This window comes from Bradyrhizobium sp. CB82 (genome assembly GCF_029714405.1).
Taxonomy (GTDB): Bacteria; Pseudomonadota; Alphaproteobacteria; order Rhizobiales; family Xanthobacteraceae; genus Bradyrhizobium.
The window spans coordinates 4,676,739-4,730,157 of sequence record NZ_CP121650.1 but is presented as its reverse complement, the minus strand read 5'-3'; the positions used below and the strand labels follow the sequence as shown (position 1 = coordinate 4,730,157).

66 protein-coding genes, 1 tRNA gene and 2 pseudogenes (2 of these 69 only partly in view) are annotated in these 53,419 nt (G+C 59.4%); 23 read left to right on the top strand and 46 right to left on the bottom strand.

What is annotated here, in order from left to right; translation table 11 throughout:
- The 8 genes from QA640_RS22980 to QA640_RS22945 all read right to left on the bottom strand — a co-directional run.
- Positions 1-146, bottom strand: the start of a protein-coding gene (locus tag QA640_RS22980; RefSeq protein ID WP_283035239.1) for a TylF/MycF/NovP-related O-methyltransferase. 1,405 nt of this gene lie to the left of the window's left edge; the window shows 146 of its 1,551 coding nt (coding positions 1-146); the start codon lies at positions 144-146; its stop codon lies beyond the left edge, outside the window.
- A gap of 26 nt (positions 147-172) precedes the next feature.
- On the bottom strand, positions 173-1,702 hold the full coding sequence (locus QA640_RS22975) for a glycosyltransferase (RefSeq protein WP_283035238.1): 1,530 nt from the start codon (positions 1,700-1,702) through the stop codon (positions 173-175).
- Positions 1,703-1,740: 38 nt separating this feature from the next.
- Positions 1,741-2,229 carry a class I SAM-dependent methyltransferase gene (locus QA640_RS22970; protein WP_283035237.1) on the bottom strand — a complete coding sequence of 163 codons (489 nt, stop codon included), beginning with the start codon at positions 2,227-2,229 and terminating at the stop codon, positions 1,741-1,743.
- Between the two features lie 80 nt (positions 2,230-2,309).
- Entirely contained in the window at positions 2,310-3,446 is a 1,137-nt protein-coding gene (wecB, locus tag QA640_RS22965) for a UDP-N-acetylglucosamine 2-epimerase (non-hydrolyzing) (protein ID WP_283035236.1), read from the bottom strand.
- A gap of 18 nt (positions 3,447-3,464) precedes the next feature.
- Entirely contained in the window at positions 3,465-4,499 is a 1,035-nt protein-coding gene (locus QA640_RS22960) for a polysaccharide biosynthesis protein (protein WP_283035235.1), read from the bottom strand.
- Between the two features lie 10 nt (positions 4,500-4,509).
- The gene (locus tag QA640_RS22955; protein ID WP_283035234.1) at positions 4,510-5,379 is read right to left on the bottom strand and encodes an SDR family oxidoreductase; all 870 of its coding nucleotides are present in this window, start codon (positions 5,377-5,379) and stop codon (positions 4,510-4,512) included.
- Entirely contained in the window at positions 5,372-6,592 is a 1,221-nt protein-coding gene (locus tag QA640_RS22950) for a glycosyltransferase family 4 protein (protein WP_283035233.1), read from the bottom strand. Before QA640_RS22950 ends, QA640_RS22955 begins: the two co-directional genes overlap by 8 nt.
- Positions 6,592-7,713, bottom strand: coding sequence for a glycosyltransferase (locus tag QA640_RS22945; protein WP_283035232.1), 1,122 nt, complete (start codon positions 7,711-7,713; stop codon positions 6,592-6,594). The genes QA640_RS22950 and QA640_RS22945 overlap by 1 nt, the downstream gene beginning before the upstream one ends.
- Positions 7,714-8,534: 821 nt before the next feature.
- On the opposite strand from QA640_RS22945, the gene QA640_RS22940 reads away from it, so the two are divergent.
- Positions 8,535-8,750 carry a hypothetical protein gene (locus tag QA640_RS22940; RefSeq protein ID WP_283035231.1) on the top strand — a complete coding sequence of 72 codons (216 nt, stop codon included), beginning with the start codon at positions 8,535-8,537 and terminating at the stop codon, positions 8,748-8,750.
- A gap of 286 nt (positions 8,751-9,036) precedes the next feature.
- On the opposite strand, the gene QA640_RS22935 is transcribed toward QA640_RS22940, so the two are convergent.
- A complete protein-coding gene (locus QA640_RS22935; RefSeq protein WP_283035230.1) occupies positions 9,037-9,879 on the bottom strand; it encodes an ABC transporter substrate-binding protein in 843 nt (280 codons plus the stop codon).
- Between the two features lie 1,342 nt (positions 9,880-11,221).
- Between QA640_RS22935 and QA640_RS22930 the strand changes: the two genes are divergently transcribed.
- From QA640_RS22930 to QA640_RS22920, 3 genes are all read left to right on the top strand, one after another.
- Positions 11,222-11,398, top strand: a complete 177-nt coding sequence (locus QA640_RS22930) for a hypothetical protein (RefSeq protein ID WP_283035229.1) — start codon at positions 11,222-11,224, stop codon at positions 11,396-11,398.
- A 441-nt stretch (positions 11,399-11,839) separates the two neighbouring features.
- Complete coding sequence (locus QA640_RS22925) at positions 11,840-12,475, top strand: NYN domain-containing protein (protein WP_283042861.1); 636 nt, start codon at positions 11,840-11,842, stop codon at positions 12,473-12,475.
- 464 nt (positions 12,476-12,939) lie between these two features.
- Positions 12,940-13,308 (top strand): phospholipid-binding protein, encoded by a 369-nt coding sequence (locus QA640_RS22920; RefSeq protein ID WP_283035228.1) that lies wholly within the window; start codon positions 12,940-12,942, stop codon positions 13,306-13,308.
- A 662-nt stretch (positions 13,309-13,970) separates the two neighbouring features.
- On the opposite strand, the gene QA640_RS22915 is transcribed toward QA640_RS22920, so the two are convergent.
- Positions 13,971-14,759 (bottom strand): outer membrane beta-barrel protein, encoded by a 789-nt coding sequence (locus QA640_RS22915; protein WP_283035227.1) that lies wholly within the window; start codon positions 14,757-14,759, stop codon positions 13,971-13,973.
- 198 nt (positions 14,760-14,957) lie between these two features.
- Between QA640_RS22915 and QA640_RS22910 the strand changes: the two genes are divergently transcribed.
- Positions 14,958-15,524 (top strand): RNA ligase family protein, encoded by a 567-nt coding sequence (locus tag QA640_RS22910; RefSeq protein ID WP_283035226.1) that lies wholly within the window; start codon positions 14,958-14,960, stop codon positions 15,522-15,524.
- Between the two features lie 250 nt (positions 15,525-15,774).
- Here QA640_RS22910 and QA640_RS22905 read toward each other — a convergent pair whose 3' ends face one another.
- Positions 15,775-16,050 carry a hypothetical protein gene (locus tag QA640_RS22905; RefSeq protein ID WP_283035225.1) on the bottom strand — a complete coding sequence of 92 codons (276 nt, stop codon included), beginning with the start codon at positions 16,048-16,050 and terminating at the stop codon, positions 15,775-15,777.
- Positions 16,051-16,066: 16 nt separating this feature from the next.
- A pseudogene (locus QA640_RS22900) lies at positions 16,067-17,858 on the bottom strand (IS1634 family transposase).
- A 467-nt stretch (positions 17,859-18,325) separates the two neighbouring features.
- Here QA640_RS22900 and QA640_RS22895 point away from each other — a divergent pair.
- Positions 18,326-18,748: a hypothetical protein gene (locus QA640_RS22895; RefSeq protein ID WP_283035224.1), complete on the top strand. Its 423-nt coding sequence runs from the start codon at positions 18,326-18,328 to the stop codon at positions 18,746-18,748.
- Positions 18,749-19,423: 675 nt separating this feature from the next.
- Here QA640_RS22895 and QA640_RS22890 read toward each other — a convergent pair.
- Positions 19,424-19,891 (bottom strand): hypothetical protein, encoded by a 468-nt coding sequence (locus tag QA640_RS22890; RefSeq protein ID WP_283035223.1) that lies wholly within the window; start codon positions 19,889-19,891, stop codon positions 19,424-19,426.
- Positions 19,892-20,146: 255 nt separating this feature from the next.
- Here QA640_RS22890 and QA640_RS22885 point away from each other — a divergent pair, with 255 nt between their 5' ends.
- A complete protein-coding gene (locus QA640_RS22885) occupies positions 20,147-20,467 on the top strand; it encodes a hypothetical protein (protein ID WP_283035222.1) in 321 nt (106 codons plus the stop codon).
- Positions 20,468-20,676: 209 nt separating this feature from the next.
- Here QA640_RS22885 and QA640_RS22880 read toward each other — a convergent pair whose 3' ends face one another.
- On the bottom strand, positions 20,677-20,952 hold the full coding sequence (locus QA640_RS22880) for a transcriptional regulator (RefSeq protein ID WP_283035221.1): 276 nt from the start codon (positions 20,950-20,952) through the stop codon (positions 20,677-20,679).
- A gap of 144 nt (positions 20,953-21,096) precedes the next feature.
- Here QA640_RS22880 and QA640_RS22875 point away from each other — a divergent pair, with 144 nt between their 5' ends.
- Positions 21,097-21,372, top strand: a complete 276-nt coding sequence (locus tag QA640_RS22875) for a hypothetical protein (protein WP_283035220.1) — start codon at positions 21,097-21,099, stop codon at positions 21,370-21,372.
- 315 nt (positions 21,373-21,687) lie between these two features.
- Here QA640_RS22875 and QA640_RS22870 read toward each other — a convergent pair whose 3' ends face one another.
- Complete coding sequence (locus QA640_RS22870) at positions 21,688-22,149, bottom strand: hypothetical protein (protein ID WP_283035219.1); 462 nt, start codon at positions 22,147-22,149, stop codon at positions 21,688-21,690.
- Positions 22,146-22,514 carry an excisionase gene (locus QA640_RS22865; RefSeq protein ID WP_283035218.1) on the bottom strand — a complete coding sequence of 123 codons (369 nt, stop codon included), beginning with the start codon at positions 22,512-22,514 and terminating at the stop codon, positions 22,146-22,148. Before QA640_RS22865 ends, QA640_RS22870 begins: the two co-directional genes overlap by 4 nt.
- A gap of 150 nt (positions 22,515-22,664) precedes the next feature.
- On the opposite strand from QA640_RS22865, the gene QA640_RS22860 reads away from it, so the two are divergent.
- From QA640_RS22860 to QA640_RS22850, 3 genes are read left to right on the top strand one after another with little or no spacing between them, the layout of a single operon-like run.
- Positions 22,665-22,967 (top strand): hypothetical protein, encoded by a 303-nt coding sequence (locus tag QA640_RS22860; RefSeq protein WP_283035217.1) that lies wholly within the window; start codon positions 22,665-22,667, stop codon positions 22,965-22,967.
- The gene (locus QA640_RS22855; protein WP_283035216.1) at positions 22,964-23,203 is read left to right on the top strand and encodes a hypothetical protein; all 240 of its coding nucleotides are present in this window, start codon (positions 22,964-22,966) and stop codon (positions 23,201-23,203) included. Before QA640_RS22860 ends, QA640_RS22855 begins: the two co-directional genes overlap by 4 nt.
- Entirely contained in the window at positions 23,200-23,694 is a 495-nt protein-coding gene (locus QA640_RS22850; RefSeq protein ID WP_283035215.1) for a hypothetical protein, read from the top strand. The genes QA640_RS22855 and QA640_RS22850 overlap by 4 nt, the downstream gene beginning before the upstream one ends.
- A gap of 159 nt (positions 23,695-23,853) precedes the next feature.
- Here the strand turns inward: QA640_RS22850 and QA640_RS22845 are convergent, their stop codons facing one another.
- From QA640_RS22845 to QA640_RS22810, 8 genes are all read right to left on the bottom strand, one after another.
- Positions 23,854-24,861, bottom strand: a complete 1,008-nt coding sequence (locus tag QA640_RS22845) for a glycoside hydrolase family 99-like domain-containing protein (RefSeq protein WP_283035214.1) — start codon at positions 24,859-24,861, stop codon at positions 23,854-23,856.
- Between the two features lie 2 nt (positions 24,862-24,863).
- Positions 24,864-25,616, bottom strand: coding sequence for a hypothetical protein (locus QA640_RS22840; RefSeq protein ID WP_283035213.1), 753 nt, complete (start codon positions 25,614-25,616; stop codon positions 24,864-24,866).
- Between the two features lie 3 nt (positions 25,617-25,619).
- Entirely contained in the window at positions 25,620-25,976 is a 357-nt protein-coding gene (locus QA640_RS22835; protein WP_283035212.1) for a hypothetical protein, read from the bottom strand.
- A 235-nt stretch (positions 25,977-26,211) separates the two neighbouring features.
- Complete coding sequence (locus QA640_RS22830; protein WP_283035211.1) at positions 26,212-26,409, bottom strand: hypothetical protein; 198 nt, start codon at positions 26,407-26,409, stop codon at positions 26,212-26,214.
- Positions 26,410-26,773: 364 nt separating this feature from the next.
- On the bottom strand, positions 26,774-26,941 hold the full coding sequence (locus tag QA640_RS22825) for a hypothetical protein (RefSeq protein WP_283035210.1): 168 nt from the start codon (positions 26,939-26,941) through the stop codon (positions 26,774-26,776).
- On the bottom strand, positions 26,928-27,533 hold the full coding sequence (locus tag QA640_RS22820; RefSeq protein WP_283035209.1) for a hypothetical protein: 606 nt from the start codon (positions 27,531-27,533) through the stop codon (positions 26,928-26,930). Before QA640_RS22820 ends, QA640_RS22825 begins: the two co-directional genes overlap by 14 nt.
- A gap of 170 nt (positions 27,534-27,703) precedes the next feature.
- Positions 27,704-30,073 carry a phage/plasmid primase, P4 family gene (locus QA640_RS22815; protein ID WP_283035208.1) on the bottom strand — a complete coding sequence of 790 codons (2,370 nt, stop codon included), beginning with the start codon at positions 30,071-30,073 and terminating at the stop codon, positions 27,704-27,706.
- Positions 30,070-30,558, bottom strand: a complete 489-nt coding sequence (locus tag QA640_RS22810) for a hypothetical protein (protein ID WP_283035207.1) — start codon at positions 30,556-30,558, stop codon at positions 30,070-30,072. Before QA640_RS22810 ends, QA640_RS22815 begins: the two co-directional genes overlap by 4 nt.
- A 35-nt stretch (positions 30,559-30,593) precedes the next feature.
- On the opposite strand from QA640_RS22810, the gene QA640_RS22805 reads away from it, so the two are divergent.
- Both QA640_RS22805 and QA640_RS22800 read left to right on the top strand, forming a co-directional pair.
- The gene (locus QA640_RS22805) at positions 30,594-30,932 is read left to right on the top strand and encodes a hypothetical protein (RefSeq protein WP_283035206.1); all 339 of its coding nucleotides are present in this window, start codon (positions 30,594-30,596) and stop codon (positions 30,930-30,932) included.
- A 671-nt stretch (positions 30,933-31,603) separates the two neighbouring features.
- Positions 31,604-31,729, top strand: a complete 126-nt coding sequence (locus QA640_RS22800; protein ID WP_283035205.1) for a hypothetical protein — start codon at positions 31,604-31,606, stop codon at positions 31,727-31,729.
- 6 nt (positions 31,730-31,735) lie between these two features.
- Here the strand turns inward: QA640_RS22800 and QA640_RS22795 are convergent, their stop codons facing one another.
- The 9 genes from QA640_RS22795 to QA640_RS22755 form a co-directional block, all read right to left on the bottom strand.
- Positions 31,736-32,197 (bottom strand): hypothetical protein, encoded by a 462-nt coding sequence (locus tag QA640_RS22795; protein ID WP_283035204.1) that lies wholly within the window; start codon positions 32,195-32,197, stop codon positions 31,736-31,738.
- 205 nt (positions 32,198-32,402) lie between these two features.
- The gene (locus tag QA640_RS22790) at positions 32,403-34,895 is read right to left on the bottom strand and encodes a hypothetical protein (protein WP_283035203.1); all 2,493 of its coding nucleotides are present in this window, start codon (positions 34,893-34,895) and stop codon (positions 32,403-32,405) included.
- A 96-nt stretch (positions 34,896-34,991) separates the two neighbouring features.
- On the bottom strand, positions 34,992-35,699 hold the full coding sequence (locus tag QA640_RS48365) for a glycine-rich domain-containing protein (protein ID WP_349253636.1): 708 nt from the start codon (positions 35,697-35,699) through the stop codon (positions 34,992-34,994).
- A gap of 148 nt (positions 35,700-35,847) precedes the next feature.
- A complete protein-coding gene (locus tag QA640_RS22780; protein WP_283035201.1) occupies positions 35,848-36,618 on the bottom strand; it encodes a hypothetical protein in 771 nt (256 codons plus the stop codon).
- 1 nt (position 36,619) lies between these two features.
- A complete protein-coding gene (locus tag QA640_RS22775) occupies positions 36,620-36,793 on the bottom strand; it encodes a hypothetical protein (protein WP_283035200.1) in 174 nt (57 codons plus the stop codon).
- Between the two features lie 2 nt (positions 36,794-36,795).
- A complete protein-coding gene (locus QA640_RS22770; RefSeq protein WP_283035199.1) occupies positions 36,796-37,701 on the bottom strand; it encodes a tail fiber protein in 906 nt (301 codons plus the stop codon).
- Between the two features lies 1 nt (position 37,702).
- A complete protein-coding gene (locus tag QA640_RS22765; protein ID WP_283035198.1) occupies positions 37,703-37,885 on the bottom strand; it encodes a hypothetical protein in 183 nt (60 codons plus the stop codon).
- 83 nt (positions 37,886-37,968) lie between these two features.
- The gene (locus QA640_RS22760) at positions 37,969-38,160 is read right to left on the bottom strand and encodes a DNA-binding protein (RefSeq protein ID WP_283035197.1); all 192 of its coding nucleotides are present in this window, start codon (positions 38,158-38,160) and stop codon (positions 37,969-37,971) included.
- Positions 38,161-38,363: 203 nt separating this feature from the next.
- Positions 38,364-39,620, bottom strand: coding sequence for a tyrosine-type recombinase/integrase (locus QA640_RS22755; protein ID WP_283035195.1), 1,257 nt, complete (start codon positions 39,618-39,620; stop codon positions 38,364-38,366).
- A gap of 93 nt (positions 39,621-39,713) precedes the next feature.
- On the opposite strand from QA640_RS22755, the gene QA640_RS22750 reads away from it, so the two are divergent.
- Positions 39,714-39,780: transfer RNA gene (locus tag QA640_RS22750), tRNA-Arg, on the top strand.
- Between the two features lie 184 nt (positions 39,781-39,964).
- Here the strand turns inward: QA640_RS22750 and QA640_RS22745 are convergent.
- Entirely contained in the window at positions 39,965-40,480 is a 516-nt protein-coding gene (locus QA640_RS22745; protein WP_283035194.1) for a hypothetical protein, read from the bottom strand.
- A 240-nt stretch (positions 40,481-40,720) separates the two neighbouring features.
- Here QA640_RS22745 and QA640_RS22740 point away from each other — a divergent pair, with 240 nt between their 5' ends.
- Positions 40,721-40,927, top strand: a complete 207-nt coding sequence (locus tag QA640_RS22740; protein ID WP_283035193.1) for a hypothetical protein — start codon at positions 40,721-40,723, stop codon at positions 40,925-40,927.
- Between the two features lie 282 nt (positions 40,928-41,209).
- Here QA640_RS22740 and QA640_RS22735 read toward each other — a convergent pair whose 3' ends face one another.
- Both QA640_RS22735 and QA640_RS22730 read right to left on the bottom strand, forming a co-directional pair.
- Positions 41,210-41,428, bottom strand: a complete 219-nt coding sequence (locus tag QA640_RS22735) for a hypothetical protein (RefSeq protein ID WP_283035192.1) — start codon at positions 41,426-41,428, stop codon at positions 41,210-41,212.
- Positions 41,425-41,940: an MOSC domain-containing protein gene (locus QA640_RS22730; RefSeq protein WP_283035191.1), complete on the bottom strand. Its 516-nt coding sequence runs from the start codon at positions 41,938-41,940 to the stop codon at positions 41,425-41,427. Before QA640_RS22730 ends, QA640_RS22735 begins: the two co-directional genes overlap by 4 nt.
- 671 nt (positions 41,941-42,611) lie before the next feature.
- Here QA640_RS22730 and QA640_RS22725 point away from each other — a divergent pair.
- On the top strand, positions 42,612-42,779 hold the full coding sequence (locus QA640_RS22725) for a hypothetical protein (protein WP_283035190.1): 168 nt from the start codon (positions 42,612-42,614) through the stop codon (positions 42,777-42,779).
- A gap of 1,056 nt (positions 42,780-43,835) precedes the next feature.
- Positions 43,836-44,120 carry a hypothetical protein gene (locus QA640_RS22720; RefSeq protein WP_283035189.1) on the top strand — a complete coding sequence of 95 codons (285 nt, stop codon included), beginning with the start codon at positions 43,836-43,838 and terminating at the stop codon, positions 44,118-44,120.
- A 723-nt stretch (positions 44,121-44,843) separates the two neighbouring features.
- Here the strand turns inward: QA640_RS22720 and QA640_RS22715 are convergent.
- From QA640_RS22715 to QA640_RS22695, 5 genes and pseudogenes are all read right to left on the bottom strand, one after another.
- Positions 44,844-45,017 (bottom strand): hypothetical protein, encoded by a 174-nt coding sequence (locus tag QA640_RS22715; protein WP_283035188.1) that lies wholly within the window; start codon positions 45,015-45,017, stop codon positions 44,844-44,846.
- A gap of 853 nt (positions 45,018-45,870) precedes the next feature.
- Positions 45,871-46,080 carry a hypothetical protein gene (locus QA640_RS22710; protein ID WP_283043127.1) on the bottom strand — a complete coding sequence of 70 codons (210 nt, stop codon included), beginning with the start codon at positions 46,078-46,080 and terminating at the stop codon, positions 45,871-45,873.
- Positions 46,054-46,300, bottom strand: a pseudogene (locus tag QA640_RS22705) (PilZ domain-containing protein); the annotation flags it as partial. The pseudogene QA640_RS22705 and the gene QA640_RS22710, both read right to left, overlap by 27 nt.
- 99 nt (positions 46,301-46,399) lie before the next feature.
- Positions 46,400-46,540 carry a hypothetical protein gene (locus tag QA640_RS22700; protein WP_283035187.1) on the bottom strand — a complete coding sequence of 47 codons (141 nt, stop codon included), beginning with the start codon at positions 46,538-46,540 and terminating at the stop codon, positions 46,400-46,402.
- 211 nt (positions 46,541-46,751) lie between these two features.
- On the bottom strand, positions 46,752-46,913 hold the full coding sequence (locus QA640_RS22695) for a hypothetical protein (protein WP_283035186.1): 162 nt from the start codon (positions 46,911-46,913) through the stop codon (positions 46,752-46,754).
- A 167-nt stretch (positions 46,914-47,080) separates the two neighbouring features.
- Between QA640_RS22695 and QA640_RS22690 the strand changes: the two genes are divergently transcribed.
- On the top strand, positions 47,081-47,347 hold the full coding sequence (locus QA640_RS22690; protein ID WP_283035185.1) for a hypothetical protein: 267 nt from the start codon (positions 47,081-47,083) through the stop codon (positions 47,345-47,347).
- Between the two features lie 164 nt (positions 47,348-47,511).
- On the top strand, positions 47,512-47,640 hold the full coding sequence (locus QA640_RS22685) for a hypothetical protein (RefSeq protein WP_283035184.1): 129 nt from the start codon (positions 47,512-47,514) through the stop codon (positions 47,638-47,640).
- Between the two features lie 307 nt (positions 47,641-47,947).
- Here the strand turns inward: QA640_RS22685 and QA640_RS22680 are convergent, their stop codons facing one another.
- The 4 genes from QA640_RS22680 to QA640_RS22665 all read right to left on the bottom strand — a co-directional run bounded on the left by QA640_RS22680 (position 47,948) and on the right by QA640_RS22665 (position 50,300).
- Positions 47,948-48,688, bottom strand: coding sequence for a transglycosylase SLT domain-containing protein (locus tag QA640_RS22680; RefSeq protein ID WP_283035183.1), 741 nt, complete (start codon positions 48,686-48,688; stop codon positions 47,948-47,950).
- 203 nt (positions 48,689-48,891) lie between these two features.
- Positions 48,892-49,629: a hypothetical protein gene (locus QA640_RS22675; RefSeq protein ID WP_283035182.1), complete on the bottom strand. Its 738-nt coding sequence runs from the start codon at positions 49,627-49,629 to the stop codon at positions 48,892-48,894.
- A gap of 171 nt (positions 49,630-49,800) precedes the next feature.
- A complete protein-coding gene (locus QA640_RS22670; protein ID WP_283035181.1) occupies positions 49,801-50,010 on the bottom strand; it encodes a hypothetical protein in 210 nt (69 codons plus the stop codon).
- Between the two features lie 62 nt (positions 50,011-50,072).
- The gene (locus QA640_RS22665; RefSeq protein ID WP_283035180.1) at positions 50,073-50,300 is read right to left on the bottom strand and encodes a hypothetical protein; all 228 of its coding nucleotides are present in this window, start codon (positions 50,298-50,300) and stop codon (positions 50,073-50,075) included.
- Positions 50,301-50,567: 267 nt separating this feature from the next.
- Here QA640_RS22665 and QA640_RS22660 point away from each other — a divergent pair, with 267 nt between their 5' ends.
- Positions 50,568-50,921: a DUF6481 family protein gene (locus QA640_RS22660; protein WP_283035179.1), complete on the top strand. Its 354-nt coding sequence runs from the start codon at positions 50,568-50,570 to the stop codon at positions 50,919-50,921.
- Between the two features lie 132 nt (positions 50,922-51,053).
- Here the strand turns inward: QA640_RS22660 and QA640_RS22655 are convergent, their stop codons facing one another.
- On the bottom strand, positions 51,054-51,290 hold the full coding sequence (locus QA640_RS22655; RefSeq protein ID WP_283035178.1) for a pentapeptide MXKDX repeat protein: 237 nt from the start codon (positions 51,288-51,290) through the stop codon (positions 51,054-51,056).
- Positions 51,291-51,623: 333 nt separating this feature from the next.
- Here QA640_RS22655 and dctP point away from each other — a divergent pair, with 333 nt between their 5' ends.
- The 3 genes in view from dctP to QA640_RS22640 are tightly spaced (each overlapping or abutting the next) and all read left to right on the top strand, a layout consistent with a single transcriptional unit that may run on beyond the window.
- Positions 51,624-52,646 carry a TRAP transporter substrate-binding protein DctP gene (dctP, locus tag QA640_RS22650; protein WP_283035177.1) on the top strand — a complete coding sequence of 341 codons (1,023 nt, stop codon included), beginning with the start codon at positions 51,624-51,626 and terminating at the stop codon, positions 52,644-52,646.
- Positions 52,643-53,197, top strand: a complete 555-nt coding sequence (locus QA640_RS22645; RefSeq protein WP_283035176.1) for a TRAP transporter small permease — start codon at positions 52,643-52,645, stop codon at positions 53,195-53,197. Before dctP ends, QA640_RS22645 begins: the two co-directional genes overlap by 4 nt.
- Positions 53,194-53,419: the 5' portion of a TRAP transporter large permease gene (locus QA640_RS22640; RefSeq protein ID WP_283035175.1), read on the top strand. Its footprint extends 1,133 nt past the window's final position; the window shows 226 of its 1,359 coding nt (coding positions 1-226); the start codon lies at positions 53,194-53,196; its stop codon lies beyond the right edge, outside the window. Before QA640_RS22645 ends, QA640_RS22640 begins: the two co-directional genes overlap by 4 nt.

Below are 53,419 nucleotides of genomic sequence, written 5' to 3'. Positions count from 1 at the left end.
GTCGCTGCAATTGAACATTTGGTTTGCGATTGCGCAATTTCAATTCGCAGCTGCGATAATGCTTGGCTTGTCGCAACCAATTCGACGCTTTGATCCAGAAGTGCAGAGCGCAAGCGACGAACTGGCGGCAGCCGGTGGAAAATCATTCGTAACGCATTGCGCGGAGTCCAAATCATATCGTCGGAGCCTCGATCGTGTTGGCGGCGTGAGCTAATCTCGCAACTTCCGTTTCATGACGGGCAAGGTCAACGTCTTCACGTACTGCCGCAAGAATGTTGGCTATTCCTTTCGATAGCTTCGATGTATCGTATCCTGTAGATTCTTGGGAGGCGCGGACTACGGTTAGCGCACTGTCCAACCCTTCAATCCCATGTTTCGCCGCAACGCGTAGCCACAAGATGATGTCTTCGCCGAGGCGGACGCCCTCCGGAAATTGAAAGTTGTCCTTGAGATTGTTGAGCATCATGACGGTCGGCGTGGCAATTCCACACCCGCCGATTATCTGGGGGAATTTATTCCCCGCTCCTGAGTTGATGCGCACGAGACCGCGCTTGCGAGCCCAATGGCGGAAGTAGCTGGTGTGGCTGAATGCAGCGCAAGTGGCCTCCATAAAGCGCAGTTGCGATTCGATTTTATGAGGTAGAAATAGATCATCTGAATCGAGAAACGCTACGTACTTTCCCCTAGCCGCCATCCACCCCCTATTCCTCGCGGCAGCGGGGCCTGAATTCGCTTGGCGCAGAAGCCGAATGTGCGAAGCATGTCTTGCAACTATGGTTTCTAAGGAGCAGGCATCATCGGTCGAACCGTCGTCAACCACAATGATTTCTATGCGACGATGGGTTTGTTTCAAGGCGCTGCTGATGGCGCCTGCCAAAAGATGATACCGATTGTAAGTCGGTATTATGATTGAGACGAGAATATCTGAAAGGCCCTGGTTCGCCTGTTCCATCAGGCAATCCGCTGCGTCTGTGAGCCCGTTTGTCGCCAAAAAGTCTGCCATCTGAGCAAGGAAACGGAAATTGCTTCCCTCTAGTGCTTCTCGTTCGTCCACTCCGATGTCTTTGACAACACGCAGCCAAAATTGCGTTGCTTCGTGGATATGATTGATTTTCTTTGAACCCTGTTCGGCGTGCCATCGGCTGTCGATTAAGATCTCTGGCATATGGACGAACTCAATGCCGGCACGCTGCATGCGATGCCACAGGTCGTAGTCCTGGGTCGTCGGCAAGCTCTCGTCGAAAGTCCCGACTTTGGCGAACAACTTCCTTGGAACGAAGACAGAGCAGCCGTGAATCGAGCCTCGCAGAAGGGTATATTGCGGTTTGGCTGCTAGTGTCTCATGTGCAAGGCGAACGTCTGCAATTGTGTCGCTGTGTTCGTTGATCAAGCGATAGTCACTTATCAGAACGATGTCGCTGTGACCGCGCTTTTCCCACTCAGCCATTTGTCTTTCGATCTTGTTGGGCCAGTGTCGATCGTCGTGAGAAAGCCAGCAAAAAACATCGCCTTTCATAGCTGAGATACCAGCGTTGAGTGCCGAGGCAACGCCCCCATTGGGTTTCTCGATGTAGTGAATCCGGTCACCGTATGATCGAGCAATCTCTGCCGTGGCCCCCCCATCAGCCGAGCCATCGTTAACGACGATGACTTCTGTCGCTGGCCAAGACTGAGCGAGAGCAGAATCGATCGCGGCTCGCATGTAATTGGCCCCGTTGAACACGGGAACTATGATTGAGACTAAAACTGGCATTTCTTGCGCCCCACGCGTTGTAGCCCGACGTCTCCACGTCCAGAAACCGAGCGACGACGCTGGCCGCCGCGGACCAGCTTTCGCCCGAGTTCGGTGAAGTATTTGCGCATGAGGTCGCGCGTCAAATGCTGCATCACCACGATCGAGAATACCCGGTCGATGCCGACCGGAACGGCTTGCGCGAAGGTGCAAGGACCGTTGTAAGGTTGCTGACGCCGCGCTCGGACAACTAGGCGACGGCCCTTTTTCAGGATCGTTTCGCTGACATCTATACCGTAGACATGCTTCATGAGCGCGGCCAACCAGAGCGTCACTCGCCCGTAACCGCGGCCGATGCCTGCAAGACGCATGTCGCTGCGAAGCGGGAGAAACCATTGTGTCGCCTGCGCCGCTTCGTTAGAGGGGCGTTTCTCGAAATAATTCTCGTCCCGGAGCCTTTTCCAGATTTCGAGATTGCTTCGCATTGGCGCAGACATTCATATCCTCAAGCGTCTAGCAGGCGCAGTCAGCCAGCGGCCCATATGCTGCTAGAGTGCATTGCCGGTACCTGACAACGCTATTCTCCGCCTGAACCTTTGTGCCAGACGGTTCTGTTAACGTAGTCGACGTAGCTCAACACGATGCGAAGCACCTGCTTTGAGACCGGACCGGTTTCGTAGTCTGGCACTGCCTTGAACGTCCGGGAGCCTGTTTGATGATGATTGATGACGACCTGCACGGCCTCCAAGACGCGCCGGCTCTTCAGGCCACTCATGACGAGCGTCCCGACGTCCATGCCTTCGGGTCTCTCGTGCGCATTTCGGATTGTTATCGCCGGCAGGTTAAGCAGCGATGCTTCCTCGGTGATGGTGCCGCTGTCGGAGAGTACGCACAGGGCGCCCATCTGAAGACGAATGTAATCGATAAACCCGAAGGGCTTCGCGAACACAATCCGATCATCCATTTCGATCTGTCCGAGCGCATCGAGCCGCTTCCGCGTCCGGGGATGGGTGGAAACCAGAACGGGGTATCCATAGGTGGTCGCCAAATTCCGTAACGTGCCGAGGATGTCGCGCAAATGCTCGACGCTATCGACGTTTTCCTCCCGGTGGATGCTCACAAGGAAGAATGTTCGTTCTTCCAAACCTAGTCGCGTCAGAACATCGGACGCCTCGATCTTCGGCATGTAGAACTCAAGCACCTCCTGCATGTGGGAACCGGTCTTCATAATCGTCTCCGGCCGGATCCCCTCCGCGAGCAGGTAGCGGCGCGCGTGTTCTGTGAGCACGAGATTTACGTCGCTGAGATGATCCAATACCTTCCGATTCAACTCCTCCGGCACTCGCTGGTCGAAACATCTGTTGCCGGCTTCCATATGGAAGACGGGAATCTGTTTCCTTTTCGCGGCGATCACAGCGAGACAGGTATTGGTATCGCCGTATAGCAACAGGGCATCCGGTCTTTCCGTGTTCAGGACGTCGTCGGTCTTCGCGATGACATCCGCTATCGCCTTGGCAGGCGTTTCGTTGTTCACTCCCAGAAAGTGATCGGGTTTGCGGATTCCAAGTTCATCGAAGAAAATCTGATTCAGCTCGAAATCATAGTTCTGTCCCGAATGGACAAGAACATGATCAAGTTTCGCATCGAATTCCGCAATGACGCGGCTCATCTTGATGAGCTCCGGCCGCGTTCCGACCAATGTCATCACCTTCATCTGCGGCGCTGCCCCTTTTCACAATGCTGAAAGCGCGGGCCGAAGGGACGATCGTCCAAGTTCGGCGCGGACAAAATCCAGAGACAACAGGCGCTCCTTGAGGCCTTCAACTGTGAGGCGATAGGTGTTGTGAGACGTGTAGTCATCCACCGTCGAGAGCTCCACTTCACCCTCCACGAAGAACTTGTCGTAATTCAAGTCGCGGTTGTCCGCCGGGATCTGAAAGTACCGGTCCGAGTGACTGGCTCTTATTATTTCTTCGCGGCCAATCAGCGTCTCGAACAGCTTCTCTCCATGCCGAGTGCCGATGATGTTGACCGGATTGCTCGCCTCGAACAGCTCCTTCAGTGCGCTCGCCAGATCACCCATGGTGGCAGCCGGCGCCTTCTGCACAAAAATATCGCCTGGCCTGCTGTGCTGGTAAGCATGGACAACAAGCTCGACCGACTCTTCAAGCGACATCAGGAACCGGGTCATATTGGGATCTGTCACGGTGATCGGCAGGCCGTTCTTGATCTGCTGCATAAACAAGGGAATGACGGAGCCGCGGGAGCCCATCACATTGCCGTACCGGGTAATGCACATGATCGTGTCGCCAGCCACCCTCGATTTCGCTAGGACAACCTTCTCGGCCATAGCCTTTGACAGGCCCATGGCATTGATCGGGTATACAGCCTTGTCTGTGCTCAGGAAGACAACGCGCTCTACGCCCGTCTCTATTGCGGCCTGCAGCACGTTCTCCGTGCCAATCACATTGGTGCGCAAGGCCTCTATCGGATAGAACTCACAGGATGGCACCTGCTTCAGGGCTGCGGCATGGAAGATGTAGTCTGCCCCCTTCATCGCATCACGAACGTTTTCGAAGTCGCGAACGTCGCCCAAGATGAACTTTAGCTTCGGATTCCTAAGCTCCGTGCGCATATCCTCCTGCTTCTTCTCGTCGCGGCTGAAAATGCGAATCTCTGCAATCTCCGTGTGGAGAAACCGACGCAGAACGGCGTTTCCAAAGGATCCCGTGCCGCCAGTGATCATCAAAATCTTATTGTCAAACATTATTCATCTCTCAACGCAAATCAGTTTCGTACATTGTCTTGATCAGTTCCGGCCAGTCGGCCGCTCGATAGCCGGTCGCGCTGCGAAATTTCTCGGAGTTCAGAGAACGATCGATCTTCGTCTGATCGTCCCTGAGGATCTCAATTCGCTTTCCGTACTGGCGCGCGAGAAGATGTAGCAGATCAAACTTGCAGATCGGCCTCGCCGAGACGTGATAGAGTCCCGCGAGATCTTTTCTCGGCAGGACGACATCGCGAATAACTGCGGCGAGTTCCGTGGTCGGCAGCCCCGAAAAAACAGCCTTCGCGTAGCCCTTGACGGCGCCCTGCTGGGACAGAAACCATTCCACCAGGGAACGTGCGCTGTAGAGCTCTCGGCCGATGATCGACGTGCGCAACGTCACGGCATGGTCGTATTCGACGAGCTCGCCCAGAAGCTTCGATCGACCATAGAGATCCTTCGCGTCGGTGACGTCCTCTTCCGTGTAATTTCCTTTGGCTCCGGAGAAGACGCAATCTGTGCTGATGTGGACCAGCCGGGCACCAATCAAGGAGCAGATGCGGGCCAGCCGGTGCGGAAAGATCGCATTGATCGGGAGCGTGATCAGCGGGTCGGCCGCTGATGCAAGCTGCTTCACCAGGCCGATACAGTTGATAACGGCGGAAGGACGCTCCCGATCCAGAAGTGAGACAAGAGCATCCTCGTCAAGGACATCCAACTGCAGCAGACGCGCGGATGCTACGGATGAGAAGAAGCCGAGGGCAACTCTGTCCCTGATGGTTCCAACCACCTCGAAATCGGCGGATGCAAGAAAGGAGCGGAATACAGCTGCGCCTAACATTCCGCTGGCGCCCAGGATAAGGACTTTACTCTTAGGCATGGCAACTCATTTCCCTTTGCAAAATTCCCAGTAGCCGGCTCAGCACCTGATCGGCATCAAAGTGCTTTTCGTAATACGCCCGGCCGGCTCGCCCCATTTCCTGCCGTTTGATTGCAGGCATTTTCGTAAGAGCGATTATGTTTTGCGCGAGGCCAGCGCCATCTTCGGCTTGACCCGTGAGGCCGACCCCTGCCCGCTCGATCAGATCCGCGGCCGCGCCGTTAACGGCGCCGACGATTGGCCTGCCCGCTTTCATGTAAGCCTGTATTTTGCTTGGAATAGTTGCGTTGAGAGCTGGGTGATTGCCAAGAGTCACGAGGAGGCAGTCCGCGTGCCTGAACAATTCAGGCATCATACGACGATCCAGCATGCCGATCATTTGAACGTTCGTTAGCTTAGCAGCAGTGACTGCCTCTCTAAGCGTCTCGGCATGGCTGCCCGTTCCGGCGACCACGATCAGGATATCAGGGTGAAGCCGAAGAATGCGCGCTGCGTGGACAATCGTGGACAGGGACTGGGCTCTGCCAAGATTGCCTGCAAACACCACCGAAAACCGGCGCGGAAACAAGCCCGCGATAGCAAGGGGCAATGGAAGCGCTTCTTCGTCACTGGGGGGAGCAAAATTCGGGAGGACGAATATTTTCTTCTTTGGAATCATCTTGGCGATCGGCCCCACGAACTGGTTTGACTGGACCAGAACGGTGTCTGCGGCGCGATAAATGAATTTGACTAGAACATGAAGAGTGGCGACGACGAGGCGGCTATCTACAAAGCCGGTCGACGTCACGACCTGCGGCCACAAGTCCTGCACCCAGAGCGCAAGATGGCAACGTTTGAGCCAGCGCAGAAGAATAGCTGGAAGCGCCGCCGTTATCGGCATCGCGAGCACGAGGATAACGTCGAACTCGTGCCTTTTGAGCAGCCGCGGAAACCATAGCAGACCTGACCAAGCGAAGGACAGGTAGTTCAGGGCAAGGTTGAGCGCTGTAGCCTGGTGTCGCGGCCGGCTCGGGATTCTGAAGACTTGCGTGCCGGCGAACGTTTCGTATTGAACCTTATCCCGCGTATAACCAGGTGCGAGTTCGCCGGTCGGATAGTTCGGCTTGCCGGTCGCGACCGTCACTGAATGTCCGGCCTTGGTCAGCCATCGAACCAGGTCGTTGACAACAAATGACTCCGGCCAAAAATATTGAGTCACAATCAAAATACGCATTAGACCAAGCTCACCCATTCAGGCTTGGACGCTGCTTGATCGCAGAGCCATTCGTAAGTTTTAAGATATCGTCCGGCAATGTCAGGCCATGAAAACTGCAACGCGTAGCGCCGCGCCGCATCGGCTATCGCTTTCAGCTGAAATGGAGACAGCGACAATGCTTCTCGCAACGCTTGTCGCAACTGACCGATGTCATTTTTGACAATCCAACCCAGGTTCTTTCCCGCAAGGTGCGCCCAAGGCGTTGCGCTGGTGGTGATGACAGGGAGGCCGGCTGATAGTGCCTCGGCAACCGTGATCCCGAAGCTCTCAGTGTAAGACGGCAGCACATAGATGGAGGCGGTATGAAGCTTCTCCCATTTGTCCCGGTCGTATAGTGGACCGAGAAGTTTCACGTCGCCACGGAGACCGAGTTGTCGGATTCGCACCTCCAGGTAGGCGCGATAGCTCGGGTCGCCAAAACCATGGACATGCAGTTCATAGCCGCGGCGGTCCTCGAGGCCGCGCCACGCTTCCAGCAGGTCGGGAATTCCTTTTGTGGGACAGAGGCGAGCAAGAAAAAGAACGATCTTTTTCCTCTCCGCGTTTGCGTCCTCCGACGATATGACAGACATTTTAGGGCCATCGACCCCATTGGGAATGATGGCAATGGGAGGGGTCAGCCCGGATCTCCGAAGCTGGTCATGCTCCCGTTCCGAATTTGCAATCAGCAAATGGGCACGCTGAACTATTCTACGCTGGTAGAGAGTCCAGGCTATGAGCTTTTTTATTCGCTTGCGATCCAATGCGCGAGGCGACAGCGCACCATGTGGACTGATAACCAGCAAGGCACGACTACGCCTTGCTTGTAGCTGCGCAAGGCACTCAAAAGGGGTCCACAGTCCGTGAATATGGATCACGCCGCAAAGCAATTTCTTTGGGAGCACGCCAATGGAGCCAACGGTTCGGCCCGCCACGTAGACATGTTCGACATCTTGTTCCGGCGCCAGTCCGCAGACCAAGCGAGCGTCAACTCGCTGCGCCAACAAGGCACGATGCAAAGACAACGCAACAGCAGCCATGCCGCCGCCACTTTGGCTTGCATCCCGGACTACACCTGTAATGGCGCCCACCCCCGCCATTCGCATTCCACTACCTTACGCGATATTTCACTTCAGCATCTGCCCTCACGAGAGCCCCTCCCGTGAACGATCTCAAATAGATAAATCGACGACCTATACGACGTACGTCCTCCAACAAATCGACCACCGCTCTCACCGTTGAGCACGAGGAAAGCATTGAACGCGCCTCCCCGACCCAGCAACCAATACTGGAACTATGGGTGCGACTCCGACAAACACCGTACGGAACGTACCAATAACCGCGCCGCGCACGTGAGTGTGCTACCCCGACAACAGATCGGTACGCTTCGAACGAACGCCATCCTCCCGCTCCGGCCTTGCGGCTTGACGGGCCCGCCAAAATACCCTTGCACTTGCGTTTGCGTGGCGCGTTTCTAGGGGTGAAGATGCAGCAATTCTGCATTCGGTTGCAAAAGCCGCGGGAAAGCGGCGATACGTCAATCGGCTGCTAGTCAGCATCGCTGCCAGCTTCGAGAACCACGCCAGCTTGTTCGACGATTCCCTCCGCCAGCGCCTTGGCGCTGGCGGGATTTTTCCATGTCGCGGGGAATCGCAAATCAGTTGCGGCGCGGCGTTTTGCGCAAGCAATTCGTCTCGCCCGAGAGCCGTTTAGTCACGTCGATTCCCAGCAAGTCTCGTACCAATCGTGCCGATGTGTGGCCTGCTTCGAACAATGTCGGCAGAGGTTGACAAGCGCTCCGCATTAGGAGAAGCGCACGAGCTCTTTCGGCGCCTCTGAAATGCCAAGACGAATTTCGCCGGTAGCAGTCACTTGAAAGATTGCATTTCGATCAATCGCGGGAATTGGATATGGGTGGGACATGACGAGCGAGCAAATCGCTGAAGTTGAGTGGGACGGCAACGCGTTGGTCGGTTGGGTTACGATCAATGGGACTCCCATCAAGGTTGCGGTGGATAGAGACGCCGTTCATCGTCACGCGCCGGGCTTCAACGACGCCCTTACCTGGGAAATCAAACGTCACGGCGCCGAAATCCTCGAGAAGATGATGCCATTTCTTCGTGCGACCTACGGATGAGGCTGGCTATACGCGCGTTGATGTCGAATGAGATCGATTCGACGCGATTGAAGATCGCGAGGATGTGTTTCGGCTCCGAGCGTTGACCCCAATCAGCGCCTGATACCGACCCCACGCTGCGACAGAATTGAAAAACCGTTTCAGATGCTTGCGTGGTTCGCGAAGGGGTTAAACCTTGGGCGCCGATTGGGGGATCAAATGGCGCACAGTTTGGCGGCAAGCCCGCAACAGCCAGCGGACATTGCACGAGGTCCGAAACCGTCAACAATACCAGAAATGAACGGGCTTATTCGATGACATCGTCAGCGCGGGCGAGGAGTGTGGGTGATATGCTGAGGCCAAGCGCTTTGGCGGTTTTTAGGTTGATGACAAGATCGAACTTTGTTGGTTGCTCGACGGGGATGTCGGCAGCCTTTGTTCCGCGAAGAATCTTGTCCACGAGATCAGCTGTGCGACGCCAAAGATCAGGGTAGCTCGCTCCGTAGGACATCAAGCCGTCCGCTTCGGCATGTTCGCGAGTTGCATGCATTGTTCCAAATCCCTCCTTCAACGCCAGCGCGTTGATCCTTTTCCGCTCGGTGTTGATGAGCGGATCGATCACTACGTAAAGCGCTTGCGCTCTTCCGCTGATTGAATGCAGCGCAGGCTCGATGTGCTCGGGTTGTCGTATCTCAAGGCTCCTCGAACTGATGCCGAGCGTGCGCGCGGCTGCTTCGGCTTCGTGCATGTCGAGCACAGCTCCGGCACTGCCGATATTCGCGAGGATCGCCACCTCTCGAAGGGTCGGCATCACCTCGCGCAGGAGAGCCATTCGTTTGGGAGCCAGATCGCGTTGTTGAAGCGAGAGGCCAGTGACATTGCAACCAGGTCGGGAAAGGCTGGCCACGAGACCTGTCCCGACCGGGTCTCCCGCGGCCGCAAACACGATCGGAATGACGGAAGTCGCTTGTTTAGCCGCAAGGACCGGGGCGGTACCCGATGTGACTATCAGGTCGACATTTAGGCGCACGAACTCGGCTGCAATCTCGCTGTAGGCCGGCGCGTAACCGCGGGCCCAGCGATATTCAATGGTTATGTCCCGCCCCTCTAACCAACCGAGAGCGCGCAGCCGCTCCGCGAATATTGCCAACCACTGCCCCTGCGACTCAGGTGTGGCCGAGCCGAGAACGCCGATTTTCCGGGGTAACGCCGAGTGTTGGGCATGAACTGCAACTGGCCAAGTCAACGTCGAGCACAGAACCGCTTTGATGACATCCCGCCGCCGCATCAACCACCTTGCAGATACGTTCCTGAATCATCAGTAGAGCACATCATCGTCTCCCAATTACGACAGTCGAATGGCAAACAATCTAGCTATTCGATAACTTCGTCAGCGCTGACGAGGAGCGACCACGGAATCGAGAGATTCAATGCATTCGCCTTCTTGAGATTGATTACCAGCTCCCGCCTGGTCGGCAACTGAACAGGAAGATCGGCGGGTGTCGCGCCTCTTAGAACGCGGTCGACGTAGTCAGCCGCTTGCCGGTTTTGTCCGACCAGATCGTTTCAATAAGAGATCAGTCCGCCCGAAGCCGCGAAAAAGCGAAACAGATAGATTGCCGGCACGCGATACCTGTCAGGCTAATGTTGCTCGTGGCTCAAAACCTGCAATACTCTGATTGAGCAGAAAATTTCCGCTTAGACCACAAAAGCCGACGGTCGCGTCTTTCGGAGTACACGCCCTAAACGTTGATGCAGGTGTTTCGCTCGCGGATCGACGTTTGCGAGTTTTTTCGTCGCTCAGCTCCCATAGAACGCTAAAAATCCGCATTCACGCCCCCCTATACTATCTCGTCAATACTTGAGCCGAGAGGGTTCTGCATCAGGGCGCGGGACAGCAACCCAACCATCTTTGCGGAGATGATGCACATCAATTCCAAGCCGGTCTTGATCTCCCCGGAATTGGTATTGGCATCTACGTCGAGGTTCGCCTACTCATGTGCATTCCGCTCACAACTAAGGAGGATAAAAAGCGTGCTAGCCACCGTGCTTTCAGATCCTCGAGAAATCCTTGCAGAGGACGTGAAGGAAGCCCTTCTGAGATACTACTCTGGGCGGCGCAAGGTCGCGATTTCTATCAGCAAGCCAACCAGCGACTGCCCACTGCTATCTCTCTTGCTGGAGGATGGGCAGAGGCTTCAGCTCAGCGTGACGGCGGCACGGTCATGACAGTCCATAAGAAGTGACTTGCGGTTACGCGGCGCATAGAGGCGACAGTGCGGGTTTTACGCGAGATTCGAACAGGGGAGCGATCGTTACGGAAACGTCGGTCCTTGTTGAGGGCTCTGTTCCGGCAGCATCGCAATAGAGTGCAAGTGGCATAATCTTTTTGTACGAACTGCTCCAACATGAAGCTGAGATGAGATGGTTTGTCCGTTGCGTACTGTGTTTTTCGGGGCGCAGCCCATGGGACCAGTATAGATTGCTGGGTCATGACAGACAGCGATAGCAGCGACCCCGAAACATCGGAGATGGCAGATGAACAGCGCGAATTGAGGCGCTGCAAGCAAGAGATTGCGCGTCTCAAACAGCTGATCGTGCAGCTTTCTGAAATTGTCTTGCGCAACGTCGTAAAGAGCGACGAGGGGCGACAATCGGAACGCCCATGAGTCTCTGAGCGACGCCGAAATAGCGCGCTGTTCTCAGCAGCGTGGCTTCCCGCCCTGGGGGGGGGCACGGGGAGCGGCCCCGCCCTTCTGCACCAAGGGCGGGGCTCCTAATTTTTAGTTGGAAGCGCGGGATAGGTTAGGAGACACCTTGATGACGGGCTGGACTGATCAAGCACGCCTTGTTGTAACCGATGGCAGCGATTGCTTCTGAGCTGCTGTGACGCGCAAATGTTCAGCCGTGACGGTGAATTCTGGTCTCAACTTGCGGCCTATCTCTACGCTGTGATTGTTGCGTTGTTTGTGTTGTACGGCATTGTTCGACTTCTAACAGGGGACAATCTTGAATTATCTCTTAAACTCGGATGAGCGAGCATCGGGTATCTTTTTGGGATGGATTGCATGCGGCCGAACCGAATGATTGGCGGCAGCGGTCAAACGCCAATGGCACCATCCGAAAAAATCGCGCTCTTTATCGACGGCGCCAACCTCTACGCGACCAGCAAGGCGCTTGGATTCGACATCGACTACAAGCGCCTGCTCGAGGAGTTTCAGAGCCGCGGCACGATGCTGCGGGCGTTCTATTACACGACGATTATCGAGGATCAGGAATGTTCGTCGGTCCGGCCACTCATCGATTGGCTCGACTATAACGGCTACACGGTTGTCACCAAGCTAACCAAGGAATTCATCGACGCCAGCGGCCGACGCAAGGTCAAGGGCAACATGGACATCGAGCTTGCGGTGGATGCCATGGAACTGGCAGAGCATGTCGACCAGATGGTCCTGTTCTCTGGCGACGGTGATTTCCGCTCCCTGGTCAAGGCCGTGCAGCGGCGCGGTGTGCGGGTGACTGTCGTATCCACTATCGCGAGCCAGACGCCGATGATTGCCGACGAACTTCGGCGGCAGGCGGACGAATTTATCGACCTGGCACAATTGAAGCTGAAGCTGGGGCGCGATCCGTCCGAACGGTTAGGCCCCACGTCAAGACGTGCGCCGAGGATCGAAAATCGGAATGCTAGAGAGTCTTTGAGCGACCCGCCGACTAACAGTCCGGCGGAAAACAACGTTGCATAGTTGCCCGCTGTTCCAAGCGTTTTTGGATTCGAAGTGGAGTCATTTGCGCAAATGAAAGAGTGCAGTCCCCATCCAATCCAATTGGGGCGAAGATCCAGGAGCCGTAAGAGTGATAACGAGCAGCCCCACCCGGCGTTGCCTGGTGAGAGTGAGAACGAGCCACCATCTTACCCGGAATTGGCGGCGTACCTCGCCGTGGGCGCGCACTCGGGAGGGGTCATGGGCTTCTTGTTTGCCGGACGAGTGGCGCTTGCTTTTGCCGTCTTCGTTGCCGCTACATCGGGTATCTTTTTTGGATGGATCGCACGCGGCATAGCGAATAAGTAGCGGGCGCGTAGATGGATAGCGCGCCGCATGTCGAGACGGCGCTGGGGCCGCATCGTAGACGCCAACCATAAACTCGGCCTTAACGTAACGCCGGCTTAGCTCGGGCCCCGTTGGATTATGCAAATCGAGGTAAGACCATGCACTTTCGGCTGGCGGCTTTTGCGGTCGCGTTTTTCGCACTTGGCACTGCGGATGCTTCTGCTTTTTCGATGAGTTTCCGCTGGTGTGGCGCAGGCCCTTCCCCTGTCATCGCTCTTTCGGGCGTCCCAAAGGGAACGACGTCGCTTCAATTCCATATGGATGATCTCGACTACTCGACTGGCAATCATGGTGGTGGCGTGGTGGCCTACACTGGCCAAAACAGCGTGCCCTGCGGTGCGCTGCAGACGTACAACCCACCGGCCCCGCCCAAAGGCAGCCATCGCTATCAGATGAGCGTCACGGCCCTCGGTTCTGGGAATGCAAATCTCGGAACCGCTACGTTCACTAGGAAGTTCCCCGAGTAATTCGAGCCCTGGCCGACCATCAGTTGGATCGGCCGGACCTGATGACCGCGCCTAACGCGGTCGTCGAGCCGGGCATCCCAAGGCGATGCCGGTCATCTTGACTAATGACGAAGAGTTTGATGTTTGGATGCGCGCGCCGTGGGATGAGGCGAAGACGCTGCAGCGGCCGCTTCCAGCCGATCGTGGCGACGTAGGCGGCGAATAGCCGCCTATCCACACCCACGAGCCGCAGTAGCCCGCCGGCGTCCCACCACGCAACCGATTGATGATTTGCCGCCTTCATCCGTTGCCGCTTTGATGGCGGTATGTCCAGTCTTACCCGCCGCCGTGATCGTAGCGAACCCCATCGCGAAGCGTGGCTGATCTATTTCGGCGATGTCAGGATCGGGTTGGTCAGCCGGCGTGCGGAGTTCCCAATTCGGCGCCGCAATGGGGCTGGTCTTGCGGCTTTTACCCCGGCATTGACCCAGGCAAGCATCGAACTGGGGTCGCCGAAACTTTCGACGGCGCACGCGCCGGCTTCCAAGCCGCTTGGGAGGAGTTGGCAGCCACGCTCAGAGAAGCGGACTACGCGGCTTGGCGCCGCCAACGCGACTGGACCAACTGGAGGGACCGAATGCACAAAGGCTGGTTCTTGGAGCCAGCCTTTGTTGCGTCGGACCTCAGTATCTCGCCGCAACCGGCGCGCCGTAACCACCGAAGCGATAGTTCAGGCGGACGAGGCCCATATCGACGTCCTGGCCGATCCGGTCGCTTCCCGCTGCAATGCCGGCGGGCGTCGTGAAGCCAATGGTGCGGTGGCCGAGGAAGAGGTGGTCGTACTCGACGCCTACCGACCAGTTCGGTGTAAAGCCGAATTCGAGGCCGGCGCCGACCGCTCCGCCCCAACGGGTTTCGCGAGCCGAGGCCACCAGCGCGCCGCTCGGTATGTCGAAGACGTCATACTTGTCGCCGACAACTGCACCGCCGCCCTTCACGTAGAACAGCACGTTGTTCCAGGCATAGCCGATCTGGCCGGTGATCAGGCCGAAAGAGTCGATGCGCGAACGGTTGCGGTCCGCCGGGAAAACGGCGCTTGTGTTGTCGCCCCGGAAGTCAGCCCAGTTGCCCTGGCCCTCGGCACCAAACACCCACTGGCCAGACTGCCAGCGATAGCCGATCTGACCACCGACCGTGCCGCCGGTCGCATTGTGGCAGCCTTCACCGACGAGACTGCCGGGAACGCCGGTCACAGCGCCGGTGGCATCCACGAAGTCCCAGCATTTATGAGCCGAGCCGCCGCCGCCGTTGATGCCGATGTAGAAGCCGCTCCAGTCGTAGACCGCGGCGATCGCGGGGGGCGGAGCCTTCACGTACGGATGTGCAGCGAGATCCGCCGCACTCACCGGAGCCGACAGGCTCAGCGCAACTGCACCAATGGCCCCAATGGCCCCAACCAAAATCTTCTTCATAACTAGTTTTCTCCTAGACCGCTTCTTCAGTCCTGAAGCGTTGAAAAAAGGCGAGAACGTCAAGCGAATATTCCAAGGTTTTTTCTACCTTGGGTTCTAAGATTCGGCTGTAGCACCAAGGCCACAGACTCCGTCAAAGCGCGGAAGCTAAATTGCTGATATGTAAGTAAACCTTACCTTTTGCCGTACGAACTCTGCATGGCCACCGCCGGGAAGCACGTCCCGTCAGGGCCGGATTGGATCCATGAAGTGAAACACGACGGCTACCGGATGTTGGTCATCCGGGAGCGCGATCGCGTGCGCCTCCTGTCACGCAACGGCAGCGACTGGACCCAGCGCTATCCCTGGATCGCTGAGGCTGCGCTGAAGAACCGACAGAAGCATTTCGTCATTGACGGAGAGGCCGTGGTGCTCGGCGTCGACGGCATCTCCGATTTCAATGCGCTACACTCCCGCAAGTATGATCACGAGGTGCAGCTCTACGCCTTCGATATTCTCACGATGGGCGGCGACGATCTGCGATCGCTGCCGCTGCACATGCGTAAGTCCAATCTCGCGCGCCTTCTGCAGGGCCGGCCCGACGGCATCACCGTTGCGCCCTTTGAGCGGGGCGAGATCGGGCCCGACCTATTCCGCGCGGCCTGCCGCATGGGACTTGAAGGACTTGTATCCAAACACCGCGATCGGCCGTATCGGGGCGGCCGACAGAAGTTCTGGATCAAGGTCAAGAACCGCAGCCATCCGGCAATGGATCGCGAGATGTAGGATGGTTGTCTCTCTCGACCTCACGGCGCAACCGAGGTTCCAGAATTAACCCGCAGCGGCGACATCAAGCTTGATGCGAGGGTTTGATTGCAGCGTCGCCCCAGAGCGCTAGCTTCCGCACACCGGACACTGCCCCGTCCGGCGCAGCCGTCACGCCGACATACTGGCTTCGTTCTATCGGTGCGAGCAAGGCTATGTGCAAGCTGCTGTCAGCCGTTTTCAATGCCTGATTTGAGGGGGCCGCCTCTGCCTATTCTGGCGCGAGCGTCGCAAGCGCGGCTTCGATCACCGTGATTTCCTGGTTGACCTGAGCGATAGTATGTCCTGGATCGATGCCGGTAACGCTCACGAGCTGCCTTAGCAACTGCCGCCTATGTGCCAGAAGTCCTTCAAGCGCGTCACGATCTCTTAGCCTGATATAGCCGTCGACAATCAACTCAAGCGAGTGCGACATATATCCTCTCAAACCAAAAAACTGCTGCTTAACCCGTCTTCGCGGATTCGCCGGTTTTTGAAGGGCCTGCATCAAGTAGATCAAAGGCTTAGCTTAAAAGGTCTTCACTACGGCGGCTGGATTGGTTGACGGCGGCAGCGGTGATCCTGGGCGGCGGTTGCGGTGGCAGGCGGAGCTTGAGCTGGTCGACCAAGAGCTGGAGTTCGGGTTCGGGATGGGTGTAGCGGGTGAGCAGGATCTCGCGCCCATCGGTCGTCGGCAGATGAACGTCGATCATCTGGACGGCAGCGAACTTTTCGAGCGTACGACGTGCGGTCAGTCCAGGCGCCAGGGCATGAAGGCGACGGGCCAGTGTGACCTGCATGCAATAAGCCAGGAACGCGATGAAGATGTGGGCCTCGATCCGCGCCTCGTCTTGATGGAAGACCGGGCGGATCGCCAGATCGCCCTTGAGATTGCGGAAGGCTTCTTCGACGGCGACGAGCTGAACGTAGTATTGCCAGAGCTGGGCTGGATCGTTGTCGGCGAGGTTGGTGCGCAACAGATAGCGGCCTTCGCGCCGGCGCGTGATCCGTAGTTTCCTGCGATTGAGCGCGAAGATAAAGCTCGGACGTTGCTTGTCGACCTCGACGTCGATCAGACGCCAGGCCGCCGGCGCATGTGAGCGCGCGCCGCCGAGCTTCATCAAGAGCTCTTCGCGCGTAAGCTCCATGGCGGCGATCTGGCGCAGCCGCTTCCAGAGCCACTTCAATTGCCGGCGGCGCATGGCCCGTTCCTTCGCGATCGTGGCTTTGCGCGAAGACATAGAGCTCGTCATCGTCAGCCAGAAGCTTGACCTTCACCCCCTCGCGCGCATCCTGCCAGGGCTTGTCCACGAGGTGCTTCTCCAGGCGGTTCAGGCGGCCCTTCGGCGTTCCCACCAGATATTGCACCGGCGGATCGCTGTTGCGCATCGCGGCCAGCACGGCCTCGGTCGGCACGCCGCGATCCATCACCCAGACCCGGCGCGCCTTGCCGTATTGCTGCTCGATCTTGCCGAGGAACATCCGCAGCGTCTTGCTGTCGGCGGTGTTGCCGGGCAGCACCTCGTAAGCCAGCGGCAGGCCGTCGGGCGTCACCACCAGCGCGATCACGACTTGCGGACAATCCGGCCGCTTGTCGCGGCTGTAGCCGTGGCGGCGCTTGGCTCCCTCCGGAAGGTCCGAAGCATTGACCTCGAAGTAGGTGCTGGTCAGATCGTACAGCAGCACGTCGAAGTCGGCGTTGAACAGGTCGCGCCAGCGCCCTACCAGATGCGAGAACAGCGCGTCCTTGTGCGCAAGCAGCAGGTCGTGACAGGCATAGAGCTTGTGCTCTTCGGCCAGACCGAAGTCCGCGCCCAGAAGATCGGCCATTGCACTGCTGCCGAACCATTGGCGATGCAGCCGCCATTCGCTGCCTGGCGCAATCAACCGATAGGTCGCGAGCACCTGCAGGATCTGATCCCACCTGGTCTTCTTGCGGCTCGGCGGCAGCCGCGCGGCCCAGAACCGATCGAGCTGAAGCTCCTGCCACAACTGCCCGGCCAGCCAGCAGGCGCCCCATTGCCGCGGACGGCGAAGCTGCATCTCGGACAGGCGAAGCTGGACGATCGATGCATCACCCGCGACCGCCTCGCATCGATCCTCCGGGAACAGCGCCAACGTCCGCGCATGTCCGGCGTCCTCGTCGAACACCTCGATCGCCTTGCGCCATGCCGCCGCCTGTGAGGAGTTGATCTCGCCGAGATACAGCACATGCCGCTGCGCCACGCGGCCATCATCGAGACGCTTGTTCTCAACAATGTTCCAGTAGCAGTGCGTCTTGCCGTTCTTCCTTCGCTCGGTGCGGCGCAGAAACATGATGCGGCGATTCTACGTGCACCATCACGCCCTTGGGAATCGGGTAGGTCTTCACTACAGCCGTTTTCGGCCAAGACCGACGACGCCACCTCTTGCAGATCAACGACTTAGCCAACCGAAAAATCGTAAAATCACGATTTTCGCGGGCGAATCCGCGAAGTCGGGTTAACGGGAGATGGATTTTACCAGATCACGGCGCCAGCGCGCAGCGGCGCCAACTTGGAAACCTTGATCGGTAAGGCTAACGAGCGAACCTTGTTGTCGCCGACGAATGGCAGCGCTCATCCTGACGGCAGCCGCGGAGGTGACGATGTCTCGCGTAAACGTCGCCTTCCCGGCTAGGGGTCGCCGCCTCCAGAAGCGGCGGCCCCGCCTAATGCGAGCCGCCGCCCGCCGCTTCCCTTCATTCCGTCGCCCTAGCTACTAGGCCCGTCGGATCGAGCGCGAAAAATCCGACGGCGAAGATAATGACAAGCGCCGCGAAAGTGAGTTTTGTCAGCGGGCTCGGCTGCGGCGCTGTCGGCATAGCCCCACTCGGCGCCGTAGAGGCGGATCATCTCGCGATAGGCTCTGTTGATGAATCTGCGCTCGACACATCGTCCAGCAATGAACGAAGCCGCCAGCGCAAGGCCGCAGGCGAGATAGTCGTTCAAAAAGCCGCACAAGAAATTGCCGCCGGCAAGGGCGGCGAAAGTGGCCGCCGCGGCCGCGTTCCGTATTGTCTTAATCATTTTGGCTCCCCAGCCAATGGGCGGCATAGCATTTCAACCGTGACGATTAGCGGCGCAAATGACCCATTGTGCGCCGTCTTTCTGCATGGAGATGCGGCGCTCGCCCGCTTCGCGATCAGCTTCGCCCGCTGCGCCGGGCGTGAGGTCGCAGCGGATTAGGTTTTCGTCGAATTTGTCCGCGTCTTTCTCCGGGCCGCCCGCTCGCGCGCGTATGCACCGAGGTTCTCCGGTCCATCGGGAGCCGACGCGACAAGACTTCCGCGCGGCAGAAGCCCGTACTCTCTATCAAAGAATGCGCGGACAGCCCGGGTGTATCGACCGCCCATCAGGCCGTCGATTTTGGGGAAGCCGCGTCTTTCGAGCAGGGGAACGATCGCTCGCCAATGGCTGTAGCTCCCATGCCCTAAAACGGCCTCGCTCAACGACCGTTCGTCAGCAAACAAGGGTAATTGTTCGAGCGTGACGATAGAGCCGTGCTTTACCCGCGACCGTTTCGCGGACCCGGGTGCCGCTTCGTCGGACCGATCGCCGGTTGCTTTAGGTCTTCTGCTCACGTCGACGACGCCTTCTCGTGATCGGTTGCGGCGACTTACCGAGCATGTCCCCAAATCTGCGCCGTACGCTGCCGGGTTTCAGGATCATTGGGATCGAGTGAGGCGAGCCAGGCGTCCAACCGCGCGCAGCCAACGATGCCCGCGGCTGGACTGTGTGAACGGGATCCGGTTTGACAGGGCAGATCGCTTTGAACGTGTCGACCGATAACGCGCAATGGATCGCGGCCTGATCCAGCCGCAGCGCGGCTGGCCAGGAAAATCTGATCACGTCAGTGCCGGGCTATCGCTCGCTTTTGATTGCTTTGCCTGGGACCATGGTGACACCGGCCGGTGGATGGATCACTTTCCGCTGCTGAAATCCCGACACGATATCGTCATTGACGTCCTTGGCTCCATAGACGAACCGCGTATTGAAAAGGCATTTGTCCGATGTGGCTGCGACCTTCAGCTGGTCGCAGTTCTTCTCTAGCCACTCGCGCGCCTCCGCCGGCTCAACAGTGGCCGTGAAGGCGGCGAGGAAAACCGCGCCGCCCGCCGTGCAACGGTAGTCGTCAACGTCGGCGTAGTAGCAGTGCATTCTTCGGAGCAGGATCGGCTTGTCGAGGTATTTTCGCGTTCCAATGAAGAGGTCGCTAGGGTCGACGACCTTGTAATCGATATCGACTGATTTGTTTTCCACCGGTGCGGCGATCGCCGATTGCGCCACGGCCGAGCCGAACATAATCACGCTCACCAACGTGGCCGCCAAAGTATTTCGTGTCATTGCATTCCCCTCTATCCGGGCTGCTGCTGGCGTGCGGGCCCGGTTCATTCCATGGTAGTGCTGCCTATAGCAGAAATGTTGCGCCCAGCCCCGCAAAAGCGGTGGACAAATAAGTTCGATTTCGATTGCGGATGCCGACGACAAGCATGACGCACATGACGCAGTTTCCCTATAGAGGTGTCCCGTTTTCCACGGGTGAGTGTCACTTGTGTCAAAATCCTGCTTATCAGACGTATACGCGTGACGGTCTATAAGAAGAAAAATGACACAAGTGACACTCCGCTGGTCATCCAGGCAGCGGAGCGGGTGGAGCTGGCGCGCCGCGAGCCATCCGGCGACGCTCTAGCGGCGATGGCCGAGGCTGATCCCGAGTTTCAGCGCCTTCTGGCGCAGAGATCCTACGCTGCGTTTCGTCAGCCTTGCGATTTTGGCGACGGGCGTCTTGGCTTTCGAATGCGCGCGCAGCTCTTTGACGTCTGCCTTGGTATACTCGCGGCGCACGATCTTCTTTTTAGTCCTCTTGGCCATCATGACTCCGATTGGTTGGGAGCGGCCTTCTAACATGGACGGCTCGTTCTGCAACTCGCCCCGATATGCTCACCCGAAACCCTCATCGCTTCGTCTACGGCGGCCTTCATTGCGCATCGTTCGCTGATGCAGTATGGCGCCTTCCACACCGAGCCGAACGCGATCCAGCGCGACGAGATCGCAGCCCGCCAGTTGCACATACCGGCGTGGGGTAGCGGATTAGGTTTGATCCTAACCTTCACTCACTGACCCTTGTGTCTCCCCCGCAGGCCGACTCCCTGAGCTGATTCGGGTAGGAACGTAATGCCGGCCTTCTCCAGTGCGCTGCGTATCTTCGTCAATGCCTCGTCGCGCGCATCCGACCGCCATTGGAGCGTCGACGCGACTCGCGGCTCGCCGTCAATCTTCTCCACCTCTTGAATCGTCGACAGGCCGACGTCGGCCGCTGTGGCCAAGTCTGCAATTGTCCAGCGTAGGAAGGCCCGCGCCGCTCGGATCTGCGCCCCCGTGATTTTCATCTGCGATACTCCGTCACTATGCTTTCACTGTGACGCCTATTAAAACGAATTGTCAATGTTTATCATTGGGAATGATTTATATTGACTATCATAGGCAATGATTTATGTTGGCAATCATCGAATCCGAACCGGAGAGCAACCCAAATGGCCAGCCGCACCGCCCGCAAGACCTCGAAATTGAACCCCTTCCAGATCACGGCAGACGCCCTGCCCGGTGCGATCTTTTTCTCGCTCTCCGACCTTCGGGACGGCTGCCACGATGCGCTGACGGAACGCCGTGCGATCGACGAATACAGAGTCGACGGCGTTGAGGAAGCGCTGTTCGACACCCTGCACGCCCTCGGCTGGGACTATGCCGATATCGCGGCTGTGGCGCGCGGCGCAGCGAGTGCGACCTCCTATGGACTGCCGATAGCGTAGCATTACGTGTTACGGCGCCCTTTCCGCTTTCGCCCTTTTCCTTGGCTATCCAATCTGGATCGAGCAGGCGGGCGGAGTTGCGCGCATCATCTTCACGCATCCACTTTTCTAGAGGGCACTCTTCATCGGGAACAGTGGACGGCGCCACGATGCCCGATGCTTTGTCGAGTGCCAGGTCAATCGCCTTGCGATCCCACCGCTGCGTACCTGGAAGTGGACGCGGCAACCGTCCCGCGGCTACCCAACCGGAGAAGGTCGCAGCGCAAAGCCCACAATAAGCTGCGGCCTCGGCGCCAGTCATTAGGCGAGGCTCTGTCATTTTGGTGCACCCTTCCCGCGCTCCGCTTTCTTTTGATGGTACTTATTGCGGGCGCACTCCCTACGCCGTTCCTGCATCTCCAACCGGTACGCAGGCGCCGCGCGGGCGCGCTCCTCGTCGCGAAGTCGTTTCGCCTCTTTCGCCGGCCGACCCAGCTCCTCAAGCGCATGATCGAGCGCTCGCCTCGACAGATCCAACTCGGTTAGACCCAACGAATTAGGTACTGCAGGTGTTGGGCGGGGCGCCCGCTCCGGCACAACTCGAGTCTTGTCGATCATCAGCCGCACGCCGGACAAGGATGCCAAATACGCCTTACCGGGCCGGTATACTGCCAGCTTCCCTTGTCGCGCTCGTCGCTTGAGCGTATCTGCCGTCACACCGCCATGGGGGAATGCCAAGCGAGCAAGTTCATCGAGCGGTCGAAGTGTTTCGTCTGTCCAGTCGATCGACTCGTTCATTTTGCATTCTTGATTCCGTTGCGACGGGCGATCATTCTTGCCAATGCGTCTTCTTGCGCCACTTCGTTGCGAAGCGCCTCCAATTTCGCCAAGGCGCGTCCTTGCGCCCCCTCCAGGGCTTCGTCTCCGTGGCTTCTTCCTGAGACTCTTGGCTGCGACTTCGACACACGGCACAGCTTTCGCATATCTGCGATCGCCTGCATCGTGGTGTAATCTTTGCCAGCGATGCGCTCGACGATCAGGCGGCCGCGATCGGCCTCTCTGCGGAGCCCACTTGCAGTCATGCCGCCACCTGGAAAGGCCCGTTCAGCAGCGATCTTGAGCCGCAGCGGCGTCGTGTCTGTCCAGTCGATCGAATCGATCATGCATCAAAGATAGCCGATCTGTCTGAGGCCTGCTTAACGTTGACATTTCGCATTCAGCAACCACTCAGAAATTCCCTTGGCTGCTGGGACTTGCCCCTCTACTCTACATCGCGCGCTTAATATTGACATTTCGCGTCATAGGAGACGCCTGTGGCACTTTTCTTGAGCGTGTTGAGTCTCGGTTGCTTCGCAGGTGCAGGAACAACGTTCTTCCGGTACGACGGCCGCTATTTCGAATTGCTGATCACATGCGCCGTCGTATTGTTGGCCGCGGCGGAAATTATCAGTGCCGTTCGAAACGCGGGACCAGGGCAAGCGTCTGCCGATCCGGAAAGCGCAGACGCCGTCCGCGAACTCAAAGAGATCAGCGGCCGTTTGGTTAAGGTGCATCTCGCTATTGAACGACTAGACCAGCCGAGCAGCCTTGGCGCTCTCGAGAGTGATTGCCCATGACCACTCGCAAGCATGACTCGTTCTCCTACGCCCCGCGCGGCATGTCGCGGGATGAGGCGGCCCGCTACATCGGTGTCGGCGCGACCAAGTTTGACGAAATGGTTGCCGACGGCCGGATGCCGCGCCCGAAGCGCGTCGACGGTCGGGTGATTTGGGATCGGCTACGCTTGGATGCAGCATTCTCGGATTTGTCTGAGGAGAAGGTGGCGAACCCGCTGGACCGGATATTGAAATGACGAGTTCGATCAGCCCGCGTCTCTTGTCCGGAGCCGACGCCGCCGCATACTGTGGCGTGACGCCGGCCACCTGGTCAAAGTGGGTAGCGGAGGGCATCATGCCAAAACCACTCGCCGGCACACGCCGGTGGGACAAGAAAGCTATCGATTTAGTTCTTGATAAAGCATCCGGAATTGTTGCACCGTCCGTAGAGCCCGAGAAAGAATTCGCTCGGTGGGAAATCTCGACTGCTCATAGAGAGCGATCCAAGCACATCAGTAAACGACGTGCCGCGTACCCCAGGCCAAATGATCGGGATCGAGCTGCCAACCCTTACTGTTTCGAGAAGCTGCCCCGCCTGCGTTGCGCTATTACCACCCCCGGCCTGATCGATGAGATCATGAACGCCGACGCTCGCCGCCGCACCACGGGCCGCCGCGAATCGCTGCCGCAGAGACGCTGTTCCCGAAGAATGGAATTGCGACCGTTGTATCGTCACTTGCCCGCGTGACGTTGAGCGCGGCGCCAGCGTAACCCGAAATCAGCTTCTCGGTGGAAGACACCGCAGCGTAGCTCGCCCCTGGAGTGGTCAGGGCCGGTAGAAAGGCTGGTCTCACTCCCCCCTGAGGGAGTGGACGCGGGCCCAATCTGGAGCCCTGAAAGGAATGGATTAAGCCAACGCCAAGGCCGCAGCATTCAAGCGCGACGCGTCGGCTGACACTCCATCAATGTAGGTCGGGCACAGCCAGCCGCCCTCGCTATGCTCATTCCATGCATAGCAAAGCAGCGCCCTGGCCGGACAGGCAGCCTGAGACGCAGCGAAATCGATTGCGTCTTGAAGGTGCTCGGTGATCTGGCTCGCTAGTGCATATTCGTAATAGACCGTTCCTCCGCGCGGGGCAGTCTGCCAACCTGACATGCAGCACGGCACCATATCCGCTACTGCTGTCTGCTGTCGCCACCACGCCTCCACTTCAACGCGCAACATGTCGAAGGAAGTTTTCTCGTTGAACTGGATTGAATAGGAGCTGATCGCATCGAGACCGTTTGATACCTTGATCGCGTTCGCGCTCGTAGGATCAAAGTGGAGCACCACGATATAGGGATTTCCGAGGCCAGCCGATGTGCAGGCCGATCGAAACGTCGTGACTTGCGACGCCGAACTCGTGCCATTCCCGTCGTCGTAGAGATAGACTAGTGGTCGGCCGCCAAGAACGGTCTGATAATTTGACTGCGCGAGCAGCGAAACGACGTATGGAAGGTTTGTCGCAACGTCGGTGTTGAAGATACCGAACGATGCCCAGGCTAAGCACCAATTGATCTTATTTTTGATCGACGACGCCTGGAACAAGGTGAAGGCGCGGTTCAATTCTCCCGTAGTCGCTGAGCCGTAGTAAAAGAACGCCCAGTAGCCCAGTTTTGCGGCGACCGCATAATTGATCTCGGCGTCCATCGTCGTGGCGTTGCCTTGGACGCTGATCGTGTTGTCGCCAGCAACAGACCACCATGGTGCTCGGAAGTGGTATTGGTTTGGCCCCAAATATCCGTTCTCTTGGGTAAGCACGGTCGTCTCTGCATAGACTCCATTCCAGCGCATTGCGCCGACCGCGACCCCGTGCGGATTGCCGTAAACCCGCGCTGGCGTTGATGGACCAATCCGATTTGCGAGATTGAGCATTGTCAGTAACGAATGCGTGCGAACGCCGGGCCTCCCGCGCCACCGACATTGTTCGAGCCGCCGCCACCCCCTCCACCGCCATAACCGGACGTCGGTGCAGCACCGGCCGTGGGAGTATCGCCCCGACCGCCAGCACCACCGTTGCCCCACCAGCTCGAAGCACCGCCACCGCCGGGACCTGCGCCCGTGCCAGAGCCAGCATTGCCGGAAGCGAAGAGCGTACCTCCGACGCCGCCCGCACCGGCAGCGCCAGACGTATTGCCGCCACCACCGCCGCCGGAGGCGTTTCGATTACCGTAATAACTCGCAGCCGTGCCCGCGGCTCCAGCCGCCGCATTTCCGGTATTCCGTTGTCCCGATGATCCGGCGCCGCCAGTGCCGCCGGTACCACCGGCACCGGGATTGCCAGCACCACCACTGCTCAATGGAGGGAACGGAACGTTGGCGCCCGTGATCGTCAGATTACCCGCGGCCGTACCGGCCGCGCCGATCGCGCCGCCCGAGGGCGTTGTGGGAATAGTGATCGTAAGCACCTGGCCGGGCGTCACATCGAGCGGATGGTTGATAGCGTATTCACCGCAACCACCACCACCGCCGCCCGCTCCAGAAGTCGTTTGGCCGCCGGCACCAGGGCCGCCGCAAGCGATCGCATCAACGAACACGACAGTGACACCGGCAGGGACCGTCCAAGTGGAGACGCCCGCAGCGGTAATGAGTGCCGATGTCTGGCGATAGGGACCGTATCCAAGGCTCATCACTTACCACTCCCGCGCAGCGAAGGCTTGACCAGTGGTCGCGCCAAAAATTGAAATTGCAGCCGTTGGCACGCCGCCGGCCTCTGGTTCGTAGAATGCACCAGGAGGGAGCCAAAGACTTGGCTGCGTGGCCGCAGCAGTCCCGAGTGACGAAATCCAGAGATCACCGGTCGACTGGTTCTGCACGTAGAACCCGCGCCTGGAGGCATTTAGCGCCATCAAGGTTTGGGCACTGCCGCCCGCAGTGATCGTGCCCGACTTGTCGGTCAATGTCGTGCCGTTGATGAGGGTGTCGAGCGTGCTGACGGTTTGAGACGCGCCGTTGCCATCCTTGACGACGATCGTCGTGGGGTTGACCATGCTTTATCCTTTCAAAAGGCCAAGATGACGATGTATTGCGAGTTTTCAGGTCGCGTGAAAATGAGCCGCCAAAGCGTGCTCACTCCCCCAAGGACAGCGAGCCCACCACTCGTCACATACGTAACTGCAGTTCCGAGGCCATTTGCCGCTTCCTCAACCGGAATACCCCAGCCAAGCGCCGTATTGTCCGTGACCGGAATGCCGCCGCTCGCAACGGTAACGACCGGCCACGCCACTACGCGCATTCCTTCTGCGTCATGGCGCGCTCGAGCAATCGCGTATAGTCGCTCTCGCGAAGCCCTTTCACGCGGCTATTCAGCTCGACGGGCCGAATGCCGAAACGCCGTAGCGTCGCGTGCAAGGGCTCATTCGTGGCAAAGCCCAATGCGGCGCGAACAACGGGAAATCGAATTAACGGCTCGATCGAAGCCATGGCGATTGCCTCTAAGTGTTGGCGCACGCGATCGGCTGAAGCTCGCGCGCTGCCGGAAACTTGTCTTTGGGGAAGTGCCTTGGATGCCCGTTTGAGGGGCGCGCTAGGCGGGGTATTCGTGCGGTTTGAGCGCTACGTCGTTCTGCGCGGCGTATAAGGCCACTGGATCGATTTCGCCGCTTCGAAGCTCGTCATAATCGAGAGTCGGGTGCACGCCCGCGTACAAAATCAATCGGTGCGGCGAGGATGCCACGAACCGAGATAACAAACGATGAACAATCGCAAAGTGCGGCGAACTACGATAGTAACTGGATCATTTTCCAGGTAGAAAGGAAGAGCGCCTGCTTGCGCGGGCCTATGGCGATCACACCACATCCCGCGCTGTCTTTCGCATCATTTTCAATAGCGCCGCAGTCTCTCGCCTCAGCGCAACCGCCTCGGCGCTGGCGCAGCCGTGCTTCCATGCATTGCGGTTACCCTTCGGCGCGCCAGGGTTTGTACCGCCGTGCATCCTGCACCTACCGTTTGGCATCGACAGTGACTGGCACGGCCGGCCCGATCGGGTTTTCGCCCCACAGCGTTTGACCGGGTGCATAGGTGATTGCATGGGATTGTCCTTCTAGTTTCGTCTGAGCCCCCGGCCCCCCGTTGTGCGTCACGTCGCCGACAATTGCCTGGTCGGCATTGACGGTAACATGTCGAACCGTGATCGATTGGGCGCCTTTACCACGATGCCTGTTCAGTGCATCGAGCGTTACGGCAAAGCTGCGTTGGAGTTTATTCGCGGCGTTGAGGTTGTCCTGACGGCCGTGAACGGGCTGTTCGGGCAGCATGGCCCGCCGGTAGCATTCCATTGCCGCAGCATGGGCGGCGATCATTTGCGCGGCTAGCATGCCCTCGATTTCGTCCTTTGGCGCTATGCCGGCGAGCCCAGCGGCAGCCGCGCCGAACAGCACGTCACGCTCACCAGGGCCGGCATGAGCGATCCACAGGGCGCTCATCGTTTGATTGGCCAGGGTATTGTTCCAGCGGTCGCTTTGAGACCCGCCGATCTGCTTCAAGCGGCCTCTGCGGTCCTCAGGATCGTCAAGCACCACTGTCGGCGGTTTGGGTTTCTCACTCACGGTGCGTTCTCCAGGTTATGCCGCTGTCCGGGCGGCGCGATGTAATTTCTAAATGGATAAGTTCGACTCGCATTTCACGGTGAGTGTCACTTGTGTCAAAATCCTGCTTATCAGACGTATACGCGTGACGGTCGATAAGTAGGATTTTGACACAAGTGACACTCGGCTGGTCATCCGAGCAGCGGAGCGGGTGGAACTGGCACGCCGCGAAGGCGCACACCACGGAAACCACGAACGCCTTCGTTGGTCCTGTATTCTTCGAACTCCTTCGCGCGCATGGCATCGCAGAACTGTTTCTTCGTGCCTATGTACTCGCGCGCGGTATCTGCCCATCTTGACCACGACATAAACAGCTCCTCCCGCGGTGTTCTCCCGTCCGCTGTCCGCTCACAACGCTCGTCCAGCCACGTAGCCATGGCGTCCTCGCCGCTAAGATATTCCTCCGTCGCCGCCCGGACCGCCGCAGGTGGCTGCAGGCCGTCCCGCTGCCACGCCAGGCAGCCTTCCACCATCCACTGCAGGATGCCGCCCCATTCGGCTTTAAGCTTCTCAGGCAGCGCCGCGTCGCGCTCAGAAGGTGGGATTTTCACTGTGAAAGGAATCATATTCATGCGTCGCCGGATTGCTTCGTCGACCGAGCGCAAGCCGGGTTTGTGGTTTCCGGCAATGACCAATTTGAACTGCGGGACGTATTCGAAGAAGTCCTGCCGCATGAACCGTGCCGATATCGGGTCGCCGCCGGTCATGCTTTTTATTCGTGCTTCGGCCCATCGCCGGCCCTTCTCTGTCTCACTGGCCATCACAAAGCGCGCACCACGCAATCCGGCCAGGTCGGTCGGGTGGTCCTTGTGATCGCTGGCCGTGAACGTCTCCATCGGCGCGGTTTTAGAATAGTCGCCGAGAATGGCGGATATCGTGTTGAGCAGCACGCCCTTTCCATTGCCGCCCGGCCCGTAGAGGAAGAACAAGGCGTGTTCGCGCGTGACACCGGTCAACGAATAGCCAAGCATGCGTTGAACGAAGGCGATTAGTTCGGCGTCGCCGCCGAGAGATTTGTGCAGGAACGCTTTCCATGTCGGGCAATCGCCGCCGGGCGCAACGGCGGTAATCTTGGTCATGTGGTCGCCCGACCGCGCTTCGCGAATGACGCATGTGCGCAAATCGACAACACCACCGGGGGTGTTGAGCAACCACGCATCGGCGTCCCACACGGCAGCTTCGGTGGCAATGCGCGGATCCGTCTTGGCCATGCGTTCAACGGCCGCGACGGTTTTTGCGGACAGCACCTTGCGTGCATCCTGAAAATGCATGCCGCTGCCAACGCGGCGAAGGTGCTCGCGGACCAGATAATAAGCGCTCGACGTTTTATCCATCTTCCATCGGGTGCCGTCCCATCGCAGCCACTTGCCCATTTCTTCGCAGTGTCGCAGGTCGCCGACGTGCTCAGACGCAAATTCAAGCGCTAGGCTTTCATCGGCGTCGATCGGGATGACCTCGCCACGTGGTCCCATGAGTGAACTGCCGCGCGGCATGACCGAACCGTTCCCAGATTCCGCGCCAGACAAGCCGTAGGGCAACGGAGGCGCCACGCCCGGGACGATCGAAGGCGATGCCGCCAGCTGCTTCACAACGTCAGAAAACATCACCTTAGTGGATTTGCGCACCGGAAAATGCTTCCCCGTGATTTCCCGGTATCGATGGATCAGTGAGCCGATGCGGCAAAGGTTTCCTCGAGTGTCGACGGCCGCAAGTCGGGTCCATCGCGACATCAGCGCATCTTCCGTCGCTTCGTCGTTCGTCATCTGCCGCGCAACTTCCAGCGCTTCTGGCGTATCACCACAGGCCAGCTTGACCGCGCCGAGAGCCGCGAACCATTCCGGCTCGGTGTCGAATTCGCCGTGATTGTCCAGGAATGCGACCAGGGCGGAAACGTCCGCAACTTCGCTTTCTCCAGCTGTCCCGCGCGTGGTCACTTCGACCTCCGGCAAGCGCAGCATATCTAGAATGGCTGCCGGGCATTCGGAGGGCGCCGAAGCGTCCCGGGCAAGGATGTAAGGCTGGTCATCAAACGACGAGCCGGGGGCGATGCAGTAGCCGCGATTTCGCACCGAGATCACTTCGGCGTCTTTCTCGCCTTCGCCAAGTGAGCGGAAATGAGACACCGGAATTGAGATAAGGCCGCGATTTGCCTCCGGATTGAATCCCTCGGGAACGCGGAAAGCGAAATGCCAGCCCCCCGAGCGCGTGTGGCAATATGGCGCCGGGAGCTCAAAGCCGAGCGACTTGCACCAATCGACGAAGCATTGCCACGCGGCATCGCGCCCGATGGAAACGTCGACGTCGATCAAGATCACACCAGAAGCGCATGCACTGACCCCGAGCATAAAGCCCTCATCGATCCACGCGCGCCACTGTGCCGGGTCCGTCGAGGTTCCGTTATGCCGCCAAGGTCCCGCCGGTCGTTTGGTGCCAGCATTCACCGGAAAGAGCGCGAAGCCGTGCTCGATCGCGAAGGGGAAAAATTTCTCGAACTCGCTCATGCCGACACCCCCGAGAGCTGAGCGAAGCCCGGGTGCAATTTCAGCCAGGTGCGCACCTTCGTGACGCCGTGGTACCGAATGAAGTTTTCCCCGGCGGTTCGCCATTGATGGTGAAGCGTGAGACGGTAGAGTTGCGCGGCGTCGAGCGTGATTAACTCTCGCTCGCAGAGGTGTTCGGCGGCAACGGTTAACAATCCCGCCGCCGCTCGCATCGAATCGCAGGGCGTGTTATCGGAGGCGAGTAGTTCGCGGATGTGCTGGTCGAATGCGACGGCTCGATCGGACCAGGAGCGGGCGTGTAGGGCCGCATCAATCCATATCTCCATGAGCGGCAATCTCTGCAACTCACGTGTCAGCGTTGGATAATGAGGACGCTCGGGACGTTGCAGGAATTCGCCCGCGCGGCGGCTGCCATCAGCCATTAGAAAGACCGGAGAATGAGGCGCGCCCTGTCGACGCGAGCACCATCCAATTTGTTTAGGCATTTTTAATCAGGCTCCTATTGCCGCGGGTGCAGCGATTGGACCTGATCGTTCACATTGACAAAGTTCGAAGCATGCATTACGAAATGATTGCCACACCAATTCAGAAATACACGCTCGGTCGCCGCAAACGATCGGGCGTTTTCTTTTGGCGTTTAGGCAGCGACCTGCGGCAGATTGGCAATCCGCCCTTCCAGGGCCGCGCTACTAGTCGCGCGTTCAATCAGCAGCGCAAGATCCGACTTCCGCAAAGCCTTCGTCTTGCGGTTCAACACTACGACGGGGATGCCAAACGTGACGCACGCCCTGTGAAGCGATTTGTTGGACTCAAACCCGATCGCACGGCGAATGGCCGGGAAATGGATCAATTCCAGTGACGCATCAAGCATGAAAGCAAAACCTTCTAGTGATGGCGCGCATAGGGATGACCCATGCGCTGCCGAAACTCGGATAGATTTGGGGGTAAGTGCCCGTTGCCGGTCTGAGCGGAAGGGCTGGCCTTCGAGCGAGGTTACCTCGCTCATCGTTCTGCGCCGGTTTGAGCGGCAAGATCAGTTTCGTCGCTTTGAGAGGCCCGTCGCGAACAAGCCTCTGATGCATCCGTCGCGAACGAAACTAATCCATTCGCCCGGATAGTACCGCAATCTTCGCTAATGAAGAGTCAACCGCCGCAAATTACCGGAATAGGCACGGTTCGCCGCGGTTATGCCGCTTGGAGTTTGCACGAATCTGAAAAACGAGTCAGCGTCGCATTGACGAGCAATTCGCCCATCGCGTGTAGCGTCGCTCGCTTTGCCTGCAATTTCCTGTACACAACGTACGGTTCTGGCTCTTTCATTGTCCGGCGCACCGGCCGCTTCGCTCGGGAGCCATCGACACAACCAGTGCGAGAGGCCACCAATAGCGCTTTACAAAACCATTGAGGGTATAATGAAGGTCTTATTTTTCGCTGCGGTTCTGATGCTAGCCGCAACCACCGCCCAAGCGCAATCTTACGGTATCGGATCAAACCCGAGCACCCATACGACGTCTGGCTACACGAGGAGCAATGGCACCTACGTTTGCCCCGTACGTCTCAACCAATCCGAACGGTACGCAGCGGGACAATTACGGCGCCCGCGGCAATTACAATCCCTACACGGGTACGACCGGAACGCGCACGCCGCGGTATTGATCATGGTCAGTTCGGCCGCGCCGCGGGGTTAAGCCGTTCCGCAAGCTCGTACGCCTCTGCAAGATCCTCAGCACGGCCACTATCAAGAAAGAACACGATATCCTCGGACAACTCCTCTAAACGAGGATGATCCGCCGCGAATTTCATGACGATCTCGGTCGTGTAGTCCGTCTCTTGCTTTTCACGTTTCAGCTCGGCAATCTCGTTGCGCAGCTCAAGAATGGTAGCTTCATCGCGCGCCGCAGCGGCCCGATACTTCTCGATGCCCGCTCTTAATTCCCTTTCCAGTCGCAGTACTTCGGAGCGCAGTGTCTCGGGAGCGGAAGCCCAAGCGTCCTTGGCTTCTGCGGTAAAACGATTCGGTGCCGGCTCGGCGGTAAAGCCCGGCTTGGAGGGAGAGTCGGGGGCTTTCGCGGCCGGCACTAACTTAGCGCCGTGTTCGGCCGATTTAGTGTCAACTCTGGACATTCATAAACTTCCCTCTAATAACGAATTGCTAACTAAAACTTGGCGCAGTAGAGGTGCCCCGTGGAGCGCGTCATGAGCCTCAGAAACATCATCTGCAGTTTGGTCATGCTCGCCTTCGTATACGGCCTAACCTGGCTGCTCGGGCTGCTCTCGAGGGGCACGGACTTTTGGTCCTTCATGGTCTTCGGAGTCGTGACGATCGCTATCATGGTGAGTGCGGCCTTTGTATACGATCGATACGAAGCCGCTCAACAGCGCCATTCCCAAGAAGTGCTGCCACCACAGCGGCGGAATTCCCAATCATAGGTCCAGCTGCAGCGTTCCCCTGACGCGCAGTCAAGGCGTCAACAACCGCTGCTACGCGCGCATCGCGTGCTGCACCTTGCTCTGTCAAGGCGCGGGCCAGTTCGCCATAGCTGCGCGTGGGGTCATTGTGCAGCATGGCGTTGACCACGGTGCTGAGGCCCTTTTTCGCCCCCGTGGCGAGCAACCCGGTCAAGCTCATGTTCGGATTAACCAACGGCGTTTCGGTCGAAGGATCCGGCTTCATCGCCTTCGCCGCCGCGTTGCGCTGCGCCGTCTGCGAATTCTCGACTATCTTGTTGTAAGTGTCGCGGAATTTCAGGTTGCGATTGACGGTGTTGACCAGCTCGTCGGCCGCATCCTGGCCGTGAACAGTGGCCAGCTTCGCGGTATTCCAGCCGCCTTCACCCTGCAGTTCGCCTCGGAGTGCCTGCAAGTCGTTGGCTTTGGTGCCAAGGATGCGCTCGACTTCGCCACGGCTCCCCTTTGCAAATGCGATCTTTTCGCCCTGCGATAGTGGGTCGAATTCAGCCGCGAAACGCCCCGGAGACGGCGTGGTCTTGCCGTTGCCAAGATACTGCGTTCCGTTTTTCACCGCTTCCGCGCGCTGCGCCAACGCCGCAGAGACGGCATTGGCGTTCGCATAGCCGGGCACTTGCTGCTCGAGCGCTTCGTTCACGCGGAAACGCATCCGCTTGAGTGCGGCTTGCTGTCGTGACAATGCGCCGGCCGGCACGCCGAGCCCCGGCTGATCATACTCAATGACGTTATCAAGTTCCTGCTTAACCTTGTGCAAGACTTCGGCATCATTCTGCGAAACCGGCACTTCGTGGAAACGCGGATTGCCGAGACGGTCGTACTGCTGAATGCCAGCGGCGTCGAGCAGCGGTCGACGCTCCGTTGTCATCATCATGTCGCGCAGATTGGTCAACGCGCGATGCTCGTTACCGACCGACCGGGGAATGAGATAGTCCAAATCCGTCAGGATATGCGCCGTCTGGACGGGCGGAGCATTGTCCAGGGCGGCGGGATAATTGACGTTATCCACGGCGGTTCGGTGCGCCACGATAGCGTCGCGGACAGTCTGCGGGTCGCCGCCCTGATACGGTCCCAAAGCCGCATTGACATCGTTCTGAATGCGAGCGTTCGTACCTTTGTCACGCGCGGTCAGCGCGGTTTGCATCACCGAGCGGCCTTCATCGCTGTTGAGCGAAGCACCTTGCCCCTTGCCGAGCAGTGCCGGTCCTGCGTCGACGAGCATGGTATCCGGACCAAGCTCCGCGAGACGCGCTTGAACGGCGGCTGGCGTGTCGGCTTCCACCGCTTTAACGAGATGATTGCTGGCCGCACGAGACATGCCGTCGACCTTGCCGCGGAACAGATTGGCCGCCTTCTCATACGCGGCACCGACGACCTTGCCTACCGTAGGGATGGTCCCACCAACCATTCCACCCACCACAGCGCCGACTCCGGCATCCTTGGCGACTTGTATGGGATCGGTCCAATCCTTCGAACCGAACGCGCCTTGAACCGCGCCTATGCCGCCGCCCGCGCCCGCGCCGAGAAGCGTCTTGGTGCCGAGCGTTGCACCCTTGGCCGCGGCACCGACCACGGCGGCCGGGGCGATCACGCCGCCTGCGGCTTCAAGGACAGGCGCGGCAATTGGATGTGCTTTCTGGAAAGCTTCAGTTTCGCCTTGTTCGTTTTTCAGATGCTCGCCATACCCGCCAGCGCTTAGAGCCGTGTCTATGAGCGCTCGAGCCCGGTCGCCGAGTCCGAGGAACGCGCCGTTTTCCAGGGCGCGCGTCGGCGCATGGATCGCCTCGCGGATCGAATGAATCGTATCTGAGAAGCCGCCTCCGGACGGCGCTGCAGTAGCGGTCGGCGCAGCGGGTACGGACGGGGACTTACCGAATGTACCTGCGTCGTATGCCTTCTTCATCTCCCTATTGATCACGTCATCCGAGGTGCCCGCCGGAAATTCAACAATCGAACCGTCCGGCGCGCCGATGTGAATGGGAGCGCCGTTGAGTTGGGCGAGCAAGGCCGGGTCTGTCACCTTGTTGCCGACAGCGGGCCGCACCACTTTCATCAAGTCCGCATCCGACATCTTGGAATAGTCGGGGGCGTTGAGTTGAGCCAGCAATGCGGGATCTGTGACGCGCTGCTGTGCCTTGGGGGGCAGCGATTTGGCGATCTCATCCACCGTGTCGTTTTGTTGGTCCCGCGACAACTTCAGGAAATTGTCGTCGACTGTTACTTTGCGCCCATCGATATTTAGGACAGTGCTCTTGGGCGCAGTCACCTGCTTCAGCGCTGCGATTGCGGCGTGCTCATTCGGTGCATCAACGTGGTAGACGCCACCGTCCGGCGCAGTGAGTTCGAATGTCGCCATCTCAGTTCTCCGATTCTAAAACTCCCGACTCCGATGGACTGACACCACCAAGGCCGGGAGAATTCGCGCCGCTACATCCACGGTCGCGAAAACGCGTCAAAACGTGATCGTTCCGTTGGACGTGAACGTATAAATAAAATTGCCGCCGACATTGGTCTGAACGCCCCCTCCGGTAATCGCCGCCGCCGGAAGCGTGTTCGGATACGCGATCACGACAATTCCCGAACCGCCAGGGCCACCAGCCGAAGAGACGGTGTCGCTGCTCGTCAGGGCTCCCGCACCGCCGCCACCGCCAGTATTCGCCGTACCAGCCGTACCAGCCGCCGACGTTGTGCTTCCAGCGCCGCCGCCACCGCTCCCACCCGTACCAGCCGTTGTACCGCCGGTCGCGGTGCGGATGCCGCCGCCACCACCGCCACCATAGTTCACTGCGCTCCCGGTGATGGAAGATGATATCCCGGCACCGCCATTGCCGCCGTTTGTGGTTGTTGAATTGGCCCCCGCCGTGTTCGCACCGCCACCGCCGCCGCCAGCCGAGTTTGCGCTTCCATCGTTGCCGCCGGCATTTCCTTGGCCGGCCGTGGACGCGCCGCCCGTACTTGGGGATGCTGCGCGGCCGGCGCCGCCGCCGCTTCCACCACTTTGCGCTGCCAACCCAGGACCGCCGCCACCGCCGCCACCGATCGCTGTAACGGTGGAAGTAGCGGCCAGAACCGAATTCCCACCCTGTGTGCCGGAATTGTTGGCACCTCCAGCGCCACCGTTGCCCCCAGCACCGACGGTGACTGAAAACGATATTCCCACGGATGCATTAGCAGCACCTGTCAGGATACCCCCGCGCCGCCGCCACCGCCGCCCGCCGACGCGCCACCGCCGCCGCCCGCCACCACGAGATAGCTAAAGGTGCGCACCGCAGATATCGAGGCCAATAATCCGTTGATAGCCGCAGTGCTCATGACAATCCGACGCCCGAAATAATCCACTCCGTCGCTGTCACCTTGAGTGCCGTAGCGATACCGTTCGCAGCCAGGGTGCGCGAACCAGTGGCACCAGTGCCCGCAAATCTCAGCGTGTCCGAGGTGATCGCGATCGTGAGAACACCAGCCGCGTTCTGATTGACAAACGTCATGGTCGTGCCGATCGGATACGGCACGTTGGCATTGCTATCGATGGTGAAGGTGCGAGCCGTGGTGTCTGCAGACGGATGCAGGATGTGCTTTTGCGCATCGGCAAGCACGGTAGTGTACGCTGCACTTTTCGAATTTTGTGGCAAATTGTCGAAGAACACGCCCGCACTGCTGCTGCCGGTGAGCGTACCGCCCGAGCCGACATTGAGTGTGCTGCCATCCGTGCCCGCAAACGTGAGCGAATTGTTGATAGCAGCCGTTTTGCCGTTGGCCAGCGTTAGCGTCCCGGTACTGGTCGTGATCGTGAGTCCGTTGATGGATGTTGCAGTCAGCACGCCGAACGCGTTCGTACCAGTGAACGTTTGTCCGGCATCGGTACGTGCGATCGTGGCGCTGGTGGATGGGAATGTCTGCGTGGTGCCATCTGTGCCGACAAGCGTCAGTGAGTTGTTGATAGCAGCCGTCTTGCCCACTGCGACCTTCGCCACCGCCGTTGCCGCGAGAGCACGCGCGCCAGTCGCGCCGTCGATCAGGATAATGTCTCCCACGGCAACGCTGGTCGCTGCGGGTAAGTCTTTGGGGCGCTTAACAGTCATGTTACTGAACCCTCTGGATTTCGTGATCTACAGTCGGCCCATCCGGATCGACTGCCGCGCCAGCGAGTTGGCGCTGATGCTCGTTGACGATGGCGCGACCTAGCTCATCGACAAATTGATACGTGTCGTCGTCTGCATGCGCGCCGCTCGGGTCAGTCGGATGAAACGTCGCCATTATCAGGCCCCCGCAAAAAGGAGATAGTTCACAACCATGGTCGGCTGCACGTTGTTATGCGCACCGCCGCCAGTGTTGTTTGACGTGACAGAAGCGGTGCCACTGGCGCTAGAACTGTTGGCTGCAACAGTATTGGAAGTGACGATGGTTTTGTTCGCGGCACCGCCACCGAAGCTGATGACCTCCGTTCCAGCCCCGGTCACAAAATTACTGCTATTGGGCGCAACGGCTGTGATTGTCCCGTTCGACGTAATTCCGGTCGGTAACTGAGCCAGACTGAGTGTTACAGTTTCGCTACCGCCGCTGTTGCCAAGCACGTCTGGATTGCTTCCGAAATTTGCGGTCGTGAGTCGAAACGCTGACGATCCGCCCATATCGTCTTTGCCAGCGAGGGTGCGACCGCGGAGATCTCCTATGCCGAAAGTCGTCGAGCCGTCGCCATTGTTGTAGAATGTGTTCCCCGCGGTGATTTGGGTTTGCGCAAACGCCCATAGCGCCGCATATGTCGTCCGGCTCAAAGTCTGACCATAAGGAAACACGGTCAACGCTGGTGCCGTAATGCCGGTATAGGAAATCAACTCGCCCAAAAACCGCGCACCCGTCACGATCCCGCCAGGTCCAAATTCGACGGTTTCCACGCCGCCGACCGCGACGCCAATGTTGCCGCCAGCCGTCTTATAAAAGCCGGTGCTCTGCGCATTATTGAACGTGAGCGAAGGGGCACCAACGGCACCGTCCGCAGCCTTTACCGGCCCGGTCATCGGCGCGGTGCCGTCGCGGGACAGCCGATTCGTCAGCGCCTGCGCGATATCCTCGAGCGGCGGATTGTGCTGGCTCGCCTGAATCACCTGGCCAGTGACGGCCAAATATCCGGGCGGGAGGGTATAGACGCCGTTTGAAGAGGGCATATCAGTGCACCGCCTGAGTTAGAGGTTCGGCCGACATTTGGGTGCATGCCGCGAAAAGTTCTTTCGCAGCTTCGGTCGGTATCACCAGACCGGGTTGGGCATCGGTAATCACTGCCGCGATCGGAGGCGCAAAGCCTGCGCGCTCGAGCGTCTCGATATTGGCGGCCCTAATTTTGGATTCCATGGCATACGTGTCATCCGGCGTAACGTCGGTTGCACTCGTCATATCAAAAGACCTTTCGAATTCGGGGATCCGCCGTGGGCGGCTCAGGCGGCTTCGAATGCGGCGAAAAATACGCTTGGATTCAATCCCCATCGGCCGCCGATTTTCTTAGCGCCTGGGATTTTGCCGGCTTCGAGCGCGTTGAAGGTGCTTTTTTCCGGACGACGGATAACCTGGCTGATCGCTTTCGCGCCCCATATAATGTTCGGCGCGGCGGTGTCGTTTTGGGCAGACATGCGAGATCCTTGTCACGCTATGCGAGCAAGGATTCTATCAGCCATGCTGGAATGGAATGACGAGATGCCCTGCCCGCGATGAAAATCGGGGGTTCAGGACGCGCACTCGCTGCTCAGGGTGCTTCAGTGCAAAATCTCGCCAAATCTTCAAAATCGGCGCGTCCAACTCCACCCTACGCGCAAATCCTTAGAGGTTAGTTAAATTACCCAAATTTCCCTTCGGCTGCTGCAAGCTCTTCTGCGTGATCGGCGCGCGGAATGAGATGCGCGTAAGTGTCGATCGTGATTTGGATGGACGCGTGTCCAATCCGCTCGGAAAGCTCCTTGAGATTCAACCCGAGTCCGATCGGCGGACGAGCGAGGCACCAGCTCGCGAAGTGGTGCCGCAGACTGTGCGCGCCTGTATATTTGGCCTTCACGATCGCCCTGCCATCCTTGTCATGCGTCGGCTTTCCATCGGCATCAAGCACGGGCACCGTTACCCCGGCAGCTTCCCATGCCGGGATCAGACCGCGCTCGATGATGTTCGAGTGAGTTTCAACGTTTCCAGATCCATTCGGAAACACGAAATGCTGCCGGCCGTCGAGCTTCGGACATTGAGCTTTCCACTCACGGAGTGCGACAAGCGTCTTAGGCGGAATTGGCACAACGCGTTGGCTGTCAGCGGATTTCGGATTGCCGATCGCATTGTACCTGTCAGCACGTTGGCGAACGTGTAGCTCGCTTTTCTTGAAATCGATATCCTGCCAATGCAAACCGCGCAGCTCACTTGCACGCAAGCCGCATCGAACTGCCGTCAAAAAGAATGCGCGCCAACGGTCGCTAGTCGTGTGCAGCAAGAGCGCATCGATCTCGCCCGGCTCGGGGATGTCGCGACCGATAACGAGCTTGCGCTTTTGCCGGCGCTCCACTTTGCGCTTCCTGCGGCGATTGGCCGTCATGCTTCGAACGACGTTATGCCCCACCTTCCCACGTTCCATTGCGTCCGACAGGAGGCTGCTCAGGGACGTCGTGACTTTCTTGACCATGGCGGCCGAACGCGGCTCCGCTGCGCCGTGTCCCGGCGCTGGGGCGCCGTTTCGGAGCTTGTCTTGCCAATCCCGCGCGATGGCGACAGTCAACGCGGAGAGCTTCAGGCCACCCAGGTACGGGTTAATGTGGTAATCGAGGTGTTGCCGGTACTGATCGACCGTCGAGCGTTCCAGATCGCCGCAACCGTCTATCCAGAGTTCGCCGGCCGCTTCCACGGTGATGCTTTTGCTGGCGGGCGTGTGCGTACCCTTCTTCAGGTCGACACGCACTTGCGCCTGAAAGTCCTCGGCGTCCTTTTTGCGATCGAATGTCTTGATGTGGCGCCGGCGCTTGCCGCGGGCGTCCTTTTCGGCCGTCGAATATTGGACAATATACGCGAAGCGTTCCTCACCCGATTCCGTTTTCCAGGTCCGCTTCCTGATCGACATCACGCCGCCCCTGCCCACTTGGGAATGCGCGGGAATATACGGGAATTAACAGGAGGCGCAACAAGGGCGCAACATGAAGCAGAATTACCTAATGATTTCAATGAATGATAGCGGATTTCTACTCCGCGGGTTGCAGGTTCGAGTCCTGCCGGGATCGCCACATCTTCAGACCGCCGTTGATATCACTCATGTTTTTCGGCGATTTGGCTCGGTCGGCCGCTGAGACAATCCTTGTTCCTGAAATGAGCCTGGCCGCGGCGTTGTCCGCCAGCTTCATCCTATTGGCCTGGCCGACGTATTCTTGTGCCTCGTTGATAGTTTTCCATCCGTGCCACGCCATCAATTCATACGGTGTTGCGCCATGTAGCGCCTGCCTGATTGCGCTGGCCTTGCGCAGCCCGGGCGCGACCTGGGACTCCTGCCTCACGGCAGCGATCGCCAAACCAAATCCCGAACGATGCTGCGGACCCAAACGGTGTGCCTCGCTCTGTCGTCAGCCACACCATTGACGCCACGGCGCCACCGCGCCGGTGCAGCGCGAACTCGGCGACAAGTTCAGGCAACAGCGGGATAGAAAACTCGGTGCCGGTCTTCTGCCGGGCCATGGTGAGACGTCCATTCTTGACGCGCTGGTCGCCCATGCGGATGACATCGCTGCGGGCATGGCCGGTTTGTAGGAGCACCTCCAGAGCCAGCCGTGCCTTGGTGCCGGCGACATGACGCTTGCGGTAGACGTCGACCTCATCGTCGGTCCAGGCGTGGAAGCCTTTCGATTTCGGCTTGTCCGTCATGATCGGCGAGGCGAGCGGATCTACCGACATCAATCCGAGACCGATGCAGTGCTTGACGAAGTGGCGCATCGCCTTTTTGAAATTGCGCTGTGCGTTCGAAGGAATATGGATTGGCTTACTGTGGCGAAGCAAGCGCAGCCGTTCCTCTAAGTCATTGAAATTATGCACCTATTTGGTGCACGGTTTTGTTGATCCCTTGAGGAAATTTGGATTGATGTTATTGGGGAGACGATGGAGAGGACCTCTCTCGATAATGTGAACAAGGCCCGCCAATCCCACGGGCCTTGCCACCTAAAAGGACTTCGACACATGGCTGATGAACACCTCCTGGACGTGAGAGGAGCGCGTAGGGCTCTCGTCGAGATGCGCCGCAATTGGGCGAAGGCCATCGCGGGTGACTACCAGCGCGGAAAGACCGAGGACGCCATCAAGGGCATCATCGAAGTTCAGCAGGCGATCGAGGCAATTGATCGTGCGATTGAGGACGAGGGCAAGTTAAAGAGCAAGGGCAAGTAAGAGCCCTGATGACCGCCGGCGGGCCTCGCGTGATGCCGGCGCAATCAGCAGGGGGCGGCGATGCGCACGGAGCGTTGAAAAGACTCCAGAGCGGCACAACCTCCACCAAACAACCCGTCCTCAGCTATAGAAATAGACCAGAGGCAGAAAGACGTATGTCCACCAGGCGAAGCCGGCCAATCCGGCCAGGACGAGCATATCGTCATCGGTCATGGGGATCTCCGAGACCCGTTTCGATTACCCTCCAACCAACGACGGCGGTGCGCGTTTCAATCCGCGCATTCAATAGGGGAACATTTTGCGCCGCGCCGGGGCGTCGCCGTCCCGGTGACCGATCCGCGCCGCGCACAGCTCGGCGGTGCGCGCGTTGGTAAGGCTCTGGTGCGGTCTTGGTAAGGAAATATACGCGAACGTGATCTGGAAAACAGAAAAGGCGCGCCGAATGGCCGGCGGGCCTCGATGTTGTCGGTGACGACGATCAGGATTCGGCTCGGCGCTCATGACGCGTTCCGCGCGGCATCGCCGATCCTGACAATGCCGCCCTGCAAGATCTTGCAGTATAGCCCGCCGCGATTGATCAGGTGTTTGGCGATCCTCTTGCCGGTGACCTTCTCGATATGGCGACACGGAGGCACGAGCCGGGTTCCTTGCAGCAAGGTCTCGCCGAGCCAGAATTGGCAGCCGACCAGGTGGTTCAGCGGCATGCCTTCGACCGTAACATTGCGCCGGTGCTCCTCTGGGCTGAGTTCGATGCCGGAGTCGCGCTTGATTGCGACCAGCGCCTCGACCTCGAACAACGTGAGCTGCGCATCCTCCGCGCGCAGGTGCGAATAAAACCCTTCCCCGATCATGTAGCGATCGCCATCAATGCCCTTGCCCGCGATCAACGTGAGCGTCGGCATCGCTCGCATCGGCAGAAAGCTGCGAGGCGTGATGTGAAGGAAGCGCACTACGCCGTCCCATCCGATTTGGGCACGGGGCTGCACCAGCCTGTCGGCGAACTTATCCGGCACGCAATTTCTCCCTCGAGGAAGCAGGCTAACACCCGGCCGGGAGCGTGCAGGAGAAATGGGTGGTATGGTTAGTGACCTCTGGATAAAATTCGGAAAAATGAAGAATGCTATAGCGACAGTACAAGTACCTCAGCCAAAAGGCCGCCTCAGTTGGCGCTGCCCGGTCTGGTCCAAACGGCCTAAAATGTTCCGGAACGGAGGAATTGGGTGCGCCGCGGATGGAAATTCTCAGACGATCGTTGGAGCAAGCAACCACTCCGATTTGCGAGACCTGCAACATCGAAATGGGTCTCGCTCCGTTCTCATCGCGTCAGAACAGATGATATTGCACGCATTCATCTGCCCGCGCTGCAATAGAATTGGTCAAACCAAGACGCCCGTGCAACCGCCGTCGAAAGAGGAAGGTCCGCCAGCGTGAACCGGCGGTCTAGTGCTTGGCCTCAAACCGAGTTATCCGGCGTGGCCCTTCCCAAACCTCTACGGGGTGGTCGTCGATGCCCTCGCAGCCTTGCATCGTCCTCAGTGGCACAGAACAGAGCGATCGTTTGAATGATGCCGCCCTCGAATGCGAGGACATGGCCGTCGTCATAAATCGGTAATCTTGCGGCAGTGAACCTTCTCGCGACTCAAGCCCTTCTATATCTGGACGTCTCGTCAGACGGGAGCAAGTAATGACGGAACGCACTCAACTAGCAATGCCGCCGCGCGATCGACTGTTAGAAGAAGCCCGGAAGGAACTGGTTGAATTCGAGCGGCGAGAAATTGAGTTCCGGAAGAAGTGCAGAGAGGAGCGCGCGGCAGAACTGCGGCTCCCCCTCGAAAAAATCAGGGTTCACTGAAAGAAAAGGCCGCCTCCGTTAGTGGCCTCCTTCAATGGCGGCATCATGCACAACGTTTTCCTCGGCATTACCTTTATCGGAGTCGTCGTGCTCGTTTTTATGTCCCTTGTCGCCCTTGAAAGAATAATGGGGTGAGGACGCCCTAGCGCGAACCGGGAAAACCGGAAATCGGCCCCTTTGCGTTGTATGGCCGGATATCCCTCGCTAGTTCGAAAGGATATCCCCCACTTGCAGCCCCAGTCGTTTCTCAACGCCGGCTGGGGCCTTCTCTTTGCCGGCGGGCGTGCTGTCACAAACCTGTGGCATGACCATTGCACAGTGAAATCAACTGGGATTTCAGCGCCCAGTTTTGAAACAGAGCGCTGCCGGGGGGACAGGGAATTTCGAGCCCGGCAGCGCCCCTGCTTCATCGATGTGCCTGAAGCCAGATCAGGCGCATTCGTTACCCCCGATCAGCAGGACGCCGGCGACCGCTTCGGTGCGGCCCCCGTTCGGCCAGGAAGTCGGTCACGAACTCTGTTGCCAACCGCAGGATGATCAGCGCGTCCTCTTCCTTCTCAGGGAATTGCGGCAAGCTGGATGGCCGTGGCGGCGGCGCCAGGATTGTTCCTTCATGCCATCAACGTGTGCTGCCAGTCTTGCCAACCAACCTGTTCAAGCAACCCTTCGAAGTCTGCAATCCCCACTCCGCGGGATCGTCCTCGCAGTATTCCGGCTCCCGGCCGTCGTACAGGCCCGGAGCTTGCAGCGGTATTCTGCTAGTTATTCCGCCAAAATCTGTCGTCCGCGCGCAACAGTAAATCTGGTTCCGTTAAGGGAAACAGCGGTTTTGATTTGCGGGGTAGAAATGTCGGCGTAGGCTTACGAACACCGGGGCTGGCGAATACTTCACCTATTTTTTTGACCCGGCGGGGCCGCAGCGGCGCGGTTGTCGCTGCGGCCTTTTTGGGAACGAAAAGACCCGCCAGCCTGATCGACCCCTGTAAACCTCTTCACACGGGCATGGCGTCAGGATTGATAAGCTATGGTCGCTGGGGATTTAGAGGGCCCAGTTCGATGGAGCGTCGCCGGGGAAGTTCATTTCGAGATGGCGGCGTAATTTTTGGACCGTTTCAGCCAAATGAGTTTCAAACCATGGAAAACAGCGTAATCGTCCGCGTTTACGGCAGACAACTAGATCAATTGCGTGCCGAGGCGTCCCGAATTGCACGGGGAAGCAAAATGGATTGGTCGATCGAGCGGGCTGACAAGGGGATGCGTTTTTGCTTCGAGGACGCCGAAGCGAAAAAGACCTTTGCATCGATCTGCGAACACTTCGCCGTCCCGTATCTTGAGGCCTAAAGCAAAATCCGGAAAAGGTGAAGCGCCTTTCCCCGCGAAAAACGCAGAGCGCGTGCGCGGAGATCAAACGCAAACAACAACCTGAAGCGCGATGACGATTCATCCTGATCTCATCGCGCCTTAGCGAAACGAAGGCCGCCAACGTAAACCGACAGGCCTTCGACCATCTGGCAATCAAGCGCTCGCGGCCCGGCGCGCGTACGTCCGGTGATGGACGCCGGGCCCGACCATTTTCCACGTCCCCCTAGCATAAGGCGATTCACGGGGCGTCCTACACGTGTCTGTGCAATCCCCAGAACGCGATCAGCAGAAGAGCTGCGGCCCCGATTCCCAGCAATATGAGAATGGCTTCCAGCATGACGACTCAAGCTCCGCCCGCAGAAGGATACACCCGGGCGGATTTTTGTCAGTAAAGCCACGCGTCAGCTACGACCCGCGCAATGGGGGGCGCCCGGTCACCGGGTGGCGACTGGCCGGCACTGGCGCCCGTTGTCCGAGTGGTGACCGGGGACCTGAAAATGGAAAATCAGGGAGGCGGACGTGGCTGCACCAAGACGTTTCGGCCCATCCTGCCCGTTGCCAATTTGTTCGCATAGGCTGCCGTTCATACCTCCAGCAGACCAGGCGGTTGTGGTTATCGTAGTTTCCCCATCGAACGTTTGGTGAACGAGGGTATTCAGCCAGATGAACACGTCAGCCTGTTGCCTGAAGGCCGCCGCCTTCTCAGGCGCCTGGGGCTGGTCCCGTATGCTCCAAATTCGCCATCGAGAAACGCTCTTCGGATAGGCGCTTTTCAACAAATTGTCGTTCGGCGTCGGTTAGCTGGGTTTTGAGCAAGCCCTCGTACCGGTCGATATTCCTTTGGTGCGTTCGCAAGCGCAGATTTTTGGTGTCCATGAATACTCTCTCAACTGAAATATTTTGAGGAAAGTCACGAGACTAAAAGCGGAATTTGAACTGATCAAGACTGCATCAGTGTCGTTCGCCTCCTCCTTGATGTTGGCGATTGGCGTCAAACTCGGCCCGATGGTTCCAGTGCTTTGCTCTGGGGCCTGCTCGGCGGCTTCCTCAAGGTCTTGGCGGCATGCCGCGCCATGTCCTCGGTTACAGCGTCCAAGAATTGCCGGAGACGGTCGGCGCCAAGCTGGTCGTGGATGATCGCCATGACCACCGAGCGAGGCGACGGCCAATCATATCTGCTCACCGCCGACAGGATTGTTGAGCTTAGCTCCCGTGTGACGGATTGCGCGTTCGCGGTGCGAGGCCAACTGCAGCTCGATCACATCAACTGGCCACCTCCTCCGCCGGGCAGCCCACTGCATTCCCCAAATCGTCTAAAAGCATGATCCGGAAAAGTGTGAAGCGGTTTTCCCTCGCGATAAACGCGAAACGCGTTTGCGCGAGATCATGCGCAAACCACAACCTAAAGCGCGATGACGATTCATCCTAATCTCATCGCGCGCCAATCGGCTTCGTGATCACCGTTCGAAACAAGCGCCGCTGCGCGTCAATGCCTGCCTTGCTGGGCCGTCGATCCGTGAAAATACGGTTGTGGCGCGCAAACAACGATCCGAGAAAGAACGTCAAAGCGTGAGATCCCCGCAATTGCCGGAGAATCAGCGAATCACCTAGATCGGAAGCGGGGCTGGGAAGCGGAGAGTAGAATGAGAGTCGCTTCCTTGGAAAGTGTACTGGCGGCAGCCAGTTTGATCTTGGGTATCGTCATCGTGCTGTGGGGGATCAAGATCTTCTACGGTGCGTAAACAGACAGGACGCAGGCGTCGAACAAAAGACTTTCGAAAGGTCCACGACAGGCATCCCTTCCGCGGCGGCGGAAGCCCTGCTGTTTTTCAGGAGCTGAAGTGGCGAGTGAGCGCAACGTCATCAGGCTCTCATCCCGCTTCGATTTGCCCTTCCCCTTCGCCCGGTTCAACGTCACGCCGACGAAGTCGCCGTTCACCCAGGTGAGCTCGCAGCGACGGTAGGCGAGACCGGGACAAGGAAGAATTCCTTCAGGCCGAGGCCTTCGATCGATCTCTCGATGACCGGCCTGGCGCCGCCATCGGACACATCGTGGATCTCGCACGCGCGCTGCATGTGCCGTCGATACCCATGACGCGGGCCTCGTAGGCGCTTTCGAAAGCGACGCCGGGACTGGCACGCTGTTCAAACCCACCCATGAATCCGTGCCTCTTGGGGCGAAGCGCTGCCGGTAGCGGAGTGCAGTCGCGCTTCGCCAGCGCAGCGCCCCTCAAGAGCTTGTGTGAGTCACTTGAGGATCAGTTGCGCTGGCCGACCGATTGCGAGGAGCCCGTCGAGAGTTGCTCGAGAGCCGCCTGCTGCGCCCGTTCGCCAAAATGAATGCACAGGAAGAGCACCAAGCCGGCAACCGCAACGATCGCGAACCAGGTGAAGCTCATCCGCGCCTTCCTCGATCGGAGTGATCGAATTGAAGATCGCCGCATGCTCGGCGTCCGTCGTCGCGATCCGAAACGGCCTCGGCTGGTACGGGGGGCATCACACCGAGGCCGCCACTCCCACGTGCCGACAGTCGGCGGTCGTCGGCACAGCAAGGCAAGTCGGTCAGGAGCCAAGCGTTCCAAAACGCCGAGGCCAGGTCGGGGACGTCCCCTATTTCGCGTCGTTTCCACGCCGCTCGCGCGCAAGCTGATGCCACGCCAGCGCAAGCTGGATCAGTCGTTGCCGGTCGGCGCCTTCGGAGGCCGCAGCGCGCTTCATCGCCGCCTCGGCTTCACTTTCGGGGTCGTACTCCGCACTCATGACGGCGATCATGCCCCGCAGAAGTGGACAAAGCGTGACAATTCGCCCCGTACAAATGCGGGGACGCGAGCAACGACGCCTTGCGGCTTTCGGCCCTCCTTCGAATTGGCACTCGCTTTGCTCAGGCATGCACTATCAGCCAGACCCGCCGTGGGTCTGTTTCACAATGAGGCAAGCCCATGCAGCCGATGTCCCGCTTCGAAGCGACCGCCACCACACAGCTCCATGCCTTGATCGCGGACCTGAGATGGAGGGTTCAACTCCTCGATGCCGATATCAAGGAAGAGGAGCGCAAGGCCGGCGTGTTCGATCCGGCAAACCTCGCCTATCCCATGCTGGCCCAGACGCTGCGGGGACGCCGCGACAACCTCCAGGCGACGGTTGTGACACTGCAGCGGCAGCTCGAGGCCATTGCCCCCTCGGCTGACTGGGGCCGGGCCGCCTGATCCGGCACGTTCGTGTGACGGCCGGTTCACGGATTGCGACTGCGAATGTGAATTTAATCACAGAGCCGTCGCGATTCCTCGGCTGAAAGGCAACTCATGCGGCCGCGCGACGTTGCGGCCGCGGGTCACGCCAACAACCCATCAACCGACACCTCCTGCCCGCCATGACGCACGACGCTGAAGCCGCAGCCACGGACGCACAGGCGCCGCGCCGGAACCGCGATCTGCTCGGCATCGCTTATCTCGTAACCATCGGCGTCGTCATGGTCGCCTGGATCGGCGGCCTGATCTGAGCCGGAATAGCAGTGGTGCGTTGGCCGATCTTCTAGAAAAGATGTGGCGCCAGTTGCGCGGCCTTGATGCTGCCGCACACGATCATTCCCCAAAGCGCAACGCTGATCTGGATAGCGTCCAGCATGTCCCGTTTCCCCGCGAATCAGTTCACTCGTTTTTTCTTTCATCAGAACCGCGAACTCACCGGGAACACCAGACAAAATTTCAGGCAGTCGTTGTGCGTCGCCACAGGAAACACTGGGCTCTTCGAGCGATCGTGTCCGCGCGCCCAAAAATGATTGAGACATAGGCAACAGCGCGGATTGCCTAACGCGCCGCCACGCGCCGCCATTTTGCCTCGATCCGCGCCTTGATCGCGCGGACGCGCGCTTCGTGCGCGGCCCAGAATGCCCGGCTGGCCGCCGCAGTGCCGTGTTTGTCTGTTGCATAGACATCGGTCGGCTTGACCGGTGACGGCCGTGCTTGCGGTTTCGCGCTCATGACGGCCCGCGCGGGCTCGGAATCCGGCGCCACGACCGCCGGCGCACCTGGCGTTGCGAACGGCGAGTTCGTCGCGCTGAGGCGGTTGCGTGCGCGATTGCAGTAGATCACGGAGCGCGGCGTCATTGTCTCTTCGCCGTGCCCGGCGCGGTATTTCATCAGCGCGCGGCAGAGGTCGCCCTGCGCCAGCCGCCAGGCCCTGGCGAGATAGGCTACACCGTAGTGGATATTGATCTCGGGTCTGGCGAGCTCGGCCGTGGTGCCTTTGAAGCCGAGCATGGCTGCCGTTTCGGGCTTGACCTGCATCAGCCCGATCTCGCCGACGCGGCCGATCACCGTGGAATCGTAGCGGCTTTCGACGAAGACCACGGCTTCCGCAATATCGGGCGGTAATTTCGTCTTCGCGGCTTCCTTCTCGATCAGCGCGCGAACGGACGCGCGCGCCGGAAACGGCTCGGCATCTGCGACTGATGGAGCTTCGACACTGTCAGACGTGACCGCGCTGGTGACGCCGACGGCGGCTGCCTTATCATCCGCCGCGCCAGCGCGCACTGGCCCGGCTGCCAAGACAAGCGCAGCCGCTAGATAGAGCGGCGCGCCGTAAAAGATCCAGGGAAAACGCGTGCAAGACCTCATCGGCGCTTGATAGCCGAGGCCAGTTAACAACGCTTATCGGCAAATCCGCCGCGCGATCGCGCCGCGATACAGCGCGTCAAATGAAAGAGGCGGGCCTGAGCCCGCCTCGGTCAGATCGTGGATCGATCGGTTGATCAGTAGCACGCGCGTTGATCGGCAAGCACGTATTGGCCGCTCGGATAGCGGTAGTAGCAATTGCCCTGGGACCAATAATAACCCGGCTGCGATGCAGCCGTTGCGCCGGCGATCGCACCGGTCGCCCCGCCAAGCACGGCGCCGGCGGCAGCTCCGGTCGCGTTGCCGGAGATCAGCCCACCGAGCACACCACCGACGATGGCCCCGCCGAGCGCACTCGCGCCCGGGTCTGCCGGAGCTGGCGGCGGAGGCGGTGCATAAGCCGGCGGCGGCGCATAGGCCACCGGTACATCATCGATGTACTCTTCGGAGATATAGGCGGGCGGTCCGTCCATGCGCTCCGGATAGTAGTACCAGACGCCGCCAACGTCCCACCACCAGCCATAGCGGCCATTGTGGTTCTCATGCCGCCAGCGTCCGCCTTCCCAGGCGAGATTGCCGCGATAGGCGTGTCCGCCCCAGTCACGCTGCGGCACCGGCCCGCGGGTCGCGTAGCGTCCTGGCGCTGGTCCGCCCACCGGCCCCTGGTGCGCACCCTGCGGCGGCGCGACTCGCGTGGCCTGCTGCGGCGGTGGTCCCTTGCGCGTCGGCTGGGGAGCATTGGCGTGTGGCGGCGCGCCCGCACCGGGTGCCGGCGGCTGGCCGACCCTCGAGTCCTGCGCCTGCGCCGAAAGCGCGAGCAGCGACACGGCCGAAACCAAGGGAATGATAATCTTCATCCGGCTGGATGCACGCATTGATGCCTACCCCTTAACTCTCTCATCTGTCGTCGCCCATCTGTCGTCGCCGTGGTCCGGAGACCCAATCATGTCGGGCTCCGGGTGATGCCGGCGGACAAGGCTGATCCCGCTGATCAGCGATGTCTCGTTACAAATGATTAAGATCACGGCAATTTTTCGTCCGCCGCGTTAGCGCGCCGGCTCGATCACGTTGCAATTGGTGCGCCCCGACATCAGGCAATCCTGCATCTTGCTGGCGGCGGTAAGATCGCGCGCCAACCAAAGGCCGACGCCGAGGATGACGACGGCAATGATCAGTCCGGCGATGGCGCCGCGGCGATTATCGCCGGGCGGCCTTGGTTGCCGCTTTGATGGCGGATTGGGCTGGATATCGGGCATGGCAAGGTCAAGCCGTGAATTGCTGCCCCTTACCATCTCTGCGGCGCCACGTCACACCCTGCTCAGGGCTTGGGTGCGCGAAGCGCCACCTTGTTCGATGCTGAGGCGGCCTGCTGCACACGCGGCGCGCAGGTCGTGAGCACAAACGCCGTCCGGCTGCACTCCCATTCGGCGCCGAGCACGCCGCTTTCGACCGATCTGGGCTGGGCCAGGAAAACGGCGATGCCGGCGAGTGCCACTGTCGCAAATGTGATCGCGAGCGTTCGTAAAGACAGCTGGAAAATACTCATCGCCGTAGCTCCGTTCGTCTCGGTGCGGACACTAGGCGCCGCCCCGGTGCTCCCTTGTGAGGGGGATCACAATTCGGCAGTTTTTCCGGACTACGAAAGATCGGCGATTCCAGCGATTTTTCGCGACCTGATAGGCTGCGATTATGGGTGGCTTCGCGACGCGCATAGATGTACACGCTTGTTCGTCGCGCGGCACGCGTTTGTTCGCGGCCGCCGCACCCAAGGCGCTGATGTAGGATTGAAAGCGAGGAAGACAAGGCTCGTTCGATGAGTGGATTCAGGGAACCCGGCTTCGCAGACCGGCAAAAGGCGGCACAGGAAGCCCGCAAAAATCTTTTGAACAAATTCAAATCGCAGCCGGCGCACGACGACCCCGTGGTCGCGGCGCGGCGTGCCGAGCGCGAGGCGATTGCCGCCAAGCGCGCCGAGGCAAAGTCGGCGCGCGAGGCAGAAAAGGCCGAGCAGAAGCGGCGTGAGGAAGAGGCTGCGGCTGCGGAAGCCGCACGAATTGCCCGCGAAGCCGAGGAGGCCGCCACAAGACAGGCCGAGCTCGAAGCCGAGCAGAAGGCCAAGCGCGATGCGCGCTACGCCGCCCGCAAGGCCAAGGGCAAGCGGAGGTAACCGTCACACCGGATTCGATGCGACCGGCCCGCGTCTGGCGCGGTCCCGTCGCATCGAATCCGATTCCACGATGCGCAATTGCGCATTGGGGCTCGCGCCATCGCGCGCGCCGCAATGACGATGACGGCGTGATCACTTCTTCTTCATCATGCCGCCGTCGTCCTTCGTCATGTTATCCTTGGACATCGTATCCTTCTTCATCCCGTCATCCTTGGACATGGTGTCTTTCTTCATGCCGTCCTTGGACATCGTCTCTTTCTTCATCCCGTCCTTCTTCATCTCATCCATGGCGTAGGCGGGCGCGAAGGCCAGGCTGAGCGAGAGAGCGGCCGCGGTGACGCCGAGCGCGATGCGGGTACGAATGGTCATGGTTCATCTTCCCTTCGAGGGTGGTGGTTGCCAGCGACGGATGCCGCTACTCCTGCTCGACGGGACAGCCGACCCCGTTGTTACACGGGCGATCCGAATTTTTTCCGACCCTCGCCCTGCTTCCGTTTCCTGGCCGACACAATTTTGCCTGCGTGAGCCATGCTAGTGCGGTGGAACCGGAGCGCGCGTGTGCAGCGCAGCAAATGTCCGCGACTTGCCGCCGCATCCGGTCTCGCACTATCAGATGAGAGAATATCGGGCCGATGGCCGCCTAGGACGGGCCCAGCCGCCGGCCTCAAGACCCAATCAAGAACCGTTCAAGGGGATCATTCCATGTTCACGCGACGTCACCTTCTCGCGACAGCTGTTGCCGCGCCCGCCATTCTCCGTTTCAGCACCGGGACCGCGCAGGCCGCGACGACGCTGAAGATCTCGCACCAATTTCCGGGCGGCACGATCGATAAGGGCGACTTCCGCGACCGTCTCTGCCGCATGTTCGCAGCCGAAGTGGCAAAGCGCAGCAATGGCGACATCGCCGCCGAGATCTATCCGAACTCCTCACTGATCAAGACCAACGCGCAGTTCTCCGCCATGCGCAAGGGTGCGCTCGACATCTCGCTCTATCCGATGCCCTATGCCGGCGGAGAACTGCCGGAGACCAACATCGGCCTGATGCCGGGCCTCGTCACGACCTATGATCAGGGCATGCGCTGGAAGAAGGAGCCGGTCGGTAAGGCGCTGACCGACTTCCTCGCCGACAAGGGCATCATCCTGCTCACCTGGGTCTGGCAGGCCGGCGGTGTCGCCAGCCGCTCCAAGGCGATCGTGGCACCTGAAGATGCCAAGGGCATGAAGGTGCGCGGCGGATCGCGCGAGATGGACATGGTGCTGCAAACCGCGGGCGCCTCGGTGCTGTCGGTGCCCTCGAACGAAATCTACGCGGCAATGCAGACCGGCGCGTGCGATGCCGGCATCACCTCCTCCACCAGCCTGATCTCGTTCCGCCTCGAAGAAGTCGCCAAATCGCTCACCTCGGGAGCCGGCGCCTCCTACTGGTTCATGCTCGAGCCCTTGATGATGTCGAAAGCGATCTTCGACAAGCTCCCGAAGAACCATCAGGACATCTTGCTTGCGGTCGGCACCGAGCTCGAAGCCTTCGGCCGCAAGGGCGCGCAGGACGACGACATCGAGGTCGCCAAGGTCTACGAGAAGGCCGGTGCCAAGGTCAGCGCGCTCGATGCGGCGACCGTCGGCAAGTGGCGCGATATCGCCCGCGATACCGCCTGGAAGGACTATGGCGCCAAGACCACGACCGCGGCGAGCCTGCTCAAGCTCGCCTCCGAAGTCTCGGCATGATGCACGGTCCGCTTCCGGATCGTGACGAACCGGTCGATGCCGCCGCACGCCACGGGCTTGCGGCGGCGCTCGATCGCGGTCTCGCCTTCGTCAACAGCGTCATCGTCGTGCTGGCTGCGCTCGCGCTGGTCGCCGCCTGTGCGATCCTGAGCTACAGCGTGCTGAGCCGCGCCCTCTTCAAGGCCGCCAACTACTGGCAGGACGAGGCCGCCGTGTTCCTGCTGGTCGGCGCCACCTTCATGACGGCGGCCTATGTGCAGCAAAACCGCGGGCATATCGGCATCGAGGCGTTTGTCGGGCTATTGTCGCCGCTCGCGAACAGAATCCGGCTCTGGCTGGTCGACGCCGTGACGCTGCTGTTTTGCGCCTTCTTCACCTGGAAGTCCTGGACACTCACGCATGAGGCCTATGTCGACGGCCAGGTCTCGAATTCGATGTGGTCGCCGCCGCTCGCCATTCCCTACAGCCTGATGGCGCTCGGCATGAGTCTGCTTTGCGTGCAGATCATCGTGCAGCTCGCCCTTCCCTTCACCGGAGCCAAGCGCCGATGAGCGTGTTCGGTATTGGCCTGTCCTACGGGCTGGCGACGCTGTTTGTGATGTTTTCCGGCATGCCGATCGCGTTCGCGCTCGGCGCGGTTGCGGTCGTGTTCATGGGCATCTACATGCCCGCCGCTTCGCTCGATACCGTGACGCAGAACGTCTACGAGGAAATGGCCTCGATCACGCTGCTGTCGATCCCGCTCTTCATCCTGAAGGGTGCGGCGATCGGCA

What these genes read in the sequence shown, in the direction of transcription:
- QA640_RS22975 (WP_283035238.1), bottom strand. Translation starts at nt 1,702, where the DNA reads ATGCGAGCCGCGATCGATTCTGCTCTCGCTCAGTCTTGGCCAGCGACA.
- QA640_RS22970 (WP_283035237.1), bottom strand. Translation starts at nt 2,229, where the DNA reads ATGTCTGCGCCAATGCGAAGCAATCTCGAAATCTGGAAAAGGCTCCGG.
- wecB (WP_283035236.1), bottom strand. Translation starts at nt 3,446, where the DNA reads ATGAAGGTGATGACATTGGTCGGAACGCGGCCGGAGCTCATCAAGATG.
- QA640_RS22960 (WP_283035235.1), bottom strand. Translation starts at nt 4,499, where the DNA reads ATGTTTGACAATAAGATTTTGATGATCACTGGCGGCACGGGATCCTTT.
- QA640_RS22955 (WP_283035234.1), bottom strand. Translation starts at nt 5,379, where the DNA reads ATGCCTAAGAGTAAAGTCCTTATCCTGGGCGCCAGCGGAATGTTAGGC.
- QA640_RS22950 (WP_283035233.1), bottom strand. Translation starts at nt 6,592, where the DNA reads ATGCGTATTTTGATTGTGACTCAATATTTTTGGCCGGAGTCATTTGTT.
- QA640_RS22945 (WP_283035232.1), bottom strand. Translation starts at nt 7,713, where the DNA reads ATGGCGGGGGTGGGCGCCATTACAGGTGTAGTCCGGGATGCAAGCCAA.
- QA640_RS22940 (WP_283035231.1), top strand. Translation starts at nt 8,535, where the DNA reads ATGACGAGCGAGCAAATCGCTGAAGTTGAGTGGGACGGCAACGCGTTG.
- QA640_RS22930 (WP_283035229.1), top strand. Translation starts at nt 11,222, where the DNA reads ATGACAGACAGCGATAGCAGCGACCCCGAAACATCGGAGATGGCAGAT.
- QA640_RS22925 (WP_283042861.1), top strand. Translation starts at nt 11,840, where the DNA reads ATGGCACCATCCGAAAAAATCGCGCTCTTTATCGACGGCGCCAACCTC.
- QA640_RS22920 (WP_283035228.1), top strand. Translation starts at nt 12,940, where the DNA reads ATGCACTTTCGGCTGGCGGCTTTTGCGGTCGCGTTTTTCGCACTTGGC.
- QA640_RS22915 (WP_283035227.1), bottom strand. Translation starts at nt 14,759, where the DNA reads ATGAAGAAGATTTTGGTTGGGGCCATTGGGGCCATTGGTGCAGTTGCG.
- QA640_RS22910 (WP_283035226.1), top strand. Translation starts at nt 14,958, where the DNA reads ATGGCCACCGCCGGGAAGCACGTCCCGTCAGGGCCGGATTGGATCCAT.
- QA640_RS22905 (WP_283035225.1), bottom strand. Translation starts at nt 16,050, where the DNA reads ATGCAGGCCCTTCAAAAACCGGCGAATCCGCGAAGACGGGTTAAGCAG.
- QA640_RS22895 (WP_283035224.1), top strand. Translation starts at nt 18,326, where the DNA reads ATGACAAGCGCCGCGAAAGTGAGTTTTGTCAGCGGGCTCGGCTGCGGC.
- QA640_RS22880 (WP_283035221.1), bottom strand. Translation starts at nt 20,952, where the DNA reads ATGAAAATCACGGGGGCGCAGATCCGAGCGGCGCGGGCCTTCCTACGC.
- QA640_RS22875 (WP_283035220.1), top strand. Translation starts at nt 21,097, where the DNA reads ATGGCCAGCCGCACCGCCCGCAAGACCTCGAAATTGAACCCCTTCCAG.
- QA640_RS22870 (WP_283035219.1), bottom strand. Translation starts at nt 22,149, where the DNA reads ATGAACGAGTCGATCGACTGGACAGACGAAACACTTCGACCGCTCGAT.
- QA640_RS22865 (WP_283035218.1), bottom strand. Translation starts at nt 22,514, where the DNA reads ATGATCGATTCGATCGACTGGACAGACACGACGCCGCTGCGGCTCAAG.
- QA640_RS22855 (WP_283035216.1), top strand. Translation starts at nt 22,964, where the DNA reads ATGACCACTCGCAAGCATGACTCGTTCTCCTACGCCCCGCGCGGCATG.
- QA640_RS22850 (WP_283035215.1), top strand. Translation starts at nt 23,200, where the DNA reads ATGACGAGTTCGATCAGCCCGCGTCTCTTGTCCGGAGCCGACGCCGCC.
- QA640_RS22845 (WP_283035214.1), bottom strand. Translation starts at nt 24,861, where the DNA reads ATGCTCAATCTCGCAAATCGGATTGGTCCATCAACGCCAGCGCGGGTT.
- QA640_RS22840 (WP_283035213.1), bottom strand. Translation starts at nt 25,616, where the DNA reads ATGAGCCTTGGATACGGTCCCTATCGCCAGACATCGGCACTCATTACC.
- QA640_RS22835 (WP_283035212.1), bottom strand. Translation starts at nt 25,976, where the DNA reads ATGGTCAACCCCACGACGATCGTCGTCAAGGATGGCAACGGCGCGTCT.
- QA640_RS22830 (WP_283035211.1), bottom strand. Translation starts at nt 26,409, where the DNA reads ATGGCTTCGATCGAGCCGTTAATTCGATTTCCCGTTGTTCGCGCCGCA.
- QA640_RS22825 (WP_283035210.1), bottom strand. Translation starts at nt 26,941, where the DNA reads ATGCCAAACGGTAGGTGCAGGATGCACGGCGGTACAAACCCTGGCGCG.
- QA640_RS22815 (WP_283035208.1), bottom strand. Translation starts at nt 30,073, where the DNA reads ATGAGCGAGTTCGAGAAATTTTTCCCCTTCGCGATCGAGCACGGCTTC.
- QA640_RS22810 (WP_283035207.1), bottom strand. Translation starts at nt 30,558, where the DNA reads ATGCCTAAACAAATTGGATGGTGCTCGCGTCGACAGGGCGCGCCTCAT.
- QA640_RS22800 (WP_283035205.1), top strand. Translation starts at nt 31,604, where the DNA reads ATGGCACCTACGTTTGCCCCGTACGTCTCAACCAATCCGAACGGTACG.
- QA640_RS22795 (WP_283035204.1), bottom strand. Translation starts at nt 32,197, where the DNA reads ATGTCCAGAGTTGACACTAAATCGGCCGAACACGGCGCTAAGTTAGTG.
- QA640_RS22790 (WP_283035203.1), bottom strand. Translation starts at nt 34,895, where the DNA reads ATGGCGACATTCGAACTCACTGCGCCGGACGGTGGCGTCTACCACGTT.
- QA640_RS22780 (WP_283035201.1), bottom strand. Translation starts at nt 36,618, where the DNA reads ATGACTGTTAAGCGCCCCAAAGACTTACCCGCAGCGACCAGCGTTGCC.
- QA640_RS22775 (WP_283035200.1), bottom strand. Translation starts at nt 36,793, where the DNA reads ATGGCGACGTTTCATCCGACTGACCCGAGCGGCGCGCATGCAGACGAC.
- QA640_RS22770 (WP_283035199.1), bottom strand. Translation starts at nt 37,701, where the DNA reads ATGCCCTCTTCAAACGGCGTCTATACCCTCCCGCCCGGATATTTGGCC.
- QA640_RS22765 (WP_283035198.1), bottom strand. Translation starts at nt 37,885, where the DNA reads ATGGAATCCAAAATTAGGGCCGCCAATATCGAGACGCTCGAGCGCGCA.
- QA640_RS22760 (WP_283035197.1), bottom strand. Translation starts at nt 38,160, where the DNA reads ATGTCTGCCCAAAACGACACCGCCGCGCCGAACATTATATGGGGCGCG.
- QA640_RS22755 (WP_283035195.1), bottom strand. Translation starts at nt 39,620, where the DNA reads ATGTCGATCAGGAAGCGGACCTGGAAAACGGAATCGGGTGAGGAACGC.
- QA640_RS22745 (WP_283035194.1), bottom strand. Translation starts at nt 40,480, where the DNA reads ATGCGCCACTTCGTCAAGCACTGCATCGGTCTCGGATTGATGTCGGTA.
- QA640_RS22740 (WP_283035193.1), top strand. Translation starts at nt 40,721, where the DNA reads ATGGCTGATGAACACCTCCTGGACGTGAGAGGAGCGCGTAGGGCTCTC.
- QA640_RS22735 (WP_283035192.1), bottom strand. Translation starts at nt 41,428, where the DNA reads ATGAGCGCCGAGCCGAATCCTGATCGTCGTCACCGACAACATCGAGGC.
- QA640_RS22725 (WP_283035190.1), top strand. Translation starts at nt 42,612, where the DNA reads ATGACGGAACGCACTCAACTAGCAATGCCGCCGCGCGATCGACTGTTA.
- QA640_RS22720 (WP_283035189.1), top strand. Translation starts at nt 43,836, where the DNA reads ATGGAGCGTCGCCGGGGAAGTTCATTTCGAGATGGCGGCGTAATTTTT.
- QA640_RS22715 (WP_283035188.1), bottom strand. Translation starts at nt 45,017, where the DNA reads ATGGACACCAAAAATCTGCGCTTGCGAACGCACCAAAGGAATATCGAC.
- QA640_RS22700 (WP_283035187.1), bottom strand. Translation starts at nt 46,540, where the DNA reads ATGAGCTTCACCTGGTTCGCGATCGTTGCGGTTGCCGGCTTGGTGCTC.
- QA640_RS22695 (WP_283035186.1), bottom strand. Translation starts at nt 46,913, where the DNA reads ATGATCGCCGTCATGAGTGCGGAGTACGACCCCGAAAGTGAAGCCGAG.
- QA640_RS22690 (WP_283035185.1), top strand. Translation starts at nt 47,081, where the DNA reads ATGCAGCCGATGTCCCGCTTCGAAGCGACCGCCACCACACAGCTCCAT.
- QA640_RS22685 (WP_283035184.1), top strand. Translation starts at nt 47,512, where the DNA reads ATGACGCACGACGCTGAAGCCGCAGCCACGGACGCACAGGCGCCGCGC.
- QA640_RS22675 (WP_283035182.1), bottom strand. Translation starts at nt 49,629, where the DNA reads ATGCGTGCATCCAGCCGGATGAAGATTATCATTCCCTTGGTTTCGGCC.
- QA640_RS22670 (WP_283035181.1), bottom strand. Translation starts at nt 50,010, where the DNA reads ATGCCCGATATCCAGCCCAATCCGCCATCAAAGCGGCAACCAAGGCCG.
- QA640_RS22665 (WP_283035180.1), bottom strand. Translation starts at nt 50,300, where the DNA reads ATGAGTATTTTCCAGCTGTCTTTACGAACGCTCGCGATCACATTTGCG.
- QA640_RS22660 (WP_283035179.1), top strand. Translation starts at nt 50,568, where the DNA reads ATGAGTGGATTCAGGGAACCCGGCTTCGCAGACCGGCAAAAGGCGGCA.
- QA640_RS22655 (WP_283035178.1), bottom strand. Translation starts at nt 51,290, where the DNA reads ATGACCATTCGTACCCGCATCGCGCTCGGCGTCACCGCGGCCGCTCTC.
- dctP (WP_283035177.1), top strand. Translation starts at nt 51,624, where the DNA reads ATGTTCACGCGACGTCACCTTCTCGCGACAGCTGTTGCCGCGCCCGCC.
- QA640_RS22645 (WP_283035176.1), top strand. Translation starts at nt 52,643, where the DNA reads ATGATGCACGGTCCGCTTCCGGATCGTGACGAACCGGTCGATGCCGCC.